Source organism: Streptomyces sp. NPDC102514 (assembly GCF_055584525.1).
On record NZ_JBVJLW010000001.1, the window covers coordinates 366,676 to 421,872 of the forward strand.

A 55,197-nucleotide genomic window follows, 5' to 3' on the forward strand; every position below is an offset into this window, starting at 1 on the left:
GTCGTACGGCCCGGCAGCTACCGGGCCGTCGAACGGCTGCGCCACCTCGGGGTGCGCCCCGTGCTCGCGACCGGCGACCGGGAGGCGCCCGCCACGGCCGTCGCGTCCGCCCTGCGGATCGACGAGGTGCACGCCCGCCGCACACCCGAGGACAAGGCAGACCTCGTACGGGACCTTCAGAAGCAGGGTTACCGGGTCGCGGTCGTCGGTGACGGGGTGAACGACGCCGCCGCGCTGGCCGGAGCCGACCTCGGCATCGCCATGGGCAGCGGCACCGACGTGGCCATCGGGGCCGCGGACGTGACGCTGGTGCGCGGCGACATCGAGGCCCTCGCGGACGCGATCCTGCTCGCCCGCCGCACCCTGGGCACCATCCGCGCCAACCTCGTGTGGGCCTTCGGCTACAACGCCGTCACCGTGCCGCTCGCCATGGTCGGCCTGCTCAACCCGATGCTCGCCGCGGCGGCCATGTCGGCCAGCTCGGTGCTGGTCGTCGCCAACAGCCTGCGCCTGCGCGCCTGGCAGCCCTCGCCCGCCGCCCGGAGGCGTACCCGATGATGACCGACCAGGCCCTCTGGCGGCCGACGCGCCGCCGGCTCACCGACACCCTGCTCGCCGCGCTCGCGCCCGTCGCCGTGTCCGTCCTCGCCCTCGGCGGTCTGAGCATGTGGACGGTCCTCGGCAACGCGGGCAGCCCGGCCCGGATCGCGGTCACCGGCGGACGCCTGTTCCTGCCCACCGGTGACACCCCGGAGACGGCGGCCTTCTTCCGGATCACCAACACCGGAGGCTCGGCGGACCGGCTGCTCAAGGTGACGTTCACCGAGACCGGCGGCGCCACCACCCTCAGCCGCCATCGCATGACCGGCGCCCGCTCGGCCTCCGCGCGGACGGTGACCTCGGTCCCGGTACCGGCCGGCGACAGCATCTCCATGTCCCCGAACAGCCTCGACGTGATCGTGCCGGTGAACGCGGACTGGCGGATCGGCGACCTCGTGACGTTCACCCTGCACTTCGAGCGCAGCGGAACCGTGCGGAGTGACGCGGTCGTGGACCGGCCGGGCCGGTGACGGCTGAATCCGGCACGTCGGAATCCGGCACGGTTGAATCCGGTACGGCTGAACCTGACACGTCGGAAGCCGGCACGTCGGAGTCGCGTGACGAGGCGGCCACCGCCTGGGCGCTGGCCGCCCGGGGCGGCGACCCCCATGCCGTCGACCGGTTCGTGCGCGCCCTGCGTCCGGACGTCGTCCGCTACCTCACCCATGTCGGCGCCGACCACCAGGTGGCCGACGATCTGGCGCAGGACACCTTCCTGCGGGCGCTGGGCAGCCTGCACCGGTTCGAGGGGCGCTCGTCGGCACGTACCTGGCTGCTGTCCATCGCCCGGCGCACGGTCGTCGACAGCCTGCGGTACGCCGCCGCACGGCCGCGGCTGGCCGACACGGACGACTGGACGGCCTGCGCCGACCGGGCACGGCCGAGCGGACTGCCCGGCTTCGAGGAGGGTGTGGCGCTGCTCGACCTACTGGACGCGCTGGCGCCCGAGCGACGCCAGGCGTTCGTGCTCACCCAACTGGTGGGGCTGGCCTACGAGGAGGCCGCCGAGTTGAGCGGCTGTGCCGTCGGGACGATCCGCTCACGGGTGGCCCGGGCCCGCGCGACCCTCGTCGGACTTCTCGCCCAGGCAGAGGAATCGCGCCTCCCGGCGACCACGGCCGGATGAGTACTCCCGCGAACTCCCGCGCGAACTTCCGGGAATTCCTGGGAATTCCCGGGAACTCCCGCGCACCGCTGACCGACTACTGAGGTGAAAGCGCAGGCCCGCCCCGCCGGCCACCGCGCGAGGTCGTCGGCGGGACGGGACGCGGGACATGGAGAACCGTGTGACACCGGAAATAGAGAACGCCTTCGCCGCGATCAGAGCCGAGTCCGGAAAGGATTCGATCGACCGGGTCGAGCAGATGCTGGCGGCGGGCAGGGGCGAAAGGCATCCACTGCAGAAGGCGGCCAAGTGGGTCATGCCGGGAATCTCTCCGACGCCCTGGCACGATCCCTACGCACACCCGGAACTGGCACCCGTGGTGCGCGCATTGGAGGCCAACCATCGGGCGATCAGGAAGGAGTTCGGTTCCGCATGGACCGCCCGCCGCGAGGCGTTCTCGGACTACGAGCACTATCTGACACGCCAGCGCAACTGGCAGGCGCTCCATCTCTTCCGCGACGGCGGCCTCGTCGAGGAATCGGCAGGTATCGCGCCCACCGCGTACCGGGTGCTGAAGGATTTCGCCGTGGACACGGGAATCCTGTGCCCCCTCCTGGAATGCCATTTCTCCACGCTGTTGCCCGGCGCCGTCATCGAACCCCATTGCGACCTGTGGAACTTCAGCATCAATCTGCATCTCGCCGTGGACATCCCTGACGGGTGCGGCATCACGGTCGCGGGCGAAACGCGCTCGTGGGAGGAGGGGAAATGTCTGCTCTTCGACTACTCGTTCGAGCACGAGGCGCGCAACGAAGGCACCGCACCGCGAACTTGTCTGCTCATCGACCTCTGGCATCCGGAGACCACCGTTCCGGAACGCCGGGCGCTGGAGGCCCTCGTGACCGAGGTGCGCCGGCTCGTGCGGGGCGAGTGATGCGCAATGCGCTCGGTCTTCCGCTGGCCGTGCTGGCACTGGGGCAGCTCGTCATCTCGCTCGACTACAACATCGTGTACGTCGCCCTGCCCGACATCGGCGCCGGGCTGGGCTTCTCCGACCACGATCTGCAGTGGGTGGTGAGCGCCTACGTCGTGGCCACGGGAGGCTTCCTGCTGCTGGGCGGCCGGGCCGCGGACCTCCTCGGCCGGCGCCGCATGTTCGTCGTCGCGGCGCTGCTCTACGCGGGCTCGTCCCTGGTGGGCGGGCTCTCCCAGTCACCCGGCGTACTGGTCGCCGTCCGGGCGGTCCAGGGCATCGGCGGTTCCCTGCTGTTCCCGGCGACACTGTCCCTGATCGGCACCCTGTACGAGGAGGGGCGCGACCGGAACCGCGCACTGGCGGTCTGGGGCGCCGCGGGAGCCGGCGGGCTGTGCTTCGGATCGCTGCTCGGCGGGGTGCTGGTGGAGGCGTTCGGCTGGCCGTCGGTGTTCTTCGTCAACGTGCCCGTGGCGGGAGCACTCGCGGTGGCCGGACGGCTGCTCTTCCCCGCCGACGGACCGCGGGACCGCTCGCGGAGCTTCGACGTGGCGGGTGCGCTGACCGCGACGGGCGGCATCACCCTCCTGGTGTTCGTGCTGGTGCGGGCACCCGCCGAGGGCTGGGCGACTCCCACGGTCCTCGTGAGCGCCGTGCTCTCCCTCGGCCTGCTGATGCTCTTCGCCGTGGTGGAGCGCAGGTCCCGTGATCCGCTCCTCCCGGCAAGGCTGCTCGGCCACCGCGGTCTGCTGACCACCATGGCGATCGCCGCCCTGTTCGGTGCCACCTTCAGTGCGGTCCCGTACTTCCTGACTCTCTACTTCCGCACGGTCCAGGGATACGGTGCCGCCGCCACCGGGCTCGCGTTCCTCGTCCCCGCCCTCGTGGTCGCCGTAGGTACACAGGCCGGTGAGCGTGCCGTGTCCGTCTTCGGCGTCCACCGCATGCTGGTGGGCGGGATGACGCTGGGCGCCGCCGGAGCAGTGGCACTGACTCCGGCGCTGACCTCGGACGGCTCGTATCCCGCGCTGCTGCCGGGGATCGTCCTGCTGGGCCTCGGCCAAGGAGCCGCCTGGACGGGGATGTGGATCGCCGCGTCCGCCGGGATCGCCCCCGGTGACCAGGGCGTGGCCTCCGGAATGGCGTCGACCGCCCTGCAGGTCGGCGGTGCCGTGGGCCTGGCCGTACTGGTCGCGACGGCCGGCGGCATCGGGCAGAACGCCTCCGGCCCGGTCCTCCTCGACGGCATCCGTACCGCCGTCCTCGTCGTCGCGGCAGGCATCGGCTGCGGCGCGCTCGCGCTGTTCGCCCGCCGTCCGACGGCGGACATCACCACGTCCTGAGCAGCGTCCACGAGCAGTCGGCCGGTGCCCCGGCCGATCTCCCGAGAAAGGCAACCCATGCACATCCAAGACCAGCCCGGCGACGCGATCGGCGTGATCGTCGAGGGGTTCGACCACACCGACGCCTCCGACGCCGACATCGACGTCCTCAAGAACGCCGTCTACACGAAGAAGATCGCCGTCCTGAAGGGACAGGACCTCTCTCCCGAAGCGTTCCTCGCACTCGGCAGGCGACTGGGCCGCCCGGAGACCTACTACGAGCCCATGTACCACCACCCGGAGGTCACGGAGATATTCGTCTCCTCCAATGTTCCGGAGAACGGACAGCAGATAGGCGTACCGAGGACCGGCAAGTTCTGGCACGCCGACTACCAGTTCATGCCGGACCCCTTCGGAATCACCCTGATATACCCCCAGGTGATTCCGGCGAAGAACAGGGGCACGTACTTCATCGACATGGGCCGGGCATACGACGGACTGCCCCGGGAACTCAAGAAGGAGATCGACGGAACGTACTGCCGGCACTCCGTGCGCAAGTACTTCAAGATCCGTCCCCATGACGTCTACCGGCCGATATCCGAGATCATCGAGGAGGTCGAACGGAAGACCCCGGCCGTCACGCAGCCGACCACCTTCACCCATCCCATGACCGGCGAGACCGTCCTCTATCTCAGTGAGGGATTCACCGTCGGCATCGAGGACCGGGACGGCGAGCCGCTCGACGAGGAGCTGCTCAAGCGCCTGTTCGAGGCCACCGGCCAGCTCGACGAGACCTTCGAGCACGACAACATCCACCTTCAGGGTTTCGAGCAGGGCGACCTGTTGGTCTGGGACAACCGCAGTCTCATCCACCGCGCCCGGCACACGACCGCACCCGAACCGACCGTCTCCTTCCGCGTCACCGTGCACGACGAGCGCAAACTCCACGACGGAATCGAGGCGGCATGACACCCCTCCTCGCGACCGAGCACCCCACGGACGAGCACCTGCTGGCGCGGGTGCTCACGCCCTACAAGGACCACTGCAAATACCTGCGTTCGGCCGTCGTGGTGTCCGAAGGCGCCGGACAGGCGTCAGCCCGCTGCGAGTTCGCGATCCCGGAGTCGTGCTACATCAACGACACAGGGCATCTGAATTCCGTCGAGGTGAACATCTGCTACAACCAGATGATGTATTACCTCGTCGCCAAGTCCGTGGAAGAGGGGCTGCTGGCGGGGTTCGAATCCTGGACGCTGGACGATTTCTGGAAGCATCAGCTCCCTGACATTCTCATCGCCCGGTTCGCCGCGAATTTCCGGCGTCCGGTCAATCCCCGTGCGTTTTCGGGGGAGATGGAATTCCGGTCCGTCACCCGGCGTGTTCCGGCCGGCGGCTCCCCGTTCCTGCACGCGGAGACCGTCTACCGCTGCTGGGACGCCGCATCGGGCCGGTGCGACGGCAAGGCGGTCCTGGCGTTCGTCAACGTCCCCTGACATGACACGACACGACACGAGTGACACGAGACGAGAGCTGCATGACCACGGACAGACTCCACCACCCACAGCTCCGGACGCTCGTCCAGACGACGAGCTTCCACGCGGAGCACCGGCCCACCGCCCCCGCCGTGCTCTGCGAGGGCCGCACACTGACGTACGGGCAACTGCACAGCGAGAGCAATCGCATCGCCCACGCCCTCCGGGCCGCCGGACTCGGACCGGGCGACCGGGTCGCCTACCTCGGCAAGGAGTCGGAGCGCTACTACGAGGTGCTGTTCGGGTGCGCCAAGAGCGGCACCGTCCTCGTCCCCGTCAACTGGCGGCTCGCCGCGCCCGAGGTCAGCCACATCCTCCAGGACTCGGGCGCCCGACTGCTGTTCCTGGAAGCCGAGTTCGGGCCGACCGTCGAGCGGATGCCGGGTGCGCCTCCGGAGACGATCGTCGCGCTCAATGACGGCTTCTCCGCCTGGAAGGCGCCCCACCCGGACACCGACCTGGCTGCCCACCTCGATACCGACCCGGACACGAGCCCCGATACCGACCCAGTCATCAGCCCGGACACCGGTGCGGCTCCGCACGTCACCCCCGACACCCCGGTCGCCCAGCTGTACACCAGCGGCACCACAGGACTGCCCAAGGGTGTCGTCCTCGCCCACCGCAGCTTCTTCGCGATCCGGGACGCCCTGGCGAGCGAGGGACTGGACTGGATCGACTGGCGCACCGGAGACATCGCACTGATCGGTATCCCCGGATTCCACGTCGGCGGTCTGTGGTGGGCCACCCAGAACTTCAACGCGGGCACGACCGTGGTCGCGCTGCGCGCCTTCGACGCCCGCGAGGCCGTCGACCTCATCCGGGACCTCGGCATCACCACCGCCTGCGTCGTGCCCGCCATGCTCCGCATGATGCTCGGCGAACCCGGCGTCGGAGCACGGGACTTCACCACTCTGCGCAAGGTCGTCTACGGCGGCTCCCCGATCTCCGAGGCGCTCCTGGAGGAGAGCCTCACGGTTGTGAACTGCGAGTTCGCCCAGATCTACGGCCTCACCGAGACCGGCAACACCGCGGTCTGCCTGCCACCGGCCGCCCACGTCCCCGGCAGTTCCCTCATGCAGGCGGCCGGACGCCCCTATCCGGGCGTACGCGGCAAGGTGATCGACGGCGAGAGGCGCGAACTGCCCCCGGGCGCCGTCGGAGAGGTCTGCCTGGCCACGCCCGCGCACATGGTCGAGTACTGGGGGCTGCCCGAGAAGACCGCGGAAGTCCTCGTCGACGGCTGGATCCACACCGGGGACGCCGGATACATCGACGAGGACGGATACGTCGTCATCCGGGACCGCATCAAGGACGCCATTCTCGTCGCCGGCGAGAACGTCTACCCCGCCGAGATCGAGAACGTCCTGGAAGGCCACCCCGGCGTCGCCGAGGCCGTCGTCGTCGGCGCCCCCGACGCACGCTGGGGCGAGTACGTGCACGCCTTCGTCGTCCCCGCCCCCGGGCACCGGCCCACACCCCGCGACCTGCACACCTTCCTCGTCCCGCAGCTGGCGGGCTTCAAGCTGCCGGCCCGCTACGAGCTGATCGACAGCGTTCCGCGCAACCCGAGCGGCAAGATCCTGCGCCGGGAACTGCGCGACCGTTTCTGGAGCGCCTCCGCCCGCAAGGTCAACTGACCGCGTCCCAGCCCAAGTGCCGAGCGCCGAGTACCAAGCGCCAAGTACCAAGCGCCAAGGACCAAGTTCCGAGCGCCGACGAGAGAGACCACATGCCTGCTCCCCTCACCCTGGACGGTTTCCGCGCGGACCTGGCGGAGTTCCTGTACCAGCGGCCCGACGAGGTCGACCTCGAAGAGAGCCCCCTCCTCGCGGGCCTCGACTCCCTGCGCATCGTCACCCTCATCGAACGCTGGCGCGAGACCGGCGTGGACGTGAACTTCGTCGAACTCGCCGAGTGCACCTCGTTCGCCCAGTGGTGGCACCTGCTCTCCGCAGGTCAGGCACGCCAGGCATCCCAGGCACGCCAGGCACGCCAAACCAGTCAGGAGGGAGCGGACCGTGCCGGCGCATGACGACGGCACGGCGGGCGGCCACGCGCTGCTCGCCGCCCAGGAGGCCATCTGGACCGGCCAGCAACTGGACGCGGACAGCCCCGCGTACAACACGGCCGAGTACGTGCACATCACCGGACCGGTGGACCCGGACGTCCTCGACTCCGCGCTGCACCAGGTCGTCGCGGAGACCCCCGCCCTGAACGTCTCCTTCGTCGTCGACGCGGACGGCCGGCCCCGGCAGCGGGAGACGCCGGCCGGGGACTGGCGGCTGCACACCGCCGACCTCACCGCCGAGCCCGACCCGTATGCGGCGGCCCTGGCCTGGATCGACACGGACATGACCCACCCCGTCGACCTCGCACACGGTCCGCTCTTCGGCCACGCCCTGCTGCGCGTCGCACCGGAGGAACACCTCTGGTACCACCGTGTGCACCACATCGCCCTCGACGGCTTCGGCCTGTCGCTGGTCGCCCGCCGGGTCGCCCAGGTCTACACCGCCCTGACGAAGGGCGAACCGACGGGGGACAGCGGCTTCGGCACCCTGGCCTCCGTACGGGACGAGGAACGCGCCTACCGGGAGTCGCCCCGCTTCGCCGAGGACCGCGCGTACTGGACGGGCCGGTTCGCGGACCGCCCGCCGGTGGCCACCCCGGCGGGTCGTACGGCCCTGCCCGCACGCACCTTCCACCGTCGAGTCGTCGACCTCGGCGCGGACCGTACGCAGGCTCTGCGCACGGTCGCCCGCGAACTGAAGGTCACCTGGTCGGAGGTCCTGCTGGCCGTGACGGCCGCACAACTGCACCGCGCGACCGGCGCACCGGAGATCGTCCTCAGCCTGCCCACCATGGGCCGGCTCGGCTCCGTCGCCCTGCGCGTGCCCTGCATGGTCCGCAACATCCTGCCCCTGCGCGTCGCCGTCTCCGCGTCCGACAGCGTGCGTGACCTGGCCGTGCGGATCTCCGCCGAACTGCGAGCGGGCCTGCCGCATCAGCGCTACCGCTACGAGCGACTGCGGCGCGACCTCAAGCTCGTCGGCGGACAGCGCCGATTGTCAGGGCCGGGCGTCAACATCATGCCTTTCGCGTACGACCTGCGTTTCGCCGGACACCCCAGCACCGTCCACAACGTCTCCGCCGGACCGGTCGACGATCTCTCCGTCAACGTGTACGACCGCGCCGAGGGCGGGGGACTGCGCATCGCGGTGGACGCCCACCCCGACCTCTACGACGAGGCGGACGTCGTCGCGTTCCAGGAGGAACTGCTCCTGCTGCTCGACAAGGCGATCGCCGTTCCGTACGGGCCGCTCGGCGGCTTCGGTGCGCGCACGCGTGCCCGGCCGGACGTCGCCGACATCCAGGTCCTGGACGGAGGTCCGCTGCCCGGCCCCGCCCGCCCGGTCCTCGACCTGATCGCCGAACACGCCTCCCAGCGCGGCGGATCCATCGCCGTCGAGAGCGCCGGGCGAGCCCTCACCTACGCGCAACTGCTCGACTTCGCACGGGAGACGGCCCGCCGGCTGACCGCGCGGGGGATCGGCCGCGGCGATCTGGTGGCCGTCGTCCTGCCGCGCGGCATCGAGGCCGTCACCACCGTCCTCGGCGTCCTGCTGTCGGGAGCCGCCTACTGCCCGCTCGACCCGACCGCGACCCCGGCGCGCAGAGCGCAACTGCTGGACGACGCACGCCCCGCGCTCGTCCTCACCTCCGAAACGGTCCTGAAGGAGCCCCAGAAGTCCCAGGAGCCTCAGAAGATCCAGCAGCCCCAGGAGCTCCAGGGGATCGGCGCCCGGCAACCCCCGGCGCCCGCGCCGGACGACCTCGCCTACGTCCTGCACACCTCGGGCTCCACCGGGCGTCCCAAGGGCGTGGAGATCGGCCACCGCGCCCTCGCGCACTTCGTCGCCGGCGCCACCCATCGCTACGGCCTCCAACAGGACGACCGAGTCCTGCAGTTCGCCCCCCTGCACTTCGACACGAGCGTCGAAGAGGTCTTCCTCACCCTGTGCCGGGGCGCCACGCTCGTCGTCCGCGACGACGACATGACCGACTCGGTCCCCGGCTTCCTGAACGCCTGCGCACGGCTGCGGATCAGCTTTCTCGACCTGCCCACCGCCTACTGGCACGAACTGGCCCACGCGCTGTCGACCGGCTCGGCCGACCCCCCGGTCCTGCCCGCCGGGATACGTACCGTCGTGATCGGCGGAGAGGCCGCCCTGCCCGAACGGGTCGACCGCTGGCGCAAGGCGGTCGGCACCTCGGTGCGGCTGCTGAACACCTACGGGCCGACCGAGGCGACCGTGGTCGCCACCGTCGCCGACCTGCACGACGAATCCCTCCCCGCGGGAGACGTCCCCATCGGACTGCCGCTCCCCGGCACCCGTGCCGCCGTCGTCGACGGTGAACTCCACCTCCTGGGAGCCAACTTGGCGCTCGGCTACCGAGGAGCCCGGCCACCGGACGCGTCCCGTTTCGCCCCGCTCGACCGGCTCCCCGGAGCGCCCCGCGCCTACCGCACCGGCGACCTGGTACGGCTCGGCGACGACGGCCGGCTGCGGTACCTGGGCCGTTCGGACGCGGAGTTCAAGATCAGCGGTCACCGGGTGCACCCCGCCGAGGTGGAGAACGCGCTCCTCACCCACCCGGCCGTCCGCGACGCCGCCGTGGTCGGGCAGGTACTGGAGGACGGGACGCGGCGGCTGATCGCGTTCGTCGTCCCGGACGGCCCACCTCCGTCGACGGCCCTGCTCAGGGCACACCTCCGGGCGACCCTTCCCGCCGCGATGATCCCTTCGGCCGTCGAGTTCCTGGACCACATGCCTCGTACCGGCTCCGGGAAGACCGACCGGGACGCGCTCGGACGGATGGCGCCCCGCCCCGGAGCGCAGACGGGCACGTCCGACGGCACGCCGGTCGCGTACGAGGACGCGTCCGACAGCCCGTTGGAGCGGGCCGTCGCCGACGCCTGGCAGCGGGCGCTCGGCATCACGACCCTCGCCGCGCAGGACGACGTGTTCGATCTGGGCGCCCAGTCCCTCCAGGCCATCCAGGTCGCCAACCGCCTGGGTACCGAACTCCACCGGGAGGTGAAGGTCGCCTGGCTCTTCCAGCACCCGACCCCCGCCGGGCTGGCGGGTTTTCTCGAACGGCAGGCACGGGCGCGGCAGCCGTCCGTCGCTGCCGGTCTGCCGGCCGGCCTGCTCGCGGACACCGTCCTGGACCCGGACATCCGGCCCCGGCCCGGCGACGGGTCCCGGGCGGGACACGCACCCGACAGGATTCTCCTCACCGGTGCCACCGGCTTCGTCGGCGTACACCTGCTGGCCGAACTCCTCACGGGCACGAGGACCGATGTCGGCGATCCCGAGGTGGTCTGTACCGTCCGGGCCCAGACCCCCGCCGAGGCCACCGCCCGTGTCCATGAGGCACTGAAGGCCCACCGGATCCACCTTCCGGACCAGGCACTGCAACGCATCACCGCGATCCCCTCGGATCTCTCCCGCCCCCGACTGGGCCTCGAAGAACGGCACTTCGCGGAACTGGGCCGTACCTGCCGGGCGATCGTCCACAACGCGGCGACCGTCAGCATCCTGCGCGAGTACGCCACGCTCCGCGCCGCCAACACCGAGTCGACCAGGGACCTCCTGCGCATGGCGGCGGCACGTTCGACCCCGCTGCACTATGTGTCGACCCTCTCGGTCGCCCCGTCACTCGCGCTCAGCCGCGAGGTACCGGAAGCCTTCCTCCCGCCCCACGCCGGACTCCGCTCCGGCTACCAGCAGTCGAAGTGGGCGTCGGAGCGCCTGCTGGAACAGGCCGCCGAGAGAGGTCTGCCCGTCACCGTGCACCGGCTCGGCCGGGTCGTCGGCCCGTACACCACCGGTTACGTGAACGAGCGGGACTTCCTGTGGAGCGTGCTGCGCGCGGGAGTGCCCGCGGGCATCGTCCCCGACCTGTTCGAGGAGGAGACCTGGACACCGGTCGACCACGTGGCCAAGGCCCTCGTCCACCTCAGCCTCGTACAACGCCCCTCGAACGCCACGGTCTTTCAGCACGCGGCCACCGCCCCGGTACGCCTGAGCGACCTCTACGACTGGCTGGGGGAGTACGGCTACCCGCTGCGCCGCATGACGACGGCCCGCTGGCGGACCGAACTGGCGCGCTCTGCCGACGCTCCGGGCGCTGAGGCCTCCACGTCGGCGACCACGCTGGCCTTCTTCGACTCCCGGGACGCGGAACCCGCCGGACTCGACCTCCGGCTGGGCCGCATCCGCTCCGACAACGTGAGGAACGGTCTGCGCGGCAGCGGCATCACGTGCCCGCCCGTCGACCGGGACCTCGTCTTCCGCTATCTCGACCACTGCGTCACCAGCGGAATGCTGCCGCCACCGGCGAAGTAGTCACGGGCCTTCGGGAACTCAGGAGTCCCCTCCTCCGACTACTGCAACAGCGCCGTACGCAGGCGAATCACCTGCGTACGGCCCACGCACCGCTGACCTACCGCCCACGTGCCGCCCATGCAACAAGGAGCCCCGCATGTCGAAGAAACGGCCGGTCGCCGTCGCCCTGGCCGGCGCCCTCTGTCTGGTCACGACGGCCTGTGCCGACGCGAACGACACGACAGGCGCCGCGGGCGAGGCATCAGCCGCCGCGGCGAAGTCGGGCTACCCGGTGACCCTCGACAACTGCGGGGCGACCCAGAAGTTCACCGAGGCACCCGGCCGGGTGGTCGTCATGAACGGCGCCTCGGTGGCGGAGGTGTCCACCCTGCTCGCCCTCGGCCTCGGCGACAGCATCGTCGCCAACCAGCAGAGCTATGGAATGTCGGAGGTCGACGGCCGGGCCGAGGCCATCAAGGGCCTGCCCGACGGAGGCGTCAAGCTCAACGACGCCTACGACGTCCCGCGCGAGGCGATGATCGGCCTGCGCCCCGACCTCGTGCTGTCCACGACCTCCTACGGCTTCGACGAGAAGAACGGCTTCGCCACCCGCGACCAGCTCAAGGACGTGGGAGCCCACACCTACGTCTCCCCGCAGGGCTGCGACCAGGACACCTCGAAGATGACGATCGCGGACAGCTACACCCTCCTGCGGGACATGGGCAGGGTCTTCGACCGGAGCGACCGGGCCGAGCAGCTGATCGCCGCGTCCGAGAAGAACATCGCCGGCGTCGCCGCCAAGGTGAAGGGCGAGAAGCGGCCCAAGGTCATGGTCCTCTTCTCCAACATGGCCATGGGCGGGAACGACTTCAGCTCCGTCGTCGCCAAGGGCATCTACAACGACATCCTCGCCGAGGCGGGCGGCACCAACGCCTTCGAGTCGGCCTCCAAGACCTCCTTCGCCGACCTGAGCAAGGAGAAGGTGGCCGCCACCGACGTCGACGCGCTCGTCGTCATCGGCTACAACGACCCGAACCCGGCGGCCTACGCCAGGAAACTGCTGAAGGAGTTCCCCCAGTGGCCGGCCGCGAAGAACAACACGTACGTGGCCCTGTCGGACTCGATGTACCTCGGCCCGAGCAACGACCTGGCCGTCGCGAAGATCGCCGGGATGCTTCACCCCGACGCGTTCTGAAGCCCCTCCCCGGCCGCGCGCGGTTGTCGCTCGCGACCGTCGGACTGCTGGTCCTCCTCGTCGCCGTCATGGTGGTGGCGGTGAGCATCGGCGCGGTGAACATCCCGCTGACCGACGTCTGGTCGGTCCTCCTGCACCACGTCACCGGCCGCGGAGCGACCGGCGACCCGGCGCTGGACCAGATCGTCTGGACGTTCAGAGCACCCCGCGTCGCCCTGGCCGCCCTGGTCGGCGCGGGCCTCGCCGTCGCGGGCGCGGTCCTCCAGACCCTGGTCTCCAACCCGCTCGCCGACCCGGTCGTGCTGGGCTTCTCGTACGGGGCCTCGCTGGGCGCCGTACTGGTCATCACCCTCGGCGGCGCCGCGCTCGGCGGACTGGCCGGACTGGGGGTGTCCGGCGCGGCGTTCGTCGGCGCCCTGGCGGCCGGGGCCCTGGTCTTCGCCCTCGGGCAGCGAAGGAGCCGACTGGCCCCCACCCGGCTCGTACTGGCCGGAGTCGCGGTCGGTTACGTCCTCCTGTCGATGACCAGCTTCGTCCAGCTGATGGCGACCCCCACCGAACTGCGTACCGTGATGTTCTGGATGCTCGGCAGTGTCGCGGGCGCCCAGTGGGACCAACTGCCCACCGTCACCGTGGTGGTCCTCGCGAGCACCGTCCTGCTCACCCTGTTCGGGCGGCGGCTCAATGCCCTGCTGGCCGGTGACGAGTCCGCCACCGCGCTCGGCGTGGACGTCAACCGGCTGCGCGCGGTCCTGCTGGTGATCAGCGCGCTGCTCACGGGCACCGTCATCGCGGTCGCGGGCGGTGTCGGCTTCGTCGGCCTGATGATCCCTCACCTGGTCCGGCTCACGACGGGGGCCGACCACCGCAGACTGCTGCCCCTGACCGCACTCCTCGGCGCCGTCTACCTCGTGGCCGTCGACCTGCTCTCCCGCACCCTCACCCGCCCCAACGAACTGCCGCTCGGCATCCTCACCGCCCTGCTCGGCGCCCCGTTCTTCCTGTGGCTGCTGCGCCGGGACAAGGGACTGGACAGCGCATGAAACTGACCGTGGACCAACTCCACATCACCCTGGACCGCAGGCCCATCCTCCGCGATGTGACTCTGGAGGCCGCCCCGGGCGACGTCGTCGGGCTCGTGGGCCCCAACGGCAGTGGCAAGTCCACCCTGTTGCGCACGGTCTACCGTTCACTGCGGCCGGCCGGGGGAGTGGTCCGGGTGGGCGGCGACGACGTATGGGCACTGTCGTCCCGTACGGCAGCCCGCCGAACGGCGGCCGTGCTGCAGGACGCCGCCACGACGACCGGCCTGAGCGTGACCGAGATCGTCGCCCTTGGCCGGACGCCCCACCACGGTCTGATGGACAGGGACGGCATCGACGACCATCGGGCGGTCGCCGAAGCGGTCGAACTCTGCGGGGTCGGGCCCTTCGCGGACCGGGACTACGCCACCCTGTCGGGCGGTGAACGCCAGCGTGTCCTGCTGGCCCGCGCACTCGCCCAGCAGCCGCGCCTGCTGGTCCTGGACGAACTCACCAACCACCTGGACATCCGCGCCCGGTTCGAGCTCCTTGACCTCATCCGCAGCACGGGGGTCACCACCCTGGCGGTCCTGCACGACCTCGACCTGGCCGCCCGGCTCTGCGACCGTCTCGTCGTGCTCCACGAGGGGGCGGTGGTGGCGGCGGGCCCGGTCCTTGAGGTCCTGACACCGGAACTGCTGCGCGAGGTCTTCGGCGTACAGGCTGGGACGGAGAGACACGCGGACGGCGTCGTGCGCATCACGTACGCGGCCCGGCCACTCGCCCCGCGGCCGGTAAAAGTGGGGGGTCCGCGGGGCGAGGGTTCCTGAACGTGCCGGTCAGCAGCTGTAGTTGACCAGCTTGAACGAGGCGTAGTGATCGGACGTGTAGTAGTCCTCCCGGACTTCCTCACCGGTGACGATGCGACGGGCACCGCGCGTGGAGGAGCCGGGCGTGATCACCGTGTACTCGTGGTAATAGCCGGTCGACTGGCTGGGCAGGATGCCTTCCCGGTTCTGGAAGACGCTCCCGTCCTGCGAGTAGGGGTAGGGACCGCCCTGCTCGATCAGGTCCAGCGTGTCGTGTGCCTGGGACGGCAGACTGCCGTAGCAGATGCTGCCGACTGCCGAGGCGGACGTGCCCGCGGCGTTGGCGGTCGTGGTGCCGCCGACGAGAAGCGCGGACAGAACGGCGGCTGCGGCGCCGATGCGAGTGATTCGTGGGGGGAATCTCATGCCCACATGATGACGCGCGTAGACGCTGACATGTCAATGACAACCACGAAGATTTTCACCGTCTCGTCCGATGAGTTTTCGGGAAATTAACCTCCCGCGCCGGCCGGAGAACTTGGCAGAATGACGCAGATGTCCACCGATCTCCCCTCCGTCGAGCCTGCCTCCCACCCTGCCGTCGTCCGCCCCTCCGACCACCGTTCCGCCGCCCGTGACGCCCTGCGTGGGCTGGCGGTCGGTGACGCCTTCGGTGCCCAGTTCTTCGTACCGGAAAATCTTCCCGGCCTGCGGGAGCGCAGGTTGCCCGCAGCGCGGTGGCCGTGGACGGACGACACGGAAATGGCCTGTTCGGTCTTCGAGGTGCTGCGCCTGCGGGGCGCCGTGGACCAGTACGACCTCGCGCAGGGTTTCGCCCGGCGGCACGACTTCGACCGCGGCTACGGTCCGGCGATGAACCGGCTGCTGCGGCTGGTCCGGGAGGGCGGCAGGTGGCAGGAGCTGGCCGCGGACCTGTTCGACGGCCAGGGGTCGTGGGGCAACGGGGCCGCGATGCGGGTGGCGCCCCTGGGGGCCTGGTTCGCCGTGGACCCGGCCGAGGCGGCGGCCCAGGCCGGCCGGCAGGCACGGGTGACCCACACACATCCGGAGGCCGTGGCCGGAGCCGTCGCGATCGCGGTGGCCGCCGCCTGCGCGGCTCGCGGACGGGTGTCCCCGGTGACCGGAGCCCGGTTGCTGGCGACGGTGGAGGAACTGACCCCGGCGGGCCGGATCCGGGCGGGTGTCGCCGAGGCCCGGGAACTGCTGGACCAGCCACATGCCGAGTACGCGGCGCATCGGCTGGGCAACGGTCGGCGGGTGAGCGCGGCGGACACCGTGCCCTTCGCCCTCTGGTGCGCGGCCCGGCACCTGGACGACTACGAGGAGGCGTTGTGGGCGTGCGCGTCGGTGGGCGGGGACGTGGACACCACGTGCGCGATCGTCGGCGGGATCATCGCCGCGCGCGTGGGCACGGCGGGCATCCCGGCCGCTTGGCGCGCCGCGAGCGAAGCACTGCCGGAGTGGGTGGCGGAAAACGACCTGGGCGAAGATCTCACCCGCACCGGACTGGGCGACGAAGTGACGCCGCTGCGGCGCCCCGAGAGCATCCCGGCGCCTCGGCTCGTGTGGACGCCTGGGCAGTGGCAGCGCGTACGGCACGGAGTGCGGTCCCTGGCCATGGAGGAGAAGTGGGTCGCGTACCTGGAGGGCAACCAGCTGTCGCTGCACCGCAGTTGGACCGGCAACGCCGTCTTCCGGGTGACCGTGGCCGAGGAGCCGGACGGCTGGCGGCCGGTGGCCGCATGGGTCGAGTCGGACCCCGACGTCTACCGCCGCGGCGGCGACGAGACGGAGAGTGCCTTCCTGGAACTCTTCCTGCGCGCCTGGTACATGGACGACACGCGACCTGAACTGTGGGAACGCTACAAGGAGTTGCGCCGCGCCGAAGCCGCGGGCGACGGCGGCCAGGAGCCGGCGACCAGGACGCGCAGGCCGGGAGACGGAGGCCGGTGATGACCGTGCTGCATGTGACGGTGTGGGACGAGGGAGGGCACGAGAGCGGGGATGAGAGCGAAGACAAGAGCGGCGGCGAAAGGGCACCCGCGGTCTTCGTGCACAACATATTCACCTGGGGCGGCGACGAGACGTACGGGTTCGCGGCGCAGCGGCCGTTGGCCGACCGTCACCGCCTGCTGCTGGTGGACCGTCGGGGTTACGGCGGCAGCCCCGGCACCGAGCGCAGTGACTTCGACACCGATGCCGACGACCTGGTGGAACTGCTCGCGCGACAGGCCGGCGGCGCGCACCTGGTGGGTCACGGCAACGGCGGTCTGGCCGCCGTGCTCGCAGCCGCGCGCCGCCCCGATCTCGTACGTTCCCTCGCTCTGATTCAGCCCTCAGTGTTCTCCGCGGCCTCCGGTCATCCGGTGGTCGAGGCTCTGTTGCGCAGGGTGCGGGAGGGCGCCGGTGCGCCGGAGCCCGTCACGCCGGAGCAGTTTCTGCGGGCCTCGACGGAGGGCATCGGGCTGGCGATGCCGGAACCCACGGCCCAGCGGCTGCGGGCCGTGGCCACCTCGATGCGTGAACGCCCCGTATGGGAAGCGAGAGTTCCGCTGGAACCGGTACGGGCCGCCCCGTGGCCGAAGCTGGTGATCTGCGGGACGTGGGAGGACGCGCCGGAGCTGTACCGCACGTATGTGGGTGAACCACTGATGGTGTGTGCCGAGGCCGTCGCCGATGGTGTGGGCGCCCGGCTGCTGCGGGTGGCGGGCCACTACCCCCACACGCAGCAGCCCGCCACCGTCAACGCCGCCCTTCGCGAACTGTGGGGACGGTCAGCGGGTCAGTCCGGCTGATCAGTCCGGCTGAACACCCTCACTACCCCGCGCACCCTGAACACCTTGAGCGGTGGCGGTGGCGTGGAGCTGTTCCAGTGCGTCCAGCACCATGGTGTGCCGGTGCCAGAGCAACCAGCGACCCACTTGTGTGCCGACGGCTTCCAGGGCGGCGAGTTGCGCACGGGAGAAGTCGGTGAGGGGCTGTTCGTGATGGCTTGAGATGATGCCCACGACCCGGTCCTTGCGGCCGACCAGCGGCACGCTGTGCGCGGCCCGGCTGCCTGCCTGCAAGATCGCGTGCCGGGACTCGTCGTCGAAGATGTCCGCGACCGCCACGTCCTTCACCGTGACCTGCCGGCGCTGTTCGGCGGACTGCGCGCAGGACGTCGTGGAATCCCCCACAAAGGCGAAGAAATCGGTGAACTCCTGGTTCAGCCCCGTGTGTTTCTCCAACCGCAGCATGCCCTGCTCCGACAGCTGTACGTTGCCCATGGTGGTCTCGGTGATGTGCAGCACGCGCCGCATCGCGTTCCTCAGCACCACCCCGTGGTTGGTGCGGCTCGCCTCGTCCACCGCCAGGTTCGGAAGCGGCGGCGGACTGTAGCGGGCGCGTCTGGGGAACCACAGTCCGGCGTCCGTGTCGGGTGCCGCGGTGTGCAGTACGGCATCGGCCAGCGTGTGCAGCTTGATGTTGAACTGCTGCGAGGTCTGCCGCAGCAGCTCGAACGCCTCCTGCTGCGAGACGAGGCGGTAACGGCCGGTCAGCACCCGCTGCGCGTGGGCGACACCGATGTGTGCCAGACGCCGATTGCGCTGCGCCGCCGTCTCACCCGGTTCCGGTGCCACCGGTCCCGGCGTGACCGTCTCCGGTACGGCGGCGGAACCAGGGGTGTTCCGGGGGCGTGGGTGAGGGGGTTCCTGTCTCACGGAGCGGTCTTCCTTACAGCAGCTTGGGCGCGACGGAGGACTCGCATGAACCGCACGTTTCGACGGTGAGGTTCATGGAGGACGCGTGCCTATTGCCCAAGCACCGGCACAACTTTACCCGCAGATGTCGCCTCTTCCCGACGCAACTGGAGCCGAAGGGAGGGCGGGTGACCCGACGGCGGCGAACCGCTCCTCAGCACGGCGGCGAACCGTTCCTGAACCGGACGATGTGGAGGTCCGGTCAGGTGGTGCGGGCGCGCAGGCGGCGCAGCATGCGCGGGTCCTCGAAGCCCACGGAGCGGGCCGCGGCGTCCATGGTCGCGCCGTGACTGATGAGGTGCTGGGCGCGTTCGAGACGCAGGGTCTGCTGATAGCGCAGGGGGGTCAGCCCGGTGGCGCGGCTGAAGAGGCGGGTGAGGGTGCGTTCGCTGACGCCCACGGCCGAGGCCACGGTGGGCAGGGGGAGCGCCTGGTCGAAGCGTTCGTCGATGAGGTCCTGGGCCCGGTGCACGGTGTCGTCGAGGTGGGACCGGTGCCGGAGCATCGCGCTGGACTGTGGTTCGTGGCCGTTGCGGCGGGCGTAGACGACCATCTCCCTGGCCACCTGCGCGGCGACCGCGGGGCCGTGCCGGGTGGCGACCAGGTGCAGGGCCAGATCGATGCCACTGGCGATGCCGGCCGAAGTGACGACCCGGTCGTCCGTGGTGAACAGGACGTCCCGGACGACCAGCGCCCGCGGATGACGTGAAGCCAGCTCGTCCTGCACGTCGTGGTGGGTCGTGCAGTGGCGGCCGTCCAGCAGCCCGGCCAGACCGAGCGCCTCGGCCCCGGCGCAGACACTGGCCACCGTGCCGCCCCTGGCGTGGTGGGTCCGGAGGGCCTGCAACGGGGCGGGACCGATGGCGGGGCTGTCGGCGAGGGTGCCCGCCCGCCAGCCGGGCACCAGGACCAGGTCCTCGGGCCCCAGCTCCGGCCAGTCGAGCCGGGCCACCAGCGGCAGCCCCTGCGCCGTGGGGACCTGCGGCCGCTCGGCGACGTAGGAGAGCGTGTACGGGTGCCCGAAGTCGTCGGCCGTGGAGAAGACCTGCGCGGGGCCGGCCAGGTCCAGCAGATGGACTCCGGGCACCAGGAAGAAGACGATGTGGCTCACGATCCGGTCATCATGCCTGATGCAGTGCCGCGGCCTCCAGTCCGTCGACCGTCGCGATGGTGGCGAACCGTCCGGCGAGCGCGTACTCGGTGCGCCGGATGACCTCGTCGGCGGAGAGCGTACGAGGGTCGGCCAGCAGGTCGGCCACGCTCTGGTCGTCGGGAGCGTCGCGGTGCGGGATGGGGTTGGTCGCGGTGGCGTCGGTGACGAACGTGACCTGGTAGCCGAGGTCGCTCGCGACGCGGGTGGTGGTCTCCACGCACTGCTCGGTACGGATGCCGCAGACGACGAGTTCGCGGACACCGCGTTCGGTGAGCACCTGCTGGAGGTTGGTCGTGGTGAAGGCGTTGTGCGAGGTCTTGTGGATCAGCGGCTCGCCCTCCGCCTGCTCCAGTTCCTCCATGAGCCGGACATGGCCGAGGGCCGGGTCGAAGACGTCGCCGCTGCCGGGCTCGCAGTGCAGCACCCACACCACGAGGTCCCCGGCCTCGCGGGCTATCCCGACCAGCCGGTTCACCTGGTCGGCGATCTTCGGGTCGGAGATCGTCGCCCACAGGGGACGGGCGCGGAAGGATTCCTGGACATCGATGACGATCAGTGCGCGGTTCATGCCCAGAGTCTGAGTCACGTGAGGGGCGCCGCGACATGCCGTATCGGGTCCCGAAGCGGACCGATCCGGTCAGCCTTCGGAAGACCGGGCCACAGGCTTACGCCGGCGACTCCTCGACGAGTGTGCGCAGGAGCTCCTGTCCGGCCGGCCAGTCGCCGAGACCGCTTCCCGAGTTGATGTGGCCGCGGTTCCCGACGAAATGCGCTTGTGCCTGCCAGTCGCGCGCGAACGCCGCGGACGCCGCCGGATCGCAGTACGGGTCGTCGTCGCCTGCCACCAGCAGACTCCTGCACGGCAGCGGGCGAGCGGTCACGTCCACGAACGAGGCCGCCGCCCGGCTCGGGAACGACGCGGCCCGCGTGTTCGGAGGCGCGACCAGGAACGCCGAGACCCCGGCGGGCCGCATCCGCTCAAGCCACTCCGCGGCCGTCCAGCAGCCGAGGCTGTGAGCCACCAGCACGACCTCGCCGTCACGGTGCGCGACGGACTCGTAGGCGGTCTGGACCGAGTCGACCCAGTCCGACAGCTCGGGCTCGCTCCACGAGGCCGGTGCGATACGCACGGCCGAGCCGCCCCACTGCTTCTCCCACAAGCTCTGCCAGTGCCGCTCGTCCGAACCGTCGATCCCCGGGATGATGACGTACGAGACCATGGCCCGCCTTCCTTTGATCGGGGTGCCCCGTGCTGCGCGGGGCCACCATGCGGCGATTATCGGTGGTGGGGTCACAGGGATGGGCCCGGGGTGCGTTCGGCCCCATACGATCCGGTACGTCCTGCCTGTCGGGGCCTAAACGCGTTCTTGCCTCGTGCCGGCCACGTTCTAAGATCTCGGGCAGAGACACCGGCTCCCGCACGGGCAGCCGGCCCGCCGCGACGGGTACCTGCAGTCGGCCCCCAGCCCCCGGGCCAGGAGAGACCACCGAGCCAACCGGGAAACCGGGGTCCGCATCCCGCGATGCTCCGCGCGGACCCCGGTCCCTCGTCCTCCCGGCCTTTCGAGTTGGGGCGTACTCCCGCGCGCCCCAAGTGCCGTGAGGACGATCCCGCGCGAGGACTCGCGTCAGGGGACGACGCGAGTCCTCGTGTCGGCGGCCGCCGGCGTCGCAGACAGGCGACGGCGGCCGCCACACCCGTCCATGGCCGGGTGCGTTCTTCGACTACCCGCGTTGTCAGCCGATTCACAGCGCGTCCGGGGGCTTCTCCAGACCCTCACACGGGCCTTCGCGCAGGCCTTCACGGAGACCTTCACGCGGGTCGGATCCGCCGCAGGGAAGCCGTACGGAGGCCGCGTGGTTGCGGTGGGTGGTCATCGGGGCCCTCGATGATGGCGTAGAGTCAGACATGTCGACGCGGGGTGGAGCAGCTCGGTAGCTCGCTGGGCTCATAACCCAGAGGTCGCAGGTTCAAATCCTGTCCCCGCTACTGTCGAAGAGGGTCCGGACCTTTTGGTCCGGACCCTCTTTCGTTAGCCCCCAGGGTTCTGCGACCGGTCCGGCCCCGCTCCGATACGGGCCAGTACCTGATCGGCCAGTTTTCGCGAAGGCAGTTCGCCGTCCAGGAACACCGTGTCGGCGGGCAGGGTGTCGGCCGCGGCCATGCACGGCCCGATCCTCTCCTTGCACCAGCGCCGCACCCGCGCCTCCCGCTCCGGATCACCCGGCGCATGGACCCGGCCGTCGATCCGCCTCTCCAGCACCTCCCGGGAGACCTTGAGGAAGAAGTGGTGGACGTCGATGCCCGCGTCCTTCAGCGTGCCGAAGATCTCGTCGACCAGCGTGCTCTTTCCGCTGCCGAACGCCCCGTTCACCCAGACGATCAACGTGATCCCCCGTCCAACTCCGTTGCCGTGACCGCGAGTCGGGTCCGACCCACCGGATCAGCATGCGGCACGGCTCAGCACGGCAACGGCGCGGCACGGTCCAGTCCGGCCGAGTCGATCGGCCGCCTGCGGGCTGCGAGTTGGGGCTTCGGCGCTCCCCAGTCGCTCTCCCCAGTCACTCTCCGCGGTCACGACGAAGTCTCCGCTGAGGGACCGCTCGAAAACCCGGTGGCCGTCGCGCCGGCGCTCCCGATACCGTCGGCCCCCCCGGCAGGCCGCGGCAGCGGTTGCCTCGTCCTGCCTCATCATCCAGAGAGTGATTCCAGTGACCGGCCTTCGAGCGACGACGACCCTGTGGCGCCCCACCGGTCCCAAGGAGCTGGAGTTGGTCCGTGAGCTGGACTGGTGTGCCTGGCCGCCACGGCTTCCCGAGCAGCCGATCTTCTACCCGGTTCTCAACGAGGACTACGCCGTCAGGATCGCGCGGGACTGGAACGTCAAGCACGACGGCGCCGGCTTCGTCACAAGGTTCGAGGTCGACTCCGACTTCGTGCGCAGGTACCCGGTCCAACAGGCGGGCGGCCGGACGATCCTGGAGCTGTGGGTACCGGCCGAGGAACTCGATGAGTTCAACGCACACATCGTCGGCCGGATCCAGGTGGTGCATGAGTTCCACGCGGGCGCGGAGACCCCTGCGGGTTCGGACGTGAGGTCGGAAGCGCGGTGAACAGGCGGCGGCAGAAGAAGCTGTCCCGACAGCTCGTCAGTGCGGCGACCTTCGGCGACAGCACCCGGATCGGCGCTCTCCTGCGAGCCGGTGCCGACCCCGAGACGGCCGACACCGAAGGCACCACTCCGCTCTACGCCGCGTCGGTCCACGGTGCCACCGGCAATGTCCTGTGCCTGCTGGCGGCCGGGGCCCTGCCCGACACCGAGAGCGGACACGGTTCGGAAGGCACACCTCTGTGCGGGGCCGCCTGCTGGGGGCACGTCGAGACGGTCCGTGCGCTTCTGGCGTACGGTGCCGACCCGCAGCTCCGCGAGGATCACGGCACGGGCCGTACCCCGCTGGAGTGGGCGATGACCGGGCCATATCCGGAGGCGATCGACGTGCTCCTCGCCGCGGGCGCCCAACCGTCCGGCCAGGTCACCTGACCCAGCCCCTGTCCCGAGGCACCGGGACCGCTCAAGGCGTCAGGACTCGTCCGGCGGAAGCGCGTACAGCTGGGGGAGGTTGACCACGATCGCCTCCTGCGTGCTGCGCGCGATGACGACCACCGCCTCGTCGTCCTGGTCCGGGTTCTCCTCCCGGTGCGGGACGAACGGCGGTACGAAGATGTAGTCGCCGGGAGAGGTCCGCAGCCGTACCTCCTTCGGCCCTTCGCCCTGGCCCGCGTCTGCGCCCTCGCCGTCGGCCCCACCCTGCCCCGAGTCGTCGATGAAGACGAATTCCGGGTGCCCGCTCACCACATAGATGGCGGTCTCGGACTCACCGTGGTGGTGGTCGGAGGAAGCCGTCGAGGGGGCCACATGGGTCTGGCCCATCCACAGCTTCTCGGAGCCGACGGTCTTTCCGCTGACAGCCGCGAACCTGCGCATCCCGCCGCTCTGCGCGGTGTCGCCGTCCAGGGAGTCGGCGCGGATGTGGTGCAGACGGCTGCGCAGGGATGCGGTCGGCTGTTCCGGGGTGTCGTGGAGGTGCGGGTGGAAACCCTCACCGGGGGTCGTCAGCGGCTCGCTCATGGCGGCGACGCTAGAGCGGTCCCGAAAAGGATGTCAAGAGGTGTCCTTTGGCTTTCACCTGCGGCAATGTTCCCGCAATGTGGGAAACAAGCGGCTGAAGCCCCGCGTGCCGACCCGCTCCTCAGGCATGATGTGCGCATGCATATTTCCGCGAAGGCGGACTACGCCATGAGGGCGCTGCTGGAGCTCGCCCGCGAACCTTCCCGTCCGCTCACCTGTGAAGCCATCGCCTCCTCGCAGGAGATCCCGTTCCGCTTCCTGAAGTCCGTGGTGGGTGAACTGCGCAGAGCCGGCCTGGTGCGCAGCCAGCGCGGCTGCGAGGGCGGTTACTGGCTCGGCAGATCCGCCGAGGAGATCACCCTGCTCGATGTCACGCGTGCCGTGGACGGCGAGTTGATCACCCTGCGGGGCGAGCCGCTGGCCGGTCTCGACTATCCGGGCCCCGCGACGGGCCTGCCCGATGTGTGGCGCGAGGTCGAGGCGGGTGCCGCGGCGGTCCTGGGCGGGGTGACGCTGACCTCGCTGCTCCCCAGGGGAGCGACGGGCGTGACGGCAGCGACGGCAGCGACCGAAGGGCTAGCCCGGAGAGGCGCCGCGTGACAGCCGGGCCGCAACCGCAACCGCAGCCACAACCGAAATCGAGGCCGCAGCGGCTGCCCCAACAACCCCCGCAAACGCGTTCGTTGGCACCGACATCGATCGAAGTCGTCGAGTACACCGATCCGTTGTGCCCCTGGGCCTGGGGATCGGAGCCCGTATTCAGAAAGTTGCGGGTGGCACTGGCCGGCCGGGTCCGGTGGCGGCGGGCGTACGCGATCCTCTTCGACCACGACGACGATCCGCCGCCCGACCCGGCGGCGGAGACGGCCTGGTACGCACGCTACGTCGAGGAGATCAGTTCGCACAGCAGGGCCCCGCGCCCCGTGCGGCTCAGTCGTATGCCCGCCGACTCCTGGCCCTCCTCGCTCGTCGCCAAGGCCGCCGTCCTTCAGGGCGAAGAGGTGGCAGAGCGGGTCCTGCGGCGGCTGCGGGAGAGTGTCTTCGTGCTCGGCGAACCGGCGGACACCCCCGACCTGGCCCTGGCCGCGGTCCGGGGCGTACCGGACCTGGACATGCGGCGGCTGGCGGTCGACGCCGCTTCCGAGGCAGTGCTGGAGCAGGTGCGTGCCGACCGGCTGGAGGCCCGCCGCCCGGTGGCCGAGGTGCTCACCGCGCAAGGCGGGTCGCCGCATCCGGGCGCGGCCAAGGAGACCGACGAGGGCGGACACCGGTACGCCCTGCCGACCCTGCTCGTCCGGACCGCGGACGAGTACCGCGTCGTACCCGGCTGGCGGCCCTTCGAGGAGTACGCGGCGGCCGTGGAGGAACTGAGTCCCGGACTGTCGGCGGACCCCGCCCCGCTCGCTCCGGCGCACGCGCTGGAGCGCTACCGCAGCCTCACCGATCCGGAGCGGTCGCTGCTGACCGAGGGCCACTGGCCACCTCCGGGCGCCGTGCGGGTGGACACGGCGGGCGGGCCCCTGTGGCTGCACCCCGACGAGGCGGCAACTCACCCTGCCGCACGCTGAATCCAGCCCGTCCGAGGCTGTGAACTGCGACGGACGCCGTCCCGCCCAATGAGACACCAATTGGTGTCCATTGACAGTCGGTTGCGGGAGCCCCCAGGATGAGCACCATGCTTACGACGCACCCCGGTGTGGTGTGCCGCTACGTGGACCTGCGGCGCACCAGCAGCGCACTCTGTCGCTGACCCTTCGCCGTCCCCGGTCCGCAGACGCCTGACCGCCGTTTCCAGCACTTGCTTTCCGGTGCTCGACCGAGCCGTGCCCGCCTCTGCGTCTTCCTCTCCGTGCCCCGTCGCACACCTTCTTCGCCTCCCGGCCCGCCCCTTTGCGTGCCCGTCGACTCCTCCACCCCGGTAGTCCCGCGATCCCGCACGCTCCTGCCCTGAGCGCCACGCGCCCCGAGCGCGCGCCGGCGCTCTCCCCGGCATGTCCGTGCCACCCGATCCGGGCCTGAGTCACCCGTCCGGGTCCGAGCCGACGCTCCGCACGCGGAGGGTCTGGTCCTCCTGCCTTGCTCCTTCTGCCCCGGCCCCGGCCGGAGCCCGCCAAAGGAAGAACGAGATGCCCGCTCACCTCATCACCCGCCGCCCCGGAGCGGACCGCCGTTCGTCCAGAGGTGCAGGCCGCCTGCGGGCCGCAGCCCTCGGAACCGCCTTCGTCGCCGTGCTCACTCCCGTACTGAGCGCCTGCGGCGGTGACTCCGCCGCCTCGGGCGGCGGCTCCACGCTGAAGTGGACCTCTTCGTACTTCCCGACCCACTGGGACCCGGTCGTCGGGGGCAGTGGCGCGCAGTTCCGCGAACTCGCCCTCACCTACGCCTCGTTGACCCGTACGGACGAGAGCGGCAAGGCCGTTCCCGACCTCGCCAAGAGCTGGGAGTACAACGACAAGGGTGACGAGATCACCTTCCATCTGCGCTCCGGCCTGAAGTTCAGCGACGGCGAGCCGGTCGACGCCGCCGCGGTCAAGGCGGCCATCGAGCGGGCGCAGAAGCAGAAGAACTCGGCGCTCTTCGGCGACCTGACCTCCATCAAGTCGGTGGACGCCAGTGGCCTGGACGCGGTCCTGCACCTCAGTCAGGTCGACTACCAGATCCCCCAGCTGCTCGGTCAGCGCGTGCTGCAGATCGCCAGCCCCAAGGCGGCGAAGAACCCCGAGAAGCTGGACCAGAACCCGGTCGGCGCGGGCCCGTTCGTCGTCACCCAGGTGATCCCGGGCACCAAGGCGCTCCTGAAGAAGAACCCGGACTACTGGGACGCGAAGAACATCCACATCGACAACGTCGAGCTGACCTCGGCGCCCGACGCCTCCACCGTCGTCTCCGGACTCCAGACCGGTGTCTACAACTTCGCCGACCTGGACCCGAGTCAGGCGTCCGCCGCCAAGAAGGCCGGCCTGGACGTCTTCGTACAGCCGGGCTTCAACGCCTCCAACCTCAGCCTCAACGTCAACAAGGCGCCCTTCGACAACGACAAGGTCGTCGACGCCGTACGCCACGCGGTCAACCGCAAGGAGTTCGTCGACAAGCTGACCTTCGGCTACGGCGAGGTGACCGACCAGCCGTTCCCCAAGGGGTACGAGGCCTACGACCCCAAGTCGGAGGACGCCTACCCCTACGACCCGGCGAAGTCGAAGAAGCTCCTCGCCGAGGCGGGCTACAAGTCCGGTGACATCAAGCTGAACCTGGTCATCCCGGCGGAGGACCCGCAGGCGGAGATCGTCCAGTCGCAGCTGGCCGCGGTCGGCATCAAGGTCACCATCAAGATCGACAAGAACTGGGCCACCCCGTTCTTCGCGAAGGACCTGACCTTCTCGCTCTACGGGACCACCGGCCGTGACTCCGCGGCGCAGACCCTCACCGCGCACTTCGGCCCCAACGGCCCGCTGAACCTCAGCACCCCCTACGAGCCGGCCGGTTTCGAGGCCGCCATCGCCAAGGTGCGCAAGACCCCGCTGGACGCCCCCGACTACACCCAGGTGCTCCAGGCGGCGACCCGGGCGGGCCTGGAGAGCAAGGCGCTGGTCTTCACCTACTCCCAGCCGAACCTCATCGCCAAGAGCAAGTCGATCTCGGACCTGCCGAAGAACCCGGCCCACATCGACTGGACCGGCGTGACCATCTCCGGCAGCTGACACCCGTCCCACCGGACAACCCACCACAAGAGAGGGGCAAGCCCATGACGACGACCGCGGAACAGGCCCCGCCTGCCCGCCGTCGCGGGGTCGTCGGGACCAGGGTGCGGCACACGCTCGGCCGCCTCCTGGTCACCCTGGCCCGGTCGGTCGCGATCTTCGTGCCCGTCTTCCTCGTCGCGACCTTCGTGACCTTCGCGCTGCGTTCGATGAGCGGACTCAGCCCGGCGCGGATCCAGCTGGGCGAGGAGGCGACCCCCGAGGCGATCGCCCGGGTCGAGGCCCAGTGGGGTCTCGACCGGCCCTTCCTGGTCCAGTACTGGGACTGGTTCACCGGTGTCCTGCACGGACAGCTCGGCACCAGCTGGACCAACGGCGCCGACATCTCCACACTCATCGGCCTGGGCCTCGGAGTGAGCCTGTCCGTCGCCACGTTCGCGCTGATCATCGGTGTCGTCCTCGGCTTCACCCTCGGCACGCTCGCGGCGCTCAAGCGCACCACCTGGATCGACCGGGCCATCACCGGCTTCGTCACCCTGATCTCGGTGATGCCCGCGTTCGTCGTCGGCATCGTGCTGGTCGCAATCTTCGCCGTGGGACTGCATCTGTTCCCCTCCGCCGGATACATCCCGGCGGAACAGGGTTTCGGCCCCTGGCTCGCGCACATCACGCTCCCGGCGCTCGCGCTCAGCTTCGACGTCGTCGCGGACGTGGCCCGCCAGCTCCGTGGCAGTCTCGTCGCCGCCTTCCGCGAGAACTACGTGACGGGCGCGGTCGTACGGGGCCTGAGCCCCCGTCGGATCTTCCTCGGCCATGTGCTCCGCAACGGCATCGGCCCTGCCCTGGCCACCCTCGGCCTGAAGTTCCCCGCGCTGGTCGGCGCCTCCGTCGTCACCGAGTGGATCTTCGGGCTGCAGGGCTTCGGCAGGTTCGCCAACGACTCCGCCCAGGCCGGCGACGTACCGGCCGTACAGGGAGTCCTCGTGGTGTCGATCGTCCTGGTCGTCCTCTTCAACCTGATCGTCAACCTGGTGCTGGCACGTGTCACACCGGCATCCCAGCGGGGGGTATGACCATGGTGCGTCGCGTCCTCACCCTGACCTCCGGCCGGATCGCCGTGGTCATCCTCACCCTGATCGCGCTGCTGGCGGTCCTCGGCCCGCTGCTCGCCCCGCAGAACCCGCTGGCCACCAGCGACAACACCCTCGCCGCGGCCTCCGGATCCCACTGGCTCGGTACCGACTACCTCGGCCGGGACACCTTCAGCCGGCTCCTGGACGGCTCACGCGTCAGCGTGCTCGGCTCCCTCGAAGTGGCCGTGATGGCCCTGGTCGTCGGCGCGATCCCCGGCATCCTGTCGGTCTACCTCGGCCGGACCTTCGAATGGCTCACCCTGCGGCTGGCCGACACCCTGGTCGCCCTGCCGTTCCTGCTGTTCGCGGTCGCCGTCATCGCCCTCCTGGGCAACGGCATCACCCAGGCCATGCTCGTCACCGGAGCGCTGGTCTCCCCGCTCTTCTACCGGGTGGCCCGCGCCGCGACCCTGGCCGTCGCCCGCTCGCCGTACGTGGAGGCCGCGCTCGTCGCGGGTGCCTCGACCGGCTGGATCGTCCGCCGTCACGTCTGGGTCAAGGTGCTCCCGCCGATCGCCGTCGCACTCGCCCAGACCATCGGCGTCGGCTTCATCATCGTCTCCAGCCTCACCTTCCTGGGCATCGGCGTCCAGCCTCCCGCACCCACCTGGGGCGGACTGCTCGCCTCCGACCTCGGCTACCTCAGCTACCAGCCGTGGGCGCCCCTCGCCCCCGCGGTGCTGATCATGATCACCGTCTGGGCCAGCAACCTGCTCGCCGACGCGATCCGCGACGTCTCCGGCGAAGCGGGCCGGGCCTTCGTCAACACCCGCAAGGCCCGCGCCAATCGCCTCGGCAAGCCCGATCCCGTATCCACCGGAGGTGCGTGATGACCACGCTGTCCGAGAAGGCCGCCCCCGGCACGACCCTGAGTGCCGCAGAGCCGGCCGAGCCCGTCGGTGAGCTTTCCACGGCGGTCGCGACCGCCGCACCCGTGCTCACCGTGCGCGGCGTGCGCATCAGCGACCGGGTCACCGACCGCGAGATCGTCCACGGCGTGAGCTTCGAACTCACCCCGGGGAGAACGGTCGGCATCGTCGGCGAGTCGGGCAGCGGCAAGACCCTCACCTGCCGGGCCGCACTGGGCATCCTGCCCCCGCACTTCGAGGTCTCCGCAGGCTCCGTCGAGATCGCCGGCACCGACATCGCGACCCTGACCCCCCAGCAGTGGACGGCCCTGCGCGGCGCCACGATCAGCGCGGTCTTCCAGGACCCGGCGTCCTACCTCAACCCCTCGATCCGGGTGGGCGCGCAGATCGCCGAGGTCATCCGGGTCAAGAAGGGCCTGAAGCGGCGCGAGGCACGCCACCGTGCCGTCGAACTGCTCCAGGCCGTCCAACTGCGCGATCCGGAACTGGTCTACGGCCAGTACACGCACGAGCTGTCCGGCGGCATGCTCCAGCGTGTCCTGATCGCCGCCGCGATCGCCGCCGACCCGCAGATCCTCATCGCCGACGAGGCGACGACCGCGCTCGACGTCACGGTCCAGGCCGAGATCCTCGACCTCCTCGCCGAACTCCGCGAACAGGCCGGACTCGCCCTGGTGGTCGTCTCCCACGACCTGGCCGTCGTCGCCCAGCTGTGCGACGAGGTCCTCGTCATGCGCGAGGGCGAGGTGGTGGAACAGGGCCCGACGAGCGACGTGCTCCACCGTCCTCGCCACGAGTACACCCGACTGCTCATCGCCGAGCACGACCAGTACGGCCTGGAGAAGTTCCTCACGCCGCAGGAGACATCGTGACCACCGAGCAGACACAGGGACAGCGGGCCGCCGACACGGGGACGGACGGACGGGCCGTCCTGGAGGTCACCGGCCTCGACGTGCACTACGGGCCCCGCCGACAGCGCCGCCGCGCCCTGCACGACGTCTCGCTGAGCGTCGCCCCCGGGGAAACCGTCGGCATCATCGGCGAGACGGGATCGGGCAAGTCGACCTTCGCCCGTACGGTCCTGGGCCTGGTACGCGCCTCCGCGGGCCGGATCGTCATCGGCGGCGAGGACGTCGGGGCGTACGGCAGCCGTCAGTGGCGCAGGCTGCGCCGCCGCGGCGTCGTCCAGTACGTCTTCCAGGACCCGCTGCGCAGCCTCGACCCCGACCTCACCGTCGAGGAGTCACTGATCGAGCCGCTGCTCATCCAGGGCGTCGCACGACAGGAAGCAGCCGAGCGGGCCCGTACGTTCCTCGCCCGCGTCCAGCTCTCCGAGGACCTGCTCGACCGGCTGCCGGGGGAGCTGTCCGGCGGTCAGCGCCAGCGGGTCGCCGTGGCCCGGGCGCTGGTCACCGAGCCGAAACTGGTCATCCTCGACGAGCCGGTCAGCGCCCTCGACTCGGCCAACCGCGTACAGATCCTGCAGATCCTCAAGGACCTGCGCGCGGCGGGCGTGGCCCTCGTCTTCATCTCCCACGACCTGGGGTCCGTCGCCGGGGTCGCCGACCGTATCGCCGTGCTCTACCAGGGCGAACTCGTCGAGGTCGGCGCGGCCCGCGAGGTCATCACCGACCCCCAGCACGTCTACACCCGGCTGCTCGTCGGCTCCGCGCCCACCCTGCGCAGTGCCTCGGCCGACCGCGCCGAACGCGACCGGCTCCGCGCGCTGCTGCACGCTTGAGCACGCGCACCCAGGTGCGCCGGCGAACCCCTGCACCCCTGTGCACCCCTCAACTTCCGCACCACCGAGAGGAATCCGCATGCCCCGCACGATCCACCTCGCCCTGCACCCCTACGGCGTCGGCGGCCCCGGCCAGCACGGTCTGTGGAAGGACCCGAGCGTCGCGAAGAACGCCAGCATCGACATCAACTACTACATCAAGCAGGCGCAGGCGGCCGAACACGCCCTGTTCGACGCCCTGTTCGTGGTCGACAGCCAGTTCATCAACGCGACCTACCCCTCGCACTATCTCAACCGGCTCGAACCACTGACCCTGTTGTCGGCGGTCGCCACCCACACCCGGCACATCGGCCTGGTCGGCACGGCGAGTTCGACGTACAACTCGCCCTTCAACCTCGCCCGCCGGTTCGCCTCCCTCGACCACATCAGCGGCGGCCGGGCCGGCTGGAACGTGGTGACCAGCTTCGACACCGGCACGTCCCGCAACTACGGGCTGGACGAGCACCTCGACTACACCACCCGCTACGGCAGGGCGCTGGAGTTCGTCAAGGTCGCCCGCGGTCTGTGGGACTCGTACGAGGACGACGCGTTCCCCGCCGACGTCGAGCGGGACATCTTCCTCGACCCCGCCAAACTGCACGAACTCAACCACGAGGGTGAGCACTTCAAGGTCGCCGGCCCGCTCAACCTCTCCCGCTCGCCGCAGGGCCAGCCGGTCATCTTCCAGGCCGGTGTCTCCGAGGAGGGCCGCGACCTCGCCGCACAGGTCGCCGAGGGCATCTACGCGCCCGGCGGTTCACTGCAGCAGGCGCAGGACTACTACGCCGACATCAAGAAGCGCACCGCCTCGTACGGCCGCGACCCCGAGCACATCAAGATCTTCATCCATGGCGGACCGGTCGTCGCCGCCACCGACGAGGCCGCCCAGCGCCGCGAGCGGGAGATCTTCGAGGAGGACAACGACTTCAAGGGCAACCTCGCGCTCCTGGGCCGCTCCTTCGGCGCGTACGACTTCAGCGCGCACGACCTGGACGCGCCGTTCCCGGACGTGGCCCACCTCGCCGAGAAGGGCGGTCGCACCGGCGCGTCCAAGCTGATCGAACGGGCGAAGGCCGAGAACCTGACACTTCGTCAAGTGGCGGAGTCCGTCAGCGAGTTCCGTCGCTCGCCGTTCGTCGGGGCGCCGGCGACCGTGGCCGACACCATCGAGAAGTGGTTCGACGCCGGCACCTTCGACGGCATCAACCTCGCGTTCCGCAACAACGCGGACCTGGAACTCTTCGTCGACGGCGTCGTCCCGATCCTGCAGAAGCGCGGACTGTTCCGCACCGAGTACGCGGCCGACACCCTGCGCGGCAACCTCGGCCTGCCGGTCCCGGCCAACCGCAACACCCGCGAGCCCGGCCTCGCGGACCACTGAGGACAGGGACATGAGCGAACTGTCGGTGACGGGTGGGCGTGACGTCCACACGGTACGGTTCCCGGCCGCCACCCCGCCGGACACGGTGGACGTACTGATCGTCGGCGCTGGGCCCGTCGGCCTCTCCGCCGCGGTCGAACTGGCCGGACGCGGCGTCCGCGTCGCCGTCGTGGACCGCGCCCGCACCGCGACCCTGGTACGGGCCGGGGCGATGGGACACACCCCGCGCGTGGTGGAACACTTCCGCCGCTGGGGGCTGCTCCAGCGCATCCGGGACGCCTGGACCTACCCGCCGGAGTGGAACCAGGGCACCAGACTGGTCACCTCCCTGGCCGGACACGAACTGGTCCCGCTGCCGCGCCCATCCTTCAACTCCCCTCGCCACACGACTCCGTACGCATCGGAGGAAACGCTGCGACGGCCGCAGACCGTGCTCCAGCAGGTCTTCCTCGACCGGCTGCGGGAACAGGGCGTGAGCGTCGCGGGCGGCTGGGAACTCCAGGCCCTCCACGAGCACGCCGACGGCATCGACGGCGAGATCGTGGGCGTTGGCGTGGCTGGTGACGGGGCCGGGGGTGTGGCCGGGGGCGAGCGGCGCACCGTCCGTGCCGCCTATGTGCTGGGCACCGACGGCGGGAGCAGCACCACCCGGCGGCTGGCGGGCATCGGGCGCGAGGGCGAGCACGCCACCGAGAAGCGGCTGCGGCTCATCGTCCGTACCGGCGACATCAGCGACCGGGTCGGAGCGGCGCCGAGCGGCAGCAACATCGTCGTCAACGCGAAAGCGTCCGGCTTCCTGGCAGCGGTGAGCACCCGCGAGTGGCGGGTCTACGCGGGCCCGTACCCCCTCGACCACGAGCCCACCGAGGACGAACTGCTGGAGATCGGCCGGGCCGCGTTCGGGTTCGACCTGGACCTCGAACTGGTCTCGGCGACGACCTTCTACCACGCCACCCGGATCGCCGAGACGTTCCACCGCGGCCGGGTCCTGCTGGCCGGTGACGCCGCGCATGTCCGTACCCCCGGCGGCAACCTCGGCGAGGGCTTCGGCGACGTCGTCAACCTCGGCTGGAAACTGGCCGCGGTGATCGACGGCCACGCGCCGCGGACGCTGCTCGACTCCTACGACGAGGAGCGCCGCAGACACAACTGGCGGATCGCCGACCACTCCCTCCAGCGGGCCCGCCGCACCCAGTCGACCCTCGCGGAGATCCGCCGCGGCGGCATCCCCGACGACGCCGACCTCGGCCCGGAGGCCGTGCGGCGCCGGCAGGAGATCGGCGAACGGCTCGGCAAGGACCGGGACCCGGCGGCGGGCGTCACTTTCGACGAGCGCTACGACGCGTCGAGCGCCGTCTGGTACGAACCCGGCCAGCTCGACTCCGAACCCCGCTGGCGTGCGGACGTCTACGAGGACGACCCGCGACCGGGCCACCGCGCCCCCGACGGACACGTCGACCCGTACGGCGGCACGCTCCACGACCGCATCGGTGTCTCACTGGCCCTGCTCGTGCTCACCGAGGACCGTGACGTCGAGCAGGCCTTCGACGCGGAGGCCGCGGCACGGGCACTGCCCTTCGCCGTGATCCACCTGACCCACCCCGAGGCCCGCGCGGTCTACGGCACCGGGAACGTCCTCGTACGCCCCGATCAGCACGTCGCGTGGCGTGGCACCGAACTCCCCGGCGGAGGCGCCGGCGCGGTCCTGGACCGGGTGCTGGGGGCCGTCGGCGAGCGGGAGACCGACGCCGCCATCGACACCGACGGCACGGGCACCCAGGGACTCGTCTCGGTCGGCGGAGCCGGAAGCGGCCCCGGAAGCGGTCCCGGCGGTCTCGGACGCGGAGCCGAACTGTGAGCCGGGCGGCAACTCGGCGACGCAGCGGACGACTTCGAAAGGCGAGCACCTCATGACCACCGGAACACCGCGCTTCAGACTCGGCTTCCTCACCCATGTCCAGGGGCGGGGCACCGACCTGGCCCAGACCTACCGCAATGCGACCGAACTCTTCGTCGCCGCCGACGAACTCGGCTTCGACGTCGGCTGGGTGGCCCAGCACCACGTCCCCGGCAGCGGTGGCGGCCTCTCCTCACCATGGACGTTCCTCGCCCACGCCGCGGCCCGCACCACCCGCATCCGCCTCGGCACGGCCATCACGGTGCTGCCGCTGGAGGACCCGCTGCGCCTCGCCGAGGACGTCGCCGTCGTCGACACGCTCAGCGGCGGGCGCGTCGAGGTCGGCGTCGGCAGCGGATACAGCGAGCTGGAGTACGCCGCTTTCGGCCGGGACCCCGCCCGCAAGCGCGAGTTGACCACCGAGCATCTGACCGTGCTGCGCACGGCCCTGGCCGGTGAGGAGGTGCGTACGCCCGGATTCCGCGTCCAGCCCGCGCCCGGGGACTTCTCCGACCGGATCTGGCAGGGCGTCTTCAGCGGACCCGGCGCCCAGCACGCCGCCGCCGGAGGGTCGAACCTGCTGCTCAACCGGGCGGCCTACGGGTTCGACGCACCCACCGACGAGATACAGCGGCCCTGGGCCGACGAATTCCTCGACGCATGGGACCGGCCGCGTCGCCCGCGTATCGGGCTGTCCCGGTTCGTGTTCCCGGCGAAGGACCGGCGCACGGCCCTTGGGCACATCGGTGACGACGTGCACCGGGCGGCGCTGCGCATGGCCGACAGCGGCGCCTTCCCCAAGGGCCTCGCGCCGGAGGAGGCGCTGCGCCGCTTCCACTGCTTCTACGGCTCCACCGAGGAGATCGTCGCGGAGCTGCGGCAGGAGAAGGTGCTGCCCCTCGCGACCGACCTGATCACCCAGTTCAACCCCGCCGTCCTCGACCACGACACCGCCATCCGCGCCCTCGAACTCATCGCGACCGAGGTGGCACCCGCCCTGGGCTGGCAGCCCGCGACCGAGCCCGCACTCGCAGGAGTCTGACATGACCGAATACACCGACCACCACGCCCCCGAGGGCCTGCGCACGCGCGGCACCGTCATCGTGGTACCCGGCAGGGGAGAGACCCGCGAGGCCTACACCCGGCTGGGCAGGCGACTCGCCGCCGACGCCTACCGCGTCCGCGTCGTCGACGCCCCGGACATCGACGCCGCCGACCTGGACGGCCAACTGGCTGACTTCGGCGCACGGTTGACCGCCGCCGGTCACGGGACCGTGGAGGAGAACGGTACCGAGAACGAGACCGAGAACGGGACCGGGGAAGGGATCGTCCGACCGGTCGTGTTCGTGGGCGCGGACACCGGGGCCCTCGCCGTCGCCGCGCTCGTCGGCGCGGGCGGCACCCCGACCGGCCTGCGACCGGACGCCGTCGTACTCGCCGGACTTCCCGGCCACGCCACCGGCGCCGTCGACGCCGCCGGAACCTGGGACGACGAACTCGACGTACGCACGTCCTGCCCCGCCCACCGGGGCCGGCTCACGGACGACACCCAGGTACGCCGTGGCGCACTCGGCGAGCCGGTGCCGGAGGCCCTGCTCGCGGCGGCCCACGGCAGCGAGGCCGATGTGCCCGCGCTCATCCTCGTCGGCGACGCCGACCCGCTCGCGGACCACGACGCGCTCGTCCGCACCGCCAAGTCCCTGCCCCGCGCCCGCCTGTCGACCGTCCGCGGCGGCCACCACGACGTGCTGAACGACCTCCAGCACCGCTCCGTGGCCGCCGAGACCGTCACCTTCCTGGAGACCCTGCGCAACGAACTGGTGCCCCTGATCTCCGTGGAGACCAGCGACTGGTGACCGGGCCCCGCCCCACCCCTCACGTGCCACGTCCGAACCCCGAATCCTGAAAGGTCCCCTCATGGCCGCGATTCTGTCCGTCTCCGGAAGCCCTTCGGCCACCTCCCGCACCACGCGACTCCTGCGCCACCTGGACGACCGGCTACGGGACCAGGGGCACGACGTCATCTCCCTGGAGGTACGCAGTCTGCCCGCCGAGGCGCTGCTCGGTGCCGACTTCCGGCACCCGGCCGTCGTCGAGGCCACGGCGCTGTTCGAGCGGGTGGACGGTGTGGTGATCGGCACGCCCGTCTACAAGGCCGCCTACTCGGGGCTGCTGAAGTCGCTGCTCGATCTGCTGCCGCAGTACGCGCTGGCCGGCAAGACGGTGCTGCCCCTCGCCACCGGCGGCAGCACGGCCCATGTCCTGGCCATCGACTACGCGCTGCGGCCGGTCCTGAGTTCCATGGGGGCCGCGCACATCGTCCAGGGCTGGTTCACGCTCGACAAGGACATCACCGCCGGGGACGACGGCAGTCTGACCGTCGCGCCGGGGGCTGCGGAGGCCCTGGCGCAGGTCACGGACCAGTTCTCCGTGGCGCTCGGAGGCCGTACGACCGTGCTGGCGCCCGTGGGGTAGACCGGGTTCGTTCGACTCGGCCCTGCACATGATCTTTTTACGTTACCTTTGCCAATCGGGAACCTCTCCTGACACGGCAGCCGTTCATCTGACGGACCGCGTACAGGAATCAACCGTGTACAGGTAACAGCAGAAGCCGAGGTGGCAGTAGTGGCGATGTTCGACCGGCTCAAGGAGCAGGCGAAGAACCTCCAGCAGTCCCGGAGCGGCGGGGGAGGGACGGGTCAGGGACAGCACGGTGGCCATGCGCCCGGCTCGTCCTCCGCCGGTTCCTCGGGCTCCTCCGGCGGCGGCTCGAAGGCTCAGCTGCTCGGGCTGTTCAAGTCCCAGCTCGCTTCGGCGAAGGCCGAGTTGAAGAGTGGCTCCTACCGGGACGCCAGCATGGCGATGTGCGCCCTGGTGGCCGCGGCCGACGGGCGCGTCGACCCGGCGGAGCGGCAGCGCGTGGAGGAGCTGATCGCCTCGAACGAGGTGCTGCAGAACTTCCCCGCGGACCAGCTGCGTCAGCGCTTCAACCAGCACGTGGACCGGCTCACGGCCAACTTCGAACAGGGCAAGGCGGAGGCGCTGCGCGACATCGCCAAGGCGGCCAAGAAGCCGACGGAGGCCCGTGCGGTCGTCCAGACCGGCATGGTGGTCGCGGGCGCGGACGGTCACTTCGAGGCGTCCGAGCAGCAGGCGATTCGTGAGGCGTGCCAGGCGCTTGGGCTGTCGCCCATGGAGTTCGGCGTCTGAGCGACGCGCTCTGCTCCGGCCCGGCCCAGTCCGGCCCAGTCCGGTCCGGTCGTAGGGTGCGGCGCCGTCGTGGCCGGCCACGCAGTTCCCCGCGCCCCTGAAAAACGGGGCTACGCCCCGGCTTTTCGTCTCCGGGGGGGGCGGGGAGCCTGCGTGGCAGGCCACGACGGCGCCGTCGTCTTTAGGGGCGCGGGGAACTGCGCGACCGGCCACGACGGCGCGGCGTTCTGAGGGGTGTGGTCGGCCACGACGGCGCTGTCGTTTTTTGGGGGCGCGGGGAACTGCGCGATCAGCCACGACGGCGCGATCGTTTGAGGACGTGGCCGGCCACGATGGTGTGGTCGTTTTGAGGGGCGCGGGGAACTGCGCCACCGGCCACTACGGCGCCGCAGACGAAAACGCCAGGCCCTCCCACCCCTGGTCCCGGGACTGAACTGGCCGGTATACAAGGGCAGTCACTCGCCGTCCAGGACGCAGGGGGAACCTCCATGAACCGTCGCACCCAGCACGACAGGCCCGCGTCGAAGCGCCGCCGCGCGACAGCCGTGGCCGCGGCCGTCACCGGCTGCGCCCTCGTCATCGCCTCCGGCGCACCCGTGGCGGCACACGGCGGAGGCCCCGGCAAAGGCCACGGCGGGCACGACAAGCGCACGGACTACGCCGCCCTCGGCGACTCCTACACCTCGGGCCCGCTGATACCGAAGCAGGTGGACGCGAACTGCGCGCGCTCCGACCAGAACTACCCCTCACTCGTCGCCGCGGAGCGAAAAGTGTCCACGTTCAAGGACGTGAGCTGCTCCGGCGCCACGACCGAGCACATGTGGAAGGCCCAGGGCACCAACCCTCCGCAGCTCAACGGCCTGAAGCGGAGCACCGACCTGGTGACCGTCCAGATCGGCGGCAACGACTTCGGGTTCGGCTCCATCATCGGCACCTGCGCGCAGGTGAGCGCGCAGGACCTCGCCGGAAACCCGTGTCAGCGTCACTACACGACGGCGTCCGGCGCCGACCAGCTGACGCTGAAGATCCTCGACACCGCTCCCAAGCTCGCCGCCGTCCTGCGGGCCGTGCACGCCAGGGCGCCGCACGCGCGCGTGGTCGTCGTCGGCTACCCGGACCTCCTGCCGGAGGACGGCAGCGGCTGCTACCCCTCGGTACCGTTCGCGGCGAAGGACTTCCCCTATCTGCGCGACACCGGTAAGCGCCTCAACCTCATGATGCGCGTCGTGGCGAAGGTGAACCACGCGGAATACGTCGACACGTACGGGCCCACGATCGGCCACGACATGTGCAAGGCCCCGGCGGTCCGCTGGATCGAACCCCTTCAACCGGCCTCGCCCGCGGCCCCGGCACACCCCAACGCCAAGGGCGAGACGGCCATGGCGGGTGCCGTCCTGAAGCAGCTGCGCAAGGGGCACGGCCACTGACGGACATCCCTTTCCCGTCCGCTTTCCCCGGGTGCCGGAGCCGACTCGCCGGTCGCAGGAGGTACGTCGGCTCGTCTTGTTGAGGGATCACCATGTGCGATGAGGGGACTCGGGGGCACAGGGGAGTGGGGGGAAGCCCGACAGTACGCGGCCGGTGAAAGGGATGAACATCGTGGTACGACCGAAGATCTTGGTGGTGGGAGCGGGCTTCGCGGGAGTGGAGTGCGTCCGCCGCCTGGAGCGCAAACTGGGACCCGACGAGGCCGACCTGGCGCTGGTGACACCGTTCTCCTACCAGCTCTACCTGCCACTGCTGCCGCAGGTTGCCTCGGGGGTGCTGACCCCACAGTCGATCGCCGTGTCGCTGCGCCGCAGCCGCAGGTACCGCACCCGCATCATTCCCGGCGGTGCCATCGGCGTGGACGTGAAGGCCAAGGTCTGCGTCGTCCGCAAGATCACGGGCGAGATCGTCAACGAACGCTACGACCAGATCGTGCTGGCACCGGGCAGCGTCACCCGTACCTTCGACATCCCGGGCCTTGTGGACAACGCCCGCGGTATGAAGACGCTCGCCGAGGCCGCGTACGTCCGTGACCATGTGATCTCGCAGCTCGACATCGCCGATGCCAGCCACGACGAGGACGAGCGTGCGGCCCGGCTCCAGTTCGTGGTGGTCGGCGGCGGCTACGCCGGTACCGAGACCGCCGCGTGCCTGCAGCGTCTGACGCACAACGCGGTCAAGCGCTACCCGAGGCTCGACCCGAAGCTGATCAAGTGGCATCTGATCGACATCGCCCCGAAGCTGATGCCCGAACTGGGCGACAAACTCGGCAACAGCGCCCTGCAGATCCTGCGCAGGCGCGGCATCGAGGTCTCGCTGGGCGTGTCCATCGAGAAGGCCGGACCCGAAGAGGTCACCTTCACCGACGGCCGGGTCATCCCGACCCACACGCTCATCTGGACCGCGGGAGTCGCGGCCAGCCCGCTCATCGCGACCCTGGGCGCCGAGACGGTCAAGGGCCGCCTCGCGGTCAGCTCGGAGATGTCCCTGCGCGGCCACGACGGCGTCTTCGCACTCGGTGACGCCGCCGCCGTACCGGACGAGGCCAAGGACGTGGCGGGCGCCGTCTGCCCGCCGACCGCCCAGCACGCGATGCGCCAGGGCAAGCACGTCGCCGACAACGTCATCGCCTCACTGCGCGGTCAGCCGCTGACGCCGTACGTCCACAAGGACCTGGGACTCGTCGTCGACCTCGGCGGGTTCGACGCCGTGTCCAAGCCGCTCGGCATCGAACTGCGCGGCCTGCCCGCCCTGGTCGCCGCCCGCGGCTACCACTGGGGGGCGCTGCGCACCAACGTGGCGAAGGCCCGGGTGGCGACGAACTGGGTGCTGAACTCCCTGGCCGGTGACGATTTCGTCCGTACGGGGTTCCAGTCGCGTACGCCCGCGACGCTGCGGGACTTCGAGTACACGAACGCGTATCTGACGCCGGAGGAGATCCGGGAGCGCACCCAGGCCGGGTGACGACCGCGTCCGTGCCGGTGCCGGTGCCGGTGCGGACGCCGATGCCGGGAAGGTGACCTGGAGGACGGGCCTTCCGATGCGTACCGAGAGGGGCGCACGCCGATCCGCGGCGTGCGCCCCTCTTTTTGCCGCCGAGGTGCTCCACAACCCTCGCCCCGTTCGCCGACGACACCGGGCGGGCCGCGCGCATCCCCGCGGGAGCACCAGAGAATCACCGCAAGAGCCTCCGCGAATCACCGCAGGATCAGCAAGGCCTCCGTGGGTACCATCGACGTGCCCGTCACCTCCCACGCACCACGCGGACACCGCCCACCACACAACAGCGCAACGGGGCCCACGGCCCCCACCACACGATGGGGTAACCAGTGCTTTTGAAAACCTTCGGCTGGTCGTTCGCGGTCACCGCGCTCGCCCTGGTCGCAGCGGTCTTCTACGGAGGGTGGACCGGCTTCGGCATCGTGGCGATCCTCGCCGTCCTCGAAATCTCCCTGTCGTTCGACAACGCGGTCGTCAACGCCGGAATCCTGAAGAAGATGAGTGCCTTCTGGCAGAAGATCTTCCTCACCGTCGGTGTTCTCATCGCCGTGTTCGGTATGCGGCTGGTCTTCCCCGTCGTCATCGTGGCGGTCAGCGCCTCCATGGGCCCGATCGAGGCCGTCGACCTCGCCCTCACGGACAAGGACCGCTACCAGCAACTGGTCACCGACGCCCACCCGTCGATCGCCGCCTTCGGTGGCATCTTCCTGCTGATGATCTTCCTCGACTTCATCTTCGAGGACCGGGACATCAAATGGCTCGGCTGGCTGGAGCGTCCGCTCGCCAAGCTCGGCAAGGTCGACATGCTGTCGGTCTGCATCGCCCTGATCGTGCTGCTGATCACCTCCCTGACCTTCGCGGCCCACGCCCACCAGCACGGGGGCGCGCACGCCGACAAGGCGGAAACGGTCCTGCTCTCCGGTATCGCGGGCCTGGTCACATACATGATCGTGGGTGGTCTCTCGGGTCACTTCGAGAACCGGATCGAAGAGGACGAGGAACGCGAGCAGGAGGCGCAGGGCGAGGCCGAACGCAGCGGCAAACCCCGCTCAGCGGTCGCCCTGGCCGGCAAGGCCGCGTTCTTCATGTTCCTCTACCTCGAAGTCCTCGACGCGTCCTTCTCCTTCGACGGTGTGATCGGCGCGTTCGCCATCACCAACGACATCGTCCTGATGGCACTGGGCCTCGGCACCGGCGCGATGTACGTCCGTTCGCTGACCGTGTACCTGGTCCGCCAGGGCACCCTCGACGACTACGTCTACCTGGAGCACGGCGCCCACTACGCGATCGGCGCCCTGTCCGTCATCCTCCTCCTCACCATCCAGTACGAGATCAACGAGGTGATCACCGGTCTGGTCGGTGTCGTCCTGATCGCCTGGTCCTTCTGGTCCTCCGTACGCCGCAACACGGCACTCGCCAAGGAGGGCTCGGGGGACCCGGCCGATCCGGACAGGGCCGGGGCCCCGACCGGTTCCTGACACCCCGGCAGCACTTCCGTCCTGTCACCGAGAATCTTTGTCCATGGCCCCACCCCGCCGCCGACGGCGAGGGTGGGGCCATGAGTCGTTCCGGCACACAGACGGGTACGAAGACGCCGGCGGGCACGAGGCGGCCGGCGGGTACGAGGCTGCCGGCCGGGCTCGTCGCGCTGGCGCTCGGCGGGTTCGGCATCGGCCTGACCGAGTTCCTGATCGCGGGTCTGCTGCCGCAGGTGGCGTCGGGTTTCGCGGTGTCCGAGGCGGCGGCGGGCCGGCTGATCTCCGGCTACGCGCTGAGTGTCGCCGTCGGTGCGATGGCGCTGACCGCGGCGACGGCACGACTGCCCCGCAAGGAGGTGCTGGCCGGTCTGGTGGCGCTGTTCGTCGTCGGCAACCTGCTCTGCGCCCTCGCGCCGAACTACGAGGTGATGCTGCTCGGACGGATCGTCGCGGCGCTGTGCCACGGCTCGTTCTTCGGCATCGGCTCGCTGGTCGCCCGCGGTCTGGTCGCGCCGGAGAGGAAGTCCCGCGCGGTGGCGGTCATGTTCGCCGGACTGACGGTCGCGAACGTGCTGGGCGTGCCCTTCGGCGCCCTGGTCGGCGAACGCTGGGGCTGGCGCGCGGCCTTCTGGGCGGTCACCGCGATCGGCGTACTCGCACTCGCGGGCATCGTCGTCCTGGTACCGCCGGACGCGAAGGAGACGCGGTCGGCTGCGGCGGCGACGGGCGGGCTGCGGGCTCAGCTCCGCGCGTTCCGGTCCTGGCAGGTGTGGCTGACACTGACGGCCACCGCGCTCGGCTACGGCGGAATGTTCGGCGCGTTCACCTACATCGCCTACACGTTCACCGAGGTCGGCGGCTTCTCCGCGACGGACGTCGCCTGGCTGCTGATGGTGTACGGGGTCGGTCTGGTCGTCGGCAACATCGTCGGCGGGCGAGCGGCCGACCGTGACCGCGACCGCGCACTGGTCCTCGCCCTGCTCGGACTCGCCGTCACCCTGGCCGTGTTCGGTCTGCTGGCCCACAGCGCCGTCGCATCGGTGGTCCTGGTGTTCCTGATGGGGGTGTTCGGGTTCGCCGCCGTGCCCGGCATGATCACACGCGTCACCGACCACGCCCACGGGGCGGCGCTGGCGGCGAGCGCCAATGTGTCCGCGTCCAACCTCGGCAACGCGCTCGGCGCCTGGCTCGGCGGACTGGCCATCACCGCGGGCCTCGGCTACACCGCACCCCTCCACGTCGGCGCGGGAATCGCGCTGATCGCCGTCGCGGTCATGGTCGTTGCCGCACGACAGGCACGGACGCCCGTGCCGCAGCCCGAGCACCACGTGCCCGGTGCCTGACGGCCGGCGGCGCGGACCGGCGGGCTTCCCTCGCCGCCGGAGGGCGTCGCCGCTGGCCGCCACGAGAACCTCCGGTTCGACCGGCAGTGCCGACCTCGACGAGACTGGAGGAGACACGACAGCCGTTCCCCCCACCAGTAGGTCGGTAGATGCAGCAGCCACAGAACGAACTCGGCGCCTTCCTGCGAGCGAACCGCGCCCGCACCGAACCGACCGACGTCGGCCTGCCCGCCGGTGGCGGCAGCCGCAGGGTCGCGGGTCTGCGACGCGAAGAGGTGGCCGTACTGGCCGGTGTGAGCGCCGACTACTACGCACGCCTGGAACAGGGGCGTGAGCGCAACCCCTCACCGCAGGTGGTCGACGCGGTGGGCCGGGCCATGCGACTGACACCGGACGCGCGGACCCATCTCTTCCGGCTGGCCGGCCTGCACCCCGCGCTCACCTCCGCCGCGGGCCGCGACCTGGTCCACCCCTCGCTGCTGCACCTCCTGGACGCCTTTCCCGGGGCCGCCGCCTATGTCCTGAGCCCCGCCTTCGACGTACTCGCGAAGAACGCCGTCGCCACCGCGCTCCTCGCCCCCTTCGAGGGCACGCCGAACATGGTCCGCGTCCTGTTCCAGCACCCGCGTGCGCGAGAGGTCTTCGTCGACTGGGCCGTCGTGGCACGCGCCACCGTGCACGCCCTGCGGCTGCACGCGGGCCGCTTCCCCGACGACCCCGACATCGGCGGCCTGGTGTCCGAGCTGTCTCAGGCTGCACCGGACTTCCGGCGCCTGTGGCAGGAGAACGAGGTCGAGAACCTGGCCCGCGCATACAAGGTGTTCGTCCTGCCCGGCGCCGGTCGCATCGAGCTGACGTACCAGACCTTCGACGTGCACGACGCTCCCGGGCAGCAGCTCCTGGTCGGCGTACCCGAACCGGGCAGCGCGAGCGCCGCGGCGATCGAGTCGCTGCTGGCACCGGCCGAGCGCGGAGCGGTGTCCGACGAGCGGCGGTGACGACCGGGTGGACCGGGGCGGCGACCCCTGAGAAACCAGGACCGTAGGTGTCCGGATCTGCTCCTAGCCTGGACGCGAGGCACACGGCACCGGGCGGATCACCGCTCCGGACGGGCCTCTTCCGCAGTCCCCACCCTCTGCCCGGTTCATTTGGGAGCACACCATGTCAGCCACCCCGCGCCTGCTCGTCTACGGAGCCACCGGCTACACCGGGAAGCTCGTCGCCGAGCACGCCAAGGAGTCCGGCCTCGACGTCGTCGTGGCCGGCCGCGACCCGGAGCGCGTCAAGGCGCTCGGCGACCAACTCGGCGTCGAGAGCCGCGCCTTCACGCTCGACGACCCCGCACTCGTACGTGCCGCGCTCGATGACATCACCGTCGTCCTGAACGTCGCCGGCCCCTTCCACCGCACCGCACGCCCGCTGATGGACGCCTCCATCGCCCAAGGCGTCCACTACCTCGACACCACCGCCGAATACGACGTCTTCGCCACCGCGCGCTCCCGGCACGCCGAGGCCACGGCCGCCGGCGTGATGGTCATGTCCGGCGTCGGCTGGGACGTCGTCCCCAGTGACTCCGTGGCCGCCCACGCCGCCGCGCGCGTCACCGAGCCCACCACCCTGCGCCTCGCCCTCAAGCTCCTCAGCGCCACCCCCGAGGAGGCACAGGGCCTGAACCTCTTCTCCCGTGGGTCCATCGTCAGCGCCACCGAAGGCATCGGCGACCTCGGCACACTGGTCCGCACCGACGGCGACATCGTCGCGCTGCCGGAGCCCAAGGTGGCCTCCTTCGACTTCGGCGACGACGGCCCCGAGGAGTCCGTGTCCGTGTCCATGGGTGACCTGATCACCAGCCACTACGCGCTCGGCATCCCCTCGATCGAGGTGTACGTGCAGGTCGGACAGCCCCTTCCCGTCGACCTCGACCTCTCGGCGCTGCCCGACGGGCCGACCGCGCGGGAGCGGGAGGTGGGACGCAGCAAGGTCGTCGCCGAAGTGACGGGCCGGGACGGCACCGTGGTCCGCTCCCTGATCGACACACCGACGGGGTACCGCTTCACCCAGCTCTCGTCCGTGGAGATCGCCCGCCGCGTGCTCGCCGGCTCCTTCACACCCGGCTTCCAGTCACCTTCCTCCGCCTACGGGCCCGAGCTGGCCCTGGCCGTCGGCGACACACACATCAAGGACCTGTAGGCAGCCGCAGCCTGGGTGTGGGACTCCTAGGCAGACACGTCCTTCTTGATGGGGCGCCGCTCGACCAGACTGACGGTGTTCGCCCGACGGAGGCGGACGGAACCCCTGGTGAAAGGCCACCGCCATGTCGTCCCCCACCGCCCCGATGTCGAGCGCCCGACAGATCGAGAACCTCATCGCCCGCTACTCCCACCTCGTCGACGAGGGCGACTTCGCGACATTCGGCGCACTCTTCGAGAACGCCGACTTCGTATCCGGCGAGGTGAGCCTTCGCGGCGGCAAGGCCATCGAGGAGCTGATCGGCTCGATGCTCGTCGTGCACGACGACGGGACCCTGCGCACCCGGCACATCACGACGAACATCCTGATCGAGGTCGACGAGGACGACGACAGCGCCGAGGCACGCTCGTACTACAACATCCTCCAGGCGGTACCCGGTCTCCTGCCGCTGCAGATGGTCGCGGGAGGCCGGTACCACGACCGCTTCGAGCGGCGCGACGGCACCTGGTCCTTCGCACGACGGGAGGTCACCATCGACTTCACCGGCGACACCCGCTACCACCTGAAGGCCCCGCAGGACGCCTGAAACGGGCCGGAGAAGTCACCGGACAACGCCCTGGGGGAGTTCCTACGGGCCTGCCGGTCCCGGCTGACTCCCGCGGACGTCGGTCTGGGCCCCGGCGGCCGTCACCGACGGGTCGAAGGACTGCGGCGGGAGGAAGTCTCCGTCCTGTCGCAGGTCAGCGTCGACTACTACTGCAGGCTCGAACAGGGCAGGGAGAGACACCCCTCACCCCGGATCGTCGAAGCACTGGCCAAGGCCCTCCGGCTGGACCAGGACACACGAAACCACCTGTTCCGTCTCGCCGGACTCGATCCCGGCCTGCGCCCCGACGACCCCCGTCGGCACGTACACCCCGAACTGCTCCGCCTGATGGAGCTGTCGCATCCGTCGGCGGCCTACGCACTGAGCCCGTCGTTCGACGTCCTGGCGGCCAACGCGGAGGCGAGGGCACTGCTGTCACCGCTCGGCAGAGTGGGCGGCCCGGCCGGTGCCGACGGCCAACTGAACCTGATCCGCGCCCTGTTCACCCATCCGCAGGCCAGAAGCTACTACGCCCAGTGGCCGCTCGCCGTGACCGCCTCCCTGCACACACTGCGCCTCAACGCCGCCCGACTGCCGGAGGACGTCGAGATCGCGGACCTCGTCGCCGAACTGTCCACCGGGACGGCCGGCTTCGCAACGGCCTGGCAGGACGGGTCGGCAGCCTCCCTGGAGCACGCGTACGGGACCGTCGTCCACCCCGCGGCCGGACGTGTCGCGCTCACGTACCGCGTCCTCGGTGTACCGGCCGCCCCGGGACAGCACCTGCTGATCGGCACTCCCGCCCCGGGGAGCCGCAGCGCCGAAGCCCTCGTCTATCTGGCGGCCATGGGCGAGCAGTGACCACGACGCCGAGCGGCAACCGTGCCGCCCGACGGCATAACCAATGTCGAGAACCAAGAAGGAACACCATGTCTCTCACCTCGTACCGCACCCTCGGCCGCTCCGGTCTGCGGGTCAGCCCGCTGGCCTTCGGCGCCATGAACTTCGACGACGGCAGCTGGGGCTCCGGCCCGAAGACCTCGTTCGGGCTGCTGGACCACTATCTCGACGCGGGCGGCAACTTCGTGGACACCGCCAACATGTACAACGGCGGCGCCTCCGAGGAGACCCTGGGCCGCTACTTCGCCCAGCGCCCCGGCCGCCGCGACCGTGTCGTCCTGGCGACGAAGTTCGGCGGCACCATGCACGCCGACGACCCCAACTCGGGCGGCGCCGGCCGCAAGGCGATCCGCGCCCAGCTCGACGCCTCCCTGCGCCGCCTGAACACCGACTACATCGACCTGTACTGGATGCACCAGTGGGACCGGCACACCCCCGTCGAGGAGACCCTGTCCACCCTCACCGACCTGGTGCGCGCCGGAAAGATCAACGCCATCGGTCTGTCCAACGTGCCCGCCTGGTGGGTCGCGGAGGCCGCCACGACCGCCCGGCTGCGTGAGTGGGAGCCCGTCGCCGCGCTGCAGGTCGAGTACTCGCTGCTCGCCCGGAGCGTCGAGGGCGAGACCTTCGGCGCCGCCCGCCGTTTCGGGCTCGGCATCACGCCGTGGAGCCCGCTGGCCAGCGGAGTCCTGTCCGGGAAGTACTCGCGCACCGCCACCGAGGTGGCCGGTTCCGGGCGTACGGCGTACGCCGCCGCCTACCTCACCGAATCCACCTTCGTCCTCCTCGACGCCCTGCAGGTAATCGCCGACGACCTCGGTACGACCGTGGCCGCGGTGGCGCTCGCCTGGGTCCGCCAGAGGTCCGAGGTGACATCGACGCTCGTCGGCGCCCGTACGCAGGAGCAGCTGGCCGCCAACCTCGCCTCGCTCGACGTCACGCTCACCGAGGCGCAGATCGGCGAGTTGGACGCCCTCACGGCGCCGGTCCTCGACTACCCGCACAACATGATCGAGTCCATGGTCGGCTTCCAGCAGGGCGACACCACGATCAACGGCCTGGCCGCCAAGGCCTTCGTCCGCTGACCACTCCCTGCCTCCCACGGGCCACCGGCCCCACCCCGCAACGAGAACGGAACACACCATGACCGCCAAGTCCGAAACACTTGAGATCACCACCCTGCGCCCGGCCGCCGGCCACACCGCCGACGACTTCGTGAAGGCGAACGCCGACATCGACGCCTATCTCAGGCGACAGCCCGGCTTCCTGTGGCGGCGCATCGTCGGGACCGACGACGGACGGATCGTCGCCTACGACAGCCTGCCGCACGCGCGGGCCGGTGCCGCCGGAATCACCGGCGAGATGGCGGACTCGCCCGTCCACGCCACGATCGACCACGACAGCGTGGACTGGCAGCTCACCACTGCGCTGCACCACCTGGCGTGATGGAGTCTCCGTATCGGATACGGCCATATCGGATGCGGCCGTATCGGACATGGATGTATCGGGAATCGGCCTGCCCGTCCGCCGACAGACCGCATCACCACACCACCACGCGAAGGACACCGGGATGAACGAGACACAGGCGCACGACGACAAGGCCGGGCTGGTCGAGGCCGACGACAGGGCACTCCAGGTCCGGGCGCAGTACGAACAGGTCGAGCAGCACGTACTGGGCAGGACATGGACCCTGCCGGAACTCGCGATCGGCTTCACCAACGACGCCGCCTACGTCGGACGCCTGGTCCTCGCCGCCGAGCGCACCTGGGGCATCGACGGTGACGTGGACGCCGAACTGCGGCACAAGCTGGCCGAGTGCCTGTGGTGGGTCTTCGTGCTCGCCGACCGGCTCGACGTCGACATGCCGGAAGCGTACGCGGCCACGATGGACCGCATCGGCGACGGCCTGGAGCGGACCCTGCGCGGCATGCGCGGGTAGGGCCCCCGACCCACCGAAAGGAGTTCTCCGATGGCTTTTCCCACCGATTCCGTTCCAGCGGTCCGCTGTCTGGCCGTCACCTTCGACTGCGCGGACCCCGTCGAGCTGGCGCGCTTCTACAGCGAGGCACTCGGCCTGCCCGTCGCCCTGACCACCGACGGCTTCGTCCTGGTGGGCCGCGAGGGCACACCAGGACTGGGCTTCTACCGCGTGGACGACTACCGCCGCCCCACCTGGCCGGACTCCTCCGTACCGAAACAGGCCCACCTCGACCTGGGTGTGGACGACCTGGACGCGGCCGAGGCCCGGCTCGTCGCTCTGGGAGCCGTCACGGCCGGGGTGCAGCCGCTCCCCGACCGGCGCCGCATCCTGCTGGACCCCGCGGGGCACCCCTTCTGCATCACCCTCTGAGGCCGCGTCCGGGCCGGGACGGCGGGTCGCGCGGTGGCCGCCTCAGCCGTCCTGGCCGACGGGGATGTAGTTCGCGTACGCCTCGATGCGGTTGATCAGTTCGGCGTCGTCGAAGCCGAAGTGGACCGCGGCGTGCACCTCGCCGCGCCTGCCGTCCTTCCCGGTCACGTGCACGACGTGCTGCTGGAGGACCCCGCCCGGCTGGGAGAGCTGGCGGAGGATGTCGTAGCGGACCGATTCATAGGATCCGATCTGTGTCTTCAACCCGTCGAAGTACTCGTCGAGGGTCTCGTCGCCCTTGCCGTCGTTGTGCCAGACGGTGGCGGTGTCGGCGCACAGGGCACGCGCCGTGTCCCAGTCGGGCTTCTCCAGGGCGAGGAGATAGCTGACGACCTTGTCCCTGAGGTTCGAGCTCATGGTGGTCCGTTCGCTTTCTGACTAGGCGGGGGGCGGGTTGTCGTGGTTGACGATTCCGTAGTCCGCCGCGAGGTCGGTGTGCTCGGCGTCCTCCCGTGCGTCGGCGGGGCCGACCGTGTGGAAGAGGCCTTCGATGGCTCCGGGGTTGTTGATGACGAGGACTTCCGCGGTCGGCGTGATCGTCTGGAAGGTGTGCGGGACCAGCCGGGACACGTAGACGTAGGCACCGGGCTCGGCGTCCCGCACCTCGCACTCGGCCAGCGAGGTCGAGCCGACCCAGAACCGGACGCGGCCCGACAGGACCACCCAGCTCTCGTCCTCGCGGCTGTGGGTGTGCAGCGGGGGCGCGTCCGCGCGGCCCACGGTGAGCCGCATGACGCTGGCCGCGCCGCTGGTCTCGGCGTTCGTCGCCACCTGCTCGATGACGTTGTCGTAGTAGCGGAAGTCCTGGCCGTCGCCCGGATTGCGTACGAGGGCGATGCTCATGGTGGGTCTCCTTCCGACGCGCGGCCCCGTGCCGCGGCTCGGCCGCGGGCAGGGCTGATCGCCGACGGTGCGGGGCCGTCGCGGCCCGCACGCCGGTCATGCCGGGCGTCATGGTTCAGAAGCCGCAGTGCGGCAGAGGGCAGGGTGATGTCGCTGAGCGTGCTCGCCGTCCCGGCGCGGGCCGGGAAAGCGGATCAGGCCGTCGTCGCCGGCTGCGGTGGGTGGTGGATCCAGTCGGGCAGCAGTGCGTACAGGCGGACCGCGATCTCCTCCGGGGCGCAGTCGGTGTTGCCTCCGACGGCGGCCGAGAAGACTCCGTGCACTCCGGAGGCCGTGTAGACGTCCTCGACCGAGTTCTGCGGCCCGGACTCCCGCTCGTCGACGCCGAGGTCGCGCCGGAGAGCGTGGAGCTGTTCCAGGAGGAGGTCGCCGATACCCATCAGCCCGCTGGACGACCGCCACGTCGAAGCCAGCAGGAAGAGGCTTCTGCGCTGCTTGAGGGTGTCGAGCATGGCGTTGAGTGTCGCCACGGCCACCTCGGCAGGCTCCCCGCCCCTCCGCCGGTCGCTGATGTTCAGGTCGTGGAGGGCGCGGAAATCGTCCGCGATCACGTACACCGCAGCCTCTTCGACCGAGTCGAAGTGGTTGTAGAAGGTGGCGCGGTGAATGCCGGCGGCTTCCGCCAGGGCGGAGACCGACGGAGTTGTCTGCTTGCGCTGCATGAGGTCGGCCAGGGCGTCCGCGATCGCCCGTCGCGAGCGGGTGAAGCGCGGATCCGCTTCGACGGCCGGGGACTGGTCACTCACCATGCACGCACACTACTGCGCAGGTCATCGACAGCCCCCACCCCCTCGGCCTTCGACGGCGGCCCATGGGACCCGCCCGTGACCGCGGACGGTGGACGGGTGCCTTCGGAGCACTGGATTCCACTTCGTTCATGACACTCCTTCGGCTGGTTCGCTCTCGACGCTACCACTATTCGACAGCTGTCAAATAGTGGTCTACGGTGAAGGAACAACAACCCACCGACGAAGGACGCACCATGTCGACGACCGACAGCCCCGCCTCTCCCACGGCGACCGAGGACAAGTTCGCCGTGGTGGAGACCCTCTACCGCTACGCCGCAGGCCTCGACCTGCGCGACAAGGACCTGCTCGCCTCCGCCTTCGCGGACGACGCGGTGGCCGACTTCGGTCCGGCCACGAAGAAGGCGGGCCAGGAGTACCCGCCGATCAAGGGCGGGGAGACCATCGCCACGGCCCTGCTGGGCTCGCTCGGCCACCTGGACACCACGCACTCGCTGAGCAACCCGCGGGTGAGCCTCGACGGCGACACGGCCCACCTCGAAGGCATCATGGCGTGCCAGCACCTGCCCCGGACGGACCACTCGCGCCACGTCCTGATGACCAACCGGTACGACGTGGAGCTGGCCAGGCAGGGCGAGGTATGGGTCGTCCAGCACCTCACCGTCGACAACGCCTGGACCGAGGGCGACCCCTCCGTCCTCGCCGGGATCTAGGAACACATCCCATGAGCGACACATCCATTCCCGACCAGGCCCAAGTCCAAGTCCGTGACGGTGGCGGTGGCCAAGTCCGAGTCCGTGACCGGGACGAGATCCGTGGACTGCTCACGGCCTACGTCTTCGGCCTGGACCGTCGCGACTTCGCCCGCGTCGCCGCCGCCTTCACAGAGGACGCTGAGGTACGAAACGTCTTCGACGGCTATCTGCCGGAAGGTGAGGCGTTCAGCGGCCTGACGGTCGGCGGCGGTGTCGTCGCCGAGGGCGCCCGGCAGTTGTTCGCCGGACTCGACGCGACACAGCACCTGCTGGGCGCTCAGGAAGTCGAGTTCACGGACACGGGAGCGCACGCGTCCACGCAGATCGTGGCCCATCATCACCGGGGCGGCGAGTACTACCACACGGGTGGCACGTACGAGGACGACCTCGTGCGTACGCCGGACGGCTGGCGCATCTCCTGTCGTACCCTGCGCATCACCTGGACGACGGGCAGCCCCGACGTGTTCTCCGCTGCCTGAGCGGGCGTCCGGAGTCAGTGCGAGCGAGGCGCGTACATGATGACCGCCATGCCCGTGAGGCAGACCAGGGCGCCGACGACGTCGTAACGGTCGGGGCGGTAGCCGTCGGCGATCATGCCCCAGGCGATCGATCCCGCGACGAAGACCCCGCCGTACGCGGCGAGGATGCGGCCGAAGTTGTCGTCGGACTGGAAGGTGGCGACCACGCCGTAGAGACCGAGTGCGATGACACCGGCACCGATCCAGATCCAGCCCTTGTGCTCGCGCACGCCCTGCCACACCAACCACGCGCCGCCGATCTCGAAGAGAGCGGCGACGGCGAACAGGGCGACGGAGCGAGCGACGGTCATACCGGCCGACCCTACCCGCGGACCTCGGCGGCGGCCGACAGCACCCGGTCGCGCCCGGGGCCGCCAGCGGGACGCCCGATGCTGGTCGTGCGTGGCTCGCCACGCGCTGGGTCACCCGATGCGCCTCTCGATGCGCCGTTCCATGGGCCGCTCGATGTCCGGAATCCGATGGGAAGTCGTACCAAACCGGTGGGCGGTACTCCACGAATGCCGTAATGACAGCCGGTGCGGTGCCCGATCGCCGAATCGCGGGATCCGAGCGGTAGCGGGATGCTCGCGCGTCCCGGGGAGCGGTTCCGGAGACCGGGCGGCACCGGACAGGTTCGGTCGGCCTCGGCCGGGCGGCGCCCACAGCGCTCGCCCGGCATGCGCCGGTGCGGAGGATGCGAACGAATGCCAGGCGGACCGGGGGCGGCGGGACATCAGGCGGACGGAGAACCGAGGGCGGCGACAGCGGGCATCGGCCCGGTCGACGTCGTGGACACGACCGAGGAACTGGCCGCGCTGCTGCGCCAGTTGCGCAGACGCGCCGCGCGCAGGGATGGCGGAGCACAGCCCACCTACCGTCAGCTGTCCGCGCTCACCGGCTGGGCGCACGGGGTGATCGGCGACTACTTCGCCGGCAAGACCCTTCCGCCGACGGACCGTTTCGACACCCTGGTCCAACTCCTCGGCGCCACCGGCCGTGAGCTTCGGCAGCTCGCGACGGCCCGCGACCGGGTGGAGGAGGCCCGCCGCGCCCGCACGGCTCAGGCTCCCCACGGCCGCACGGGCCCGCCCGGCACGGACGACCCCAGCACTCTCGCCCCCGTCCCTCGCCAGTTGCCCGCGGACATCCCCGAACTCCCTGGCAGAAAGCGGGAGTTGTACGCGCTGGACGTGCTGCGCCCGGGGCAGCGGGGGAGCGGTCCCGTCGTGGTCGCTCTCGACGGCCCCGGAGGCGTCGGCAAGTCGGCACTGGCGGTGCACGCGGCCCACCGGCTCGGCGAACGGTTCCCCGACGGCCAGCTCTACGCCGACCTGCGGGGATCGCACCGCGACGAGCGTCCCGTCCCGCCCGCCGCCGTCCTCAGGCGCTTCCTCGGCGCGCTGGGCGAGCCCAGGCTCTGCTCCGGCAGCGAGGCGGACGCGGCGGCGGCCTATCGCACACTGCTCACCGAGCGACGGATGCTGATCGTCCTGGACAACGCGCTGGACGCCGCCCAGGTGCGTCCGCTCCTGCCCGCGGCACATGGCTGCGCGGTCCTCGTCACCAGCCTCGGTGTCCTCGCCACCCTCAACGGCGCCGTACACCTCCATCTCTCGCCCCTCACACCCCCGGCGTCCATCGAGGTCCTCGGTCTCTGGGCCGGACCCGGGCGGCTCTCCGCCGAGCGCGGCGCCGCCGAGACGATCGCCCACCACTGCGGCCATCTGCCCCTCGCCCTGCGCATCGCGGGCGCCCGCCTGGCGGCGCGTCCACGGTGGCCGGTACGGGAACTCGCCGACCGGCTCGCCGATCCCGCGGGCCGCCTCGCGGAGCTGTCCTTCGCGGACCTGGACATGCACACGGCCCTCGACGCCGGCCACCGGGAGCTGCTGGCCAGGGGACCCGCAGGCCGCGCGGCGGCTCGCGCGCTGCCTCTGCTGGCGGCGGGACACGGCGAGTTGACCGTCACGGAGGCGGCCGCGACGACCGGTGCGGCGGTGTCGGCGACCGAGGTGATCCTTGAGCAACTGGTCGACGTGCAACTCCTGGAGTCACGCGCCCCGGGCCGCTACCGCTTCCACCCGCTCACCCGGCTGTTCGCCCTGCGATCGGCCGCCCGGAACACGGTCGTCGCCCGCGCGGCCCCGCGACCCGACGCGCAGCGGGCGGACTGACGACGCCTGCGAGCCTGCGACACTGGGCATCCGGCGCAGCTACGGCAGCTACGGCATCAAGGGCAACCGGCGTCTTCAGCTCTTCGCCGCTGCCGCTGCTGCCGCTGCTGCCGCCGCTGTCGCCCGGTAGGGACGGAAGAACGTCCGCAGTTCCTCCGCGTAGAGCGCGGGCTCCTCGAACGGCGCGAAGTGCCCGCCGCGCGCGGGCTCGTTCACGTACACGGCATTCGTCGTGCGTTCCAGC

At 70.6% G+C, this 55,197-nt stretch carries 58 protein-coding genes, 1 tRNA gene and 1 pseudogene (2 of these 60 cut by a window edge); 47 read left to right on the forward strand and 13 right to left on the reverse strand.

Going from position 1 to position 55,197, the window contains the following annotated elements; all coding sequences use genetic code 11:
- From ACZ60E_RS01655 to ACZ60E_RS01715, 13 genes are all read left to right on the forward strand, one after another.
- A protein-coding gene (locus ACZ60E_RS01655) for a heavy metal translocating P-type ATPase (protein ID WP_469436960.1) crosses the window boundary here: on the forward strand, positions 1-558 show its final stretch. It extends 1,776 nt beyond the left edge of the window; 558 of the gene's 2,334 nt are visible here — the last part of the coding sequence; its start codon lies off the left edge, out of view; its stop codon occupies positions 556-558.
- The gene (locus ACZ60E_RS01660; protein ID WP_469438291.1) at positions 558-1,070 is read left to right on the forward strand and encodes a copper chaperone PCu(A)C; all 513 of its coding nucleotides are present in this window, start codon (positions 558-560) and stop codon (positions 1,068-1,070) included. The genes ACZ60E_RS01655 and ACZ60E_RS01660 overlap by 1 nt, the downstream gene beginning before the upstream one ends.
- Positions 1,067-1,726, forward strand: coding sequence for a sigma-70 family RNA polymerase sigma factor (locus ACZ60E_RS01665; protein ID WP_469436962.1), 660 nt, complete (start codon positions 1,067-1,069; stop codon positions 1,724-1,726). Before ACZ60E_RS01660 ends, ACZ60E_RS01665 begins: the two co-directional genes overlap by 4 nt.
- 160 nt (positions 1,727-1,886) lie before the next feature.
- Positions 1,887-2,639 (forward strand): aspartyl/asparaginyl beta-hydroxylase domain-containing protein, encoded by a 753-nt coding sequence (locus ACZ60E_RS01670; RefSeq protein WP_469436964.1) that lies wholly within the window; start codon positions 1,887-1,889, stop codon positions 2,637-2,639.
- Entirely contained in the window at positions 2,639-4,021 is a 1,383-nt protein-coding gene (locus tag ACZ60E_RS01675; RefSeq protein ID WP_469436967.1) for an MFS transporter, read from the forward strand. The genes ACZ60E_RS01670 and ACZ60E_RS01675 overlap by 1 nt, the downstream gene beginning before the upstream one ends.
- A gap of 57 nt (positions 4,022-4,078) precedes the next feature.
- Entirely contained in the window at positions 4,079-4,969 is an 891-nt protein-coding gene (scoE, locus tag ACZ60E_RS01680; protein WP_469436969.1) for a (3R)-3-[(carboxymethyl)amino]fatty acid oxygenase/decarboxylase, read from the forward strand.
- Complete coding sequence (gene scoD / locus ACZ60E_RS01685; RefSeq protein ID WP_469436971.1) at positions 4,966-5,493, forward strand: (2E)-enoyl-ACP glycyltransferase; 528 nt, start codon at positions 4,966-4,968, stop codon at positions 5,491-5,493. Before scoE ends, scoD begins: the two co-directional genes overlap by 4 nt.
- 41 nt (positions 5,494-5,534) lie before the next feature.
- Complete coding sequence (locus tag ACZ60E_RS01690) at positions 5,535-7,169, forward strand: fatty acid--CoA ligase (protein WP_469436974.1); 1,635 nt, start codon at positions 5,535-5,537, stop codon at positions 7,167-7,169.
- Positions 7,170-7,261: 92 nt separating this feature from the next.
- Positions 7,262-7,564 carry a phosphopantetheine-binding protein gene (locus ACZ60E_RS01695; protein WP_469436976.1) on the forward strand — a complete coding sequence of 101 codons (303 nt, stop codon included), beginning with the start codon at positions 7,262-7,264 and terminating at the stop codon, positions 7,562-7,564.
- Positions 7,551-11,942 (forward strand): amino acid adenylation domain-containing protein, encoded by a 4,392-nt coding sequence (locus tag ACZ60E_RS01700; protein WP_469436978.1) that lies wholly within the window; start codon positions 7,551-7,553, stop codon positions 11,940-11,942. Before ACZ60E_RS01695 ends, ACZ60E_RS01700 begins: the two co-directional genes overlap by 14 nt.
- A gap of 136 nt (positions 11,943-12,078) precedes the next feature.
- Positions 12,079-13,116, forward strand: coding sequence for an ABC transporter substrate-binding protein (locus ACZ60E_RS01705; RefSeq protein ID WP_469436980.1), 1,038 nt, complete (start codon positions 12,079-12,081; stop codon positions 13,114-13,116).
- Between the two features lie 68 nt (positions 13,117-13,184).
- A complete protein-coding gene (locus tag ACZ60E_RS01710) occupies positions 13,185-14,159 on the forward strand; it encodes a FecCD family ABC transporter permease (protein WP_469438293.1) in 975 nt (324 codons plus the stop codon).
- Positions 14,156-14,968 (forward strand): ABC transporter ATP-binding protein, encoded by an 813-nt coding sequence (locus ACZ60E_RS01715; protein WP_469436982.1) that lies wholly within the window; start codon positions 14,156-14,158, stop codon positions 14,966-14,968. Before ACZ60E_RS01710 ends, ACZ60E_RS01715 begins: the two co-directional genes overlap by 4 nt.
- A gap of 9 nt (positions 14,969-14,977) precedes the next feature.
- Here the strand turns inward: ACZ60E_RS01715 and ACZ60E_RS01720 are convergent, their stop codons facing one another.
- Positions 14,978-15,373, reverse strand: a complete 396-nt coding sequence (locus ACZ60E_RS01720) for a guanyl-specific ribonuclease (RefSeq protein ID WP_384805357.1) — start codon at positions 15,371-15,373, stop codon at positions 14,978-14,980.
- Between the two features lie 129 nt (positions 15,374-15,502).
- Between ACZ60E_RS01720 and ACZ60E_RS01725 the strand changes: the two genes are divergently transcribed.
- Together ACZ60E_RS01725 and ACZ60E_RS01730 are read left to right on the forward strand one after the other, a co-directional pair.
- Positions 15,503-16,921: an ADP-ribosylglycohydrolase family protein gene (locus ACZ60E_RS01725; protein ID WP_469436985.1), complete on the forward strand. Its 1,419-nt coding sequence runs from the start codon at positions 15,503-15,505 to the stop codon at positions 16,919-16,921.
- Positions 16,921-17,763 (forward strand): alpha/beta fold hydrolase, encoded by an 843-nt coding sequence (locus ACZ60E_RS01730; protein WP_469436987.1) that lies wholly within the window; start codon positions 16,921-16,923, stop codon positions 17,761-17,763. Before ACZ60E_RS01725 ends, ACZ60E_RS01730 begins: the two co-directional genes overlap by 1 nt.
- Here ACZ60E_RS01730 and ACZ60E_RS01735 read toward each other — a convergent pair whose 3' ends face one another.
- From ACZ60E_RS01735 to ACZ60E_RS01750, 4 genes are all read right to left on the reverse strand, one after another.
- A complete protein-coding gene (locus ACZ60E_RS01735) occupies positions 17,764-18,672 on the reverse strand; it encodes a GAF and ANTAR domain-containing protein (protein ID WP_469436989.1) in 909 nt (302 codons plus the stop codon).
- A 241-nt stretch (positions 18,673-18,913) separates the two neighbouring features.
- The gene (locus tag ACZ60E_RS01740) at positions 18,914-19,822 is read right to left on the reverse strand and encodes a GlxA family transcriptional regulator (RefSeq protein WP_469436991.1); all 909 of its coding nucleotides are present in this window, start codon (positions 19,820-19,822) and stop codon (positions 18,914-18,916) included.
- A 10-nt stretch (positions 19,823-19,832) separates the two neighbouring features.
- Positions 19,833-20,432 carry a cysteine hydrolase family protein gene (locus ACZ60E_RS01745; RefSeq protein ID WP_453790264.1) on the reverse strand — a complete coding sequence of 200 codons (600 nt, stop codon included), beginning with the start codon at positions 20,430-20,432 and terminating at the stop codon, positions 19,833-19,835.
- A gap of 97 nt (positions 20,433-20,529) precedes the next feature.
- Positions 20,530-21,084, reverse strand: coding sequence for an RBBP9/YdeN family alpha/beta hydrolase (locus ACZ60E_RS01750; RefSeq protein ID WP_469436995.1), 555 nt, complete (start codon positions 21,082-21,084; stop codon positions 20,530-20,532).
- A 696-nt stretch (positions 21,085-21,780) separates the two neighbouring features.
- On the opposite strand from ACZ60E_RS01750, the gene ACZ60E_RS01755 reads away from it, so the two are divergent.
- Positions 21,781-21,854: transfer RNA gene (locus ACZ60E_RS01755), tRNA-Met, on the forward strand.
- A gap of 43 nt (positions 21,855-21,897) precedes the next feature.
- Here ACZ60E_RS01755 and ACZ60E_RS01760 read toward each other — a convergent pair.
- Positions 21,898-22,251: a hypothetical protein gene (locus ACZ60E_RS01760; protein ID WP_469436997.1), complete on the reverse strand. Its 354-nt coding sequence runs from the start codon at positions 22,249-22,251 to the stop codon at positions 21,898-21,900.
- 325 nt (positions 22,252-22,576) lie between these two features.
- Between ACZ60E_RS01760 and ACZ60E_RS01765 the strand changes: the two genes are divergently transcribed.
- Positions 22,577-22,978, forward strand: coding sequence for a hypothetical protein (locus ACZ60E_RS01765; RefSeq protein WP_453790261.1), 402 nt, complete (start codon positions 22,577-22,579; stop codon positions 22,976-22,978).
- Positions 22,975-23,406, forward strand: coding sequence for an ankyrin repeat domain-containing protein (locus ACZ60E_RS01770; protein ID WP_469437002.1), 432 nt, complete (start codon positions 22,975-22,977; stop codon positions 23,404-23,406). The genes ACZ60E_RS01765 and ACZ60E_RS01770 overlap by 4 nt, the downstream gene beginning before the upstream one ends.
- Before the next feature lie 39 nt (positions 23,407-23,445).
- Here ACZ60E_RS01770 and ACZ60E_RS01775 read toward each other — a convergent pair whose 3' ends face one another.
- Complete coding sequence (locus ACZ60E_RS01775; protein WP_469437004.1) at positions 23,446-23,994, reverse strand: cupin domain-containing protein; 549 nt, start codon at positions 23,992-23,994, stop codon at positions 23,446-23,448.
- 138 nt (positions 23,995-24,132) lie between these two features.
- Between ACZ60E_RS01775 and ACZ60E_RS01780 the strand changes: the two genes are divergently transcribed.
- From ACZ60E_RS01780 to ACZ60E_RS01880, 21 genes and pseudogenes are all read left to right on the forward strand, one after another.
- Entirely contained in the window at positions 24,133-24,594 is a 462-nt protein-coding gene (locus ACZ60E_RS01780) for an RrF2 family transcriptional regulator (protein WP_469437007.1), read from the forward strand.
- A 53-nt stretch (positions 24,595-24,647) separates the two neighbouring features.
- The gene (locus ACZ60E_RS01785; RefSeq protein WP_469438296.1) at positions 24,648-25,562 is read left to right on the forward strand and encodes a DsbA family oxidoreductase; all 915 of its coding nucleotides are present in this window, start codon (positions 24,648-24,650) and stop codon (positions 25,560-25,562) included.
- Between the two features lie 558 nt (positions 25,563-26,120).
- Complete coding sequence (locus ACZ60E_RS01790) at positions 26,121-27,692, forward strand: ABC transporter substrate-binding protein (RefSeq protein WP_384805333.1); 1,572 nt, start codon at positions 26,121-26,123, stop codon at positions 27,690-27,692.
- A gap of 44 nt (positions 27,693-27,736) precedes the next feature.
- Complete coding sequence (locus ACZ60E_RS01795; RefSeq protein WP_385838556.1) at positions 27,737-28,765, forward strand: ABC transporter permease; 1,029 nt, start codon at positions 27,737-27,739, stop codon at positions 28,763-28,765.
- Positions 28,766-28,767: 2 nt separating this feature from the next.
- Complete coding sequence (locus ACZ60E_RS01800; RefSeq protein ID WP_210885975.1) at positions 28,768-29,655, forward strand: ABC transporter permease; 888 nt, start codon at positions 28,768-28,770, stop codon at positions 29,653-29,655.
- A complete protein-coding gene (locus ACZ60E_RS01805) occupies positions 29,655-30,566 on the forward strand; it encodes an ABC transporter ATP-binding protein (protein ID WP_384805331.1) in 912 nt (303 codons plus the stop codon). Before ACZ60E_RS01800 ends, ACZ60E_RS01805 begins: the two co-directional genes overlap by 1 nt.
- Positions 30,563-31,435: an ABC transporter ATP-binding protein gene (locus tag ACZ60E_RS01810; protein ID WP_469437013.1), complete on the forward strand. Its 873-nt coding sequence runs from the start codon at positions 30,563-30,565 to the stop codon at positions 31,433-31,435. Before ACZ60E_RS01805 ends, ACZ60E_RS01810 begins: the two co-directional genes overlap by 4 nt.
- A 79-nt stretch (positions 31,436-31,514) precedes the next feature.
- On the forward strand, positions 31,515-32,855 hold the full coding sequence (locus ACZ60E_RS01815) for an LLM class flavin-dependent oxidoreductase (RefSeq protein ID WP_469437015.1): 1,341 nt from the start codon (positions 31,515-31,517) through the stop codon (positions 32,853-32,855).
- Positions 32,856-32,865: 10 nt separating this feature from the next.
- Complete coding sequence (locus ACZ60E_RS01820) at positions 32,866-34,713, forward strand: FAD-dependent oxidoreductase (RefSeq protein WP_469437018.1); 1,848 nt, start codon at positions 32,866-32,868, stop codon at positions 34,711-34,713.
- A gap of 52 nt (positions 34,714-34,765) precedes the next feature.
- The gene (locus tag ACZ60E_RS01825; RefSeq protein ID WP_469437020.1) at positions 34,766-35,794 is read left to right on the forward strand and encodes an LLM class flavin-dependent oxidoreductase; all 1,029 of its coding nucleotides are present in this window, start codon (positions 34,766-34,768) and stop codon (positions 35,792-35,794) included.
- A gap of 1 nt (position 35,795) precedes the next feature.
- Positions 35,796-36,608 carry an alpha/beta fold hydrolase gene (locus ACZ60E_RS01830; RefSeq protein ID WP_469437022.1) on the forward strand — a complete coding sequence of 271 codons (813 nt, stop codon included), beginning with the start codon at positions 35,796-35,798 and terminating at the stop codon, positions 36,606-36,608.
- A 61-nt stretch (positions 36,609-36,669) separates the two neighbouring features.
- Complete coding sequence (gene ssuE / locus ACZ60E_RS01835; RefSeq protein WP_453790248.1) at positions 36,670-37,227, forward strand: NADPH-dependent FMN reductase; 558 nt, start codon at positions 36,670-36,672, stop codon at positions 37,225-37,227.
- 150 nt (positions 37,228-37,377) lie between these two features.
- Positions 37,378-37,962 (forward strand): tellurite resistance TerB family protein, encoded by a 585-nt coding sequence (locus ACZ60E_RS01840; RefSeq protein WP_469438299.1) that lies wholly within the window; start codon positions 37,378-37,380, stop codon positions 37,960-37,962.
- A 488-nt stretch (positions 37,963-38,450) separates the two neighbouring features.
- Positions 38,451-39,389 carry an SGNH/GDSL hydrolase family protein gene (locus ACZ60E_RS01845; RefSeq protein WP_469437025.1) on the forward strand — a complete coding sequence of 313 codons (939 nt, stop codon included), beginning with the start codon at positions 38,451-38,453 and terminating at the stop codon, positions 39,387-39,389.
- Positions 39,390-39,552: 163 nt separating this feature from the next.
- Positions 39,553-40,914 carry an NAD(P)/FAD-dependent oxidoreductase gene (locus ACZ60E_RS01850; protein WP_469437027.1) on the forward strand — a complete coding sequence of 454 codons (1,362 nt, stop codon included), beginning with the start codon at positions 39,553-39,555 and terminating at the stop codon, positions 40,912-40,914.
- A 365-nt stretch (positions 40,915-41,279) separates the two neighbouring features.
- A complete protein-coding gene (locus tag ACZ60E_RS01855; RefSeq protein ID WP_469437029.1) occupies positions 41,280-42,428 on the forward strand; it encodes a DUF475 domain-containing protein in 1,149 nt (382 codons plus the stop codon).
- Positions 42,429-42,577: 149 nt separating this feature from the next.
- Positions 42,578-43,771 carry an MFS transporter gene (locus ACZ60E_RS01860; RefSeq protein ID WP_469438301.1) on the forward strand — a complete coding sequence of 398 codons (1,194 nt, stop codon included), beginning with the start codon at positions 42,578-42,580 and terminating at the stop codon, positions 43,769-43,771.
- Positions 43,772-43,920: 149 nt separating this feature from the next.
- Complete coding sequence (locus tag ACZ60E_RS01865; RefSeq protein WP_469437030.1) at positions 43,921-44,769, forward strand: helix-turn-helix transcriptional regulator; 849 nt, start codon at positions 43,921-43,923, stop codon at positions 44,767-44,769.
- A gap of 163 nt (positions 44,770-44,932) precedes the next feature.
- Entirely contained in the window at positions 44,933-45,961 is a 1,029-nt protein-coding gene (locus ACZ60E_RS01870; protein ID WP_385836502.1) for a saccharopine dehydrogenase family protein, read from the forward strand.
- A 124-nt stretch (positions 45,962-46,085) separates the two neighbouring features.
- On the forward strand, positions 46,086-46,547 hold the full coding sequence (locus ACZ60E_RS01875; protein WP_469437032.1) for a nuclear transport factor 2 family protein: 462 nt from the start codon (positions 46,086-46,088) through the stop codon (positions 46,545-46,547).
- A gap of 84 nt (positions 46,548-46,631) precedes the next feature.
- A pseudogene (locus ACZ60E_RS01880) lies at positions 46,632-46,757 on the forward strand (helix-turn-helix domain-containing protein); the annotation flags it as partial.
- Here the strand turns inward: ACZ60E_RS01880 and ACZ60E_RS01885 are convergent.
- Entirely contained in the window at positions 46,752-46,910 is a 159-nt protein-coding gene (locus tag ACZ60E_RS01885; protein ID WP_469437034.1) for a hypothetical protein, read from the reverse strand. The pseudogene ACZ60E_RS01880 and the gene ACZ60E_RS01885 overlap by 6 nt on opposite strands.
- Between ACZ60E_RS01885 and ACZ60E_RS01890 the strand changes: the two genes are divergently transcribed.
- From ACZ60E_RS01890 to ACZ60E_RS01910, 5 genes are all read left to right on the forward strand, one after another.
- Positions 46,896-47,408: an MmyB family transcriptional regulator gene (locus ACZ60E_RS01890; RefSeq protein WP_469437036.1), complete on the forward strand. Its 513-nt coding sequence runs from the start codon at positions 46,896-46,898 to the stop codon at positions 47,406-47,408. The genes ACZ60E_RS01885 and ACZ60E_RS01890 overlap by 15 nt on opposite strands.
- A gap of 68 nt (positions 47,409-47,476) precedes the next feature.
- Positions 47,477-48,532 (forward strand): aldo/keto reductase, encoded by a 1,056-nt coding sequence (locus ACZ60E_RS01895; RefSeq protein WP_469437038.1) that lies wholly within the window; start codon positions 47,477-47,479, stop codon positions 48,530-48,532.
- A 58-nt stretch (positions 48,533-48,590) separates the two neighbouring features.
- The gene (locus ACZ60E_RS01900; protein WP_469437040.1) at positions 48,591-48,893 is read left to right on the forward strand and encodes a hypothetical protein; all 303 of its coding nucleotides are present in this window, start codon (positions 48,591-48,593) and stop codon (positions 48,891-48,893) included.
- Positions 48,894-49,017: 124 nt separating this feature from the next.
- The gene (locus ACZ60E_RS01905; RefSeq protein WP_469437042.1) at positions 49,018-49,386 is read left to right on the forward strand and encodes a nucleoside triphosphate pyrophosphohydrolase family protein; all 369 of its coding nucleotides are present in this window, start codon (positions 49,018-49,020) and stop codon (positions 49,384-49,386) included.
- A gap of 30 nt (positions 49,387-49,416) precedes the next feature.
- Entirely contained in the window at positions 49,417-49,797 is a 381-nt protein-coding gene (locus ACZ60E_RS01910; protein ID WP_469437044.1) for a VOC family protein, read from the forward strand.
- Positions 49,798-49,839: 42 nt separating this feature from the next.
- Here ACZ60E_RS01910 and ACZ60E_RS01915 read toward each other — a convergent pair whose 3' ends face one another.
- From ACZ60E_RS01915 to ACZ60E_RS01925, 3 genes are all read right to left on the reverse strand, one after another.
- On the reverse strand, positions 49,840-50,214 hold the full coding sequence (locus ACZ60E_RS01915) for a nuclear transport factor 2 family protein (protein ID WP_469437046.1): 375 nt from the start codon (positions 50,212-50,214) through the stop codon (positions 49,840-49,842).
- Positions 50,215-50,235: 21 nt separating this feature from the next.
- Positions 50,236-50,700, reverse strand: a complete 465-nt coding sequence (locus tag ACZ60E_RS01920) for a cupin domain-containing protein (protein ID WP_384796624.1) — start codon at positions 50,698-50,700, stop codon at positions 50,236-50,238.
- A gap of 194 nt (positions 50,701-50,894) precedes the next feature.
- Positions 50,895-51,509, reverse strand: a complete 615-nt coding sequence (locus tag ACZ60E_RS01925; protein ID WP_469437049.1) for a TetR/AcrR family transcriptional regulator — start codon at positions 51,507-51,509, stop codon at positions 50,895-50,897.
- Between the two features lie 233 nt (positions 51,510-51,742).
- On the opposite strand from ACZ60E_RS01925, the gene ACZ60E_RS01930 reads away from it, so the two are divergent.
- Both ACZ60E_RS01930 and ACZ60E_RS01935 read left to right on the forward strand, forming a co-directional pair.
- Positions 51,743-52,219, forward strand: a complete 477-nt coding sequence (locus ACZ60E_RS01930; protein ID WP_469437051.1) for a nuclear transport factor 2 family protein — start codon at positions 51,743-51,745, stop codon at positions 52,217-52,219.
- Positions 52,220-52,230: 11 nt separating this feature from the next.
- Positions 52,231-52,740 carry a nuclear transport factor 2 family protein gene (locus ACZ60E_RS01935; protein WP_469437053.1) on the forward strand — a complete coding sequence of 170 codons (510 nt, stop codon included), beginning with the start codon at positions 52,231-52,233 and terminating at the stop codon, positions 52,738-52,740.
- Between the two features lie 14 nt (positions 52,741-52,754).
- Here the strand turns inward: ACZ60E_RS01935 and ACZ60E_RS01940 are convergent, their stop codons facing one another.
- Positions 52,755-53,090: a YnfA family protein gene (locus tag ACZ60E_RS01940; RefSeq protein WP_469437055.1), complete on the reverse strand. Its 336-nt coding sequence runs from the start codon at positions 53,088-53,090 to the stop codon at positions 52,755-52,757.
- Between the two features lie 393 nt (positions 53,091-53,483).
- Here ACZ60E_RS01940 and ACZ60E_RS01945 point away from each other — a divergent pair, with 393 nt between their 5' ends.
- Positions 53,484-54,953: a hypothetical protein gene (locus ACZ60E_RS01945; RefSeq protein ID WP_469437057.1), complete on the forward strand. Its 1,470-nt coding sequence runs from the start codon at positions 53,484-53,486 to the stop codon at positions 54,951-54,953.
- A 75-nt stretch (positions 54,954-55,028) separates the two neighbouring features.
- Here ACZ60E_RS01945 and ACZ60E_RS01950 read toward each other — a convergent pair whose 3' ends face one another.
- Positions 55,029-55,197, reverse strand: the final stretch of a protein-coding gene (locus tag ACZ60E_RS01950; RefSeq protein ID WP_469437059.1) for an epoxide hydrolase family protein. The gene runs 1,037 nt beyond the window's last position; the window shows 169 of its 1,206 coding nt (coding positions 1,038-1,206); its start codon lies off the right edge, out of view; it ends in the stop codon at positions 55,029-55,031.

What these genes read in the sequence shown, in the direction of transcription:
- ACZ60E_RS01660 (WP_469438291.1), top strand. Translation starts at nt 558, where the DNA reads ATGACCGACCAGGCCCTCTGGCGGCCGACGCGCCGCCGGCTCACCGAC.
- ACZ60E_RS01675 (WP_469436967.1), top strand. Translation starts at nt 2,639, where the DNA reads ATGCGCAATGCGCTCGGTCTTCCGCTGGCCGTGCTGGCACTGGGGCAG.
- scoE (WP_469436969.1), top strand. Translation starts at nt 4,079, where the DNA reads ATGCACATCCAAGACCAGCCCGGCGACGCGATCGGCGTGATCGTCGAG.
- scoD (WP_469436971.1), top strand. Translation starts at nt 4,966, where the DNA reads ATGACACCCCTCCTCGCGACCGAGCACCCCACGGACGAGCACCTGCTG.
- ACZ60E_RS01690 (WP_469436974.1), top strand. Translation starts at nt 5,535, where the DNA reads ATGACCACGGACAGACTCCACCACCCACAGCTCCGGACGCTCGTCCAG.
- ACZ60E_RS01695 (WP_469436976.1), top strand. Translation starts at nt 7,262, where the DNA reads ATGCCTGCTCCCCTCACCCTGGACGGTTTCCGCGCGGACCTGGCGGAG.
- ACZ60E_RS01705 (WP_469436980.1), top strand. Translation starts at nt 12,079, where the DNA reads ATGTCGAAGAAACGGCCGGTCGCCGTCGCCCTGGCCGGCGCCCTCTGT.
- ACZ60E_RS01710 (WP_469438293.1), top strand. Translation starts at nt 13,185, where the DNA reads ATGGTGGTGGCGGTGAGCATCGGCGCGGTGAACATCCCGCTGACCGAC.
- ACZ60E_RS01715 (WP_469436982.1), top strand. Translation starts at nt 14,156, where the DNA reads ATGAAACTGACCGTGGACCAACTCCACATCACCCTGGACCGCAGGCCC.
- ACZ60E_RS01720 (WP_384805357.1), bottom strand. Translation starts at nt 15,373, where the DNA reads ATGAGATTCCCCCCACGAATCACTCGCATCGGCGCCGCAGCCGCCGTT.
- ACZ60E_RS01725 (WP_469436985.1), top strand. Translation starts at nt 15,503, where the DNA reads ATGTCCACCGATCTCCCCTCCGTCGAGCCTGCCTCCCACCCTGCCGTC.
- ACZ60E_RS01730 (WP_469436987.1), top strand. Translation starts at nt 16,921, where the DNA reads ATGACCGTGCTGCATGTGACGGTGTGGGACGAGGGAGGGCACGAGAGC.
- ACZ60E_RS01745 (WP_453790264.1), bottom strand. Translation starts at nt 20,432, where the DNA reads ATGAACCGCGCACTGATCGTCATCGATGTCCAGGAATCCTTCCGCGCC.
- ACZ60E_RS01750 (WP_469436995.1), bottom strand. Translation starts at nt 21,084, where the DNA reads ATGGTCTCGTACGTCATCATCCCGGGGATCGACGGTTCGGACGAGCGG.
- ACZ60E_RS01775 (WP_469437004.1), bottom strand. Translation starts at nt 23,994, where the DNA reads ATGAGCGAGCCGCTGACGACCCCCGGTGAGGGTTTCCACCCGCACCTC.
- ACZ60E_RS01780 (WP_469437007.1), top strand. Translation starts at nt 24,133, where the DNA reads ATGCATATTTCCGCGAAGGCGGACTACGCCATGAGGGCGCTGCTGGAG.
- ACZ60E_RS01790 (WP_384805333.1), top strand. Translation starts at nt 26,121, where the DNA reads ATGCCCGCTCACCTCATCACCCGCCGCCCCGGAGCGGACCGCCGTTCG.
- ACZ60E_RS01795 (WP_385838556.1), top strand. Translation starts at nt 27,737, where the DNA reads ATGACGACGACCGCGGAACAGGCCCCGCCTGCCCGCCGTCGCGGGGTC.
- ACZ60E_RS01800 (WP_210885975.1), top strand. Translation starts at nt 28,768, where the DNA reads ATGGTGCGTCGCGTCCTCACCCTGACCTCCGGCCGGATCGCCGTGGTC.
- ACZ60E_RS01805 (WP_384805331.1), top strand. Translation starts at nt 29,655, where the DNA reads ATGACCACGCTGTCCGAGAAGGCCGCCCCCGGCACGACCCTGAGTGCC.
- ACZ60E_RS01815 (WP_469437015.1), top strand. Translation starts at nt 31,515, where the DNA reads ATGCCCCGCACGATCCACCTCGCCCTGCACCCCTACGGCGTCGGCGGC.
- ACZ60E_RS01820 (WP_469437018.1), top strand. Translation starts at nt 32,866, where the DNA reads ATGAGCGAACTGTCGGTGACGGGTGGGCGTGACGTCCACACGGTACGG.
- ACZ60E_RS01825 (WP_469437020.1), top strand. Translation starts at nt 34,766, where the DNA reads ATGACCACCGGAACACCGCGCTTCAGACTCGGCTTCCTCACCCATGTC.
- ACZ60E_RS01830 (WP_469437022.1), top strand. Translation starts at nt 35,796, where the DNA reads ATGACCGAATACACCGACCACCACGCCCCCGAGGGCCTGCGCACGCGC.
- ssuE (WP_453790248.1), top strand. Translation starts at nt 36,670, where the DNA reads ATGGCCGCGATTCTGTCCGTCTCCGGAAGCCCTTCGGCCACCTCCCGC.
- ACZ60E_RS01845 (WP_469437025.1), top strand. Translation starts at nt 38,451, where the DNA reads ATGAACCGTCGCACCCAGCACGACAGGCCCGCGTCGAAGCGCCGCCGC.
- ACZ60E_RS01850 (WP_469437027.1), top strand. Translation starts at nt 39,553, where the DNA reads ATGAACATCGTGGTACGACCGAAGATCTTGGTGGTGGGAGCGGGCTTC.
- ACZ60E_RS01865 (WP_469437030.1), top strand. Translation starts at nt 43,921, where the DNA reads ATGCAGCAGCCACAGAACGAACTCGGCGCCTTCCTGCGAGCGAACCGC.
- ACZ60E_RS01870 (WP_385836502.1), top strand. Translation starts at nt 44,933, where the DNA reads ATGTCAGCCACCCCGCGCCTGCTCGTCTACGGAGCCACCGGCTACACC.
- ACZ60E_RS01875 (WP_469437032.1), top strand. Translation starts at nt 46,086, where the DNA reads ATGTCGTCCCCCACCGCCCCGATGTCGAGCGCCCGACAGATCGAGAAC.
- ACZ60E_RS01890 (WP_469437036.1), top strand. Translation starts at nt 46,896, where the DNA reads ATGGAGCTGTCGCATCCGTCGGCGGCCTACGCACTGAGCCCGTCGTTC.
- ACZ60E_RS01885 (WP_469437034.1), bottom strand. Translation starts at nt 46,910, where the DNA reads ATGCGACAGCTCCATCAGGCGGAGCAGTTCGGGGTGTACGTGCCGACG.
- ACZ60E_RS01895 (WP_469437038.1), top strand. Translation starts at nt 47,477, where the DNA reads ATGTCTCTCACCTCGTACCGCACCCTCGGCCGCTCCGGTCTGCGGGTC.
- ACZ60E_RS01900 (WP_469437040.1), top strand. Translation starts at nt 48,591, where the DNA reads ATGACCGCCAAGTCCGAAACACTTGAGATCACCACCCTGCGCCCGGCC.
- ACZ60E_RS01905 (WP_469437042.1), top strand. Translation starts at nt 49,018, where the DNA reads ATGAACGAGACACAGGCGCACGACGACAAGGCCGGGCTGGTCGAGGCC.
- ACZ60E_RS01910 (WP_469437044.1), top strand. Translation starts at nt 49,417, where the DNA reads ATGGCTTTTCCCACCGATTCCGTTCCAGCGGTCCGCTGTCTGGCCGTC.
- ACZ60E_RS01915 (WP_469437046.1), bottom strand. Translation starts at nt 50,214, where the DNA reads ATGAGCTCGAACCTCAGGGACAAGGTCGTCAGCTATCTCCTCGCCCTG.
- ACZ60E_RS01920 (WP_384796624.1), bottom strand. Translation starts at nt 50,700, where the DNA reads ATGAGCATCGCCCTCGTACGCAATCCGGGCGACGGCCAGGACTTCCGC.
- ACZ60E_RS01925 (WP_469437049.1), bottom strand. Translation starts at nt 51,509, where the DNA reads ATGGTGAGTGACCAGTCCCCGGCCGTCGAAGCGGATCCGCGCTTCACC.
- ACZ60E_RS01930 (WP_469437051.1), top strand. Translation starts at nt 51,743, where the DNA reads ATGTCGACGACCGACAGCCCCGCCTCTCCCACGGCGACCGAGGACAAG.
- ACZ60E_RS01935 (WP_469437053.1), top strand. Translation starts at nt 52,231, where the DNA reads ATGAGCGACACATCCATTCCCGACCAGGCCCAAGTCCAAGTCCGTGAC.
- ACZ60E_RS01940 (WP_469437055.1), bottom strand. Translation starts at nt 53,090, where the DNA reads ATGACCGTCGCTCGCTCCGTCGCCCTGTTCGCCGTCGCCGCTCTCTTC.
- ACZ60E_RS01945 (WP_469437057.1), top strand. Translation starts at nt 53,484, where the DNA reads ATGCCAGGCGGACCGGGGGCGGCGGGACATCAGGCGGACGGAGAACCG.